Annotated in this window: 53 protein-coding genes and 1 tRNA gene (1 of these 54 cut by a window edge); 31 read left to right on the top strand and 23 right to left on the bottom strand. The window is 61.1% G+C overall.

The genetic code is table 11. From position 1 onward, the window contains the following. Positions 1-188, top strand: the end of a protein-coding gene (gbca, locus tag JKV55_RS11915) for a glycine betaine monooxygenase oxygenase subunit (RefSeq protein WP_202085588.1). It extends 1,087 nt beyond the left edge of the window; the window shows 188 of its 1,275 coding nt (coding positions 1,088-1,275); its start codon lies off the left edge, out of view; its stop codon occupies positions 186-188. A gap of 128 nt (positions 189-316) precedes the next feature. Here gbca and JKV55_RS11910 read toward each other — a convergent pair. Then, a tRNA-Pro gene (locus JKV55_RS11910) sits at positions 317-393 on the bottom strand. Positions 394-493: 100 nt separating this feature from the next. Further along, positions 494-1,840, bottom strand: coding sequence for a dihydroorotase (locus JKV55_RS11905; RefSeq protein WP_202085586.1), 1,347 nt, complete (start codon positions 1,838-1,840; stop codon positions 494-496). A gap of 98 nt (positions 1,841-1,938) precedes the next feature. Between JKV55_RS11905 and hinT the strand changes: the two genes are divergently transcribed. From hinT to alr, 6 genes are all read left to right on the top strand, one after another. Beyond that, a complete protein-coding gene (hinT, locus tag JKV55_RS11900) occupies positions 1,939-2,289 on the top strand; it encodes a purine nucleoside phosphoramidase (protein WP_202085584.1) in 351 nt (116 codons plus the stop codon). A 10-nt stretch (positions 2,290-2,299) separates the two neighbouring features. Beyond that, positions 2,300-2,914 (top strand): LpoB-related protein, encoded by a 615-nt coding sequence (locus tag JKV55_RS11895; protein ID WP_202085582.1) that lies wholly within the window; start codon positions 2,300-2,302, stop codon positions 2,912-2,914. Further along, a complete protein-coding gene (locus JKV55_RS11890; protein WP_202085580.1) occupies positions 2,904-3,722 on the top strand; it encodes a choline kinase family protein in 819 nt (272 codons plus the stop codon). Before JKV55_RS11895 ends, JKV55_RS11890 begins: the two co-directional genes overlap by 11 nt. Beyond that, complete coding sequence (gene nagZ / locus JKV55_RS11885) at positions 3,722-4,735, top strand: beta-N-acetylhexosaminidase (RefSeq protein ID WP_237332833.1); 1,014 nt, start codon at positions 3,722-3,724, stop codon at positions 4,733-4,735. The genes JKV55_RS11890 and nagZ overlap by 1 nt, the downstream gene beginning before the upstream one ends. A 344-nt stretch (positions 4,736-5,079) precedes the next feature. Next, complete coding sequence (locus tag JKV55_RS11880; RefSeq protein ID WP_202085571.1) at positions 5,080-6,372, top strand: NAD(P)/FAD-dependent oxidoreductase; 1,293 nt, start codon at positions 5,080-5,082, stop codon at positions 6,370-6,372. 1,022 nt (positions 6,373-7,394) lie between these two features. Further along, a complete protein-coding gene (gene alr, locus JKV55_RS11875) occupies positions 7,395-8,627 on the top strand; it encodes an alanine racemase (RefSeq protein WP_237332832.1) in 1,233 nt (410 codons plus the stop codon). Between the two features lie 383 nt (positions 8,628-9,010). Here the strand turns inward: alr and JKV55_RS11870 are convergent, their stop codons facing one another. Beyond that, the gene (locus tag JKV55_RS11870; protein WP_202085568.1) at positions 9,011-9,244 is read right to left on the bottom strand and encodes a hypothetical protein; all 234 of its coding nucleotides are present in this window, start codon (positions 9,242-9,244) and stop codon (positions 9,011-9,013) included. 111 nt (positions 9,245-9,355) lie between these two features. Further along, a complete protein-coding gene (locus JKV55_RS11865; protein ID WP_202085566.1) occupies positions 9,356-10,258 on the bottom strand; it encodes a LysR family transcriptional regulator in 903 nt (300 codons plus the stop codon). A gap of 116 nt (positions 10,259-10,374) precedes the next feature. On the opposite strand from JKV55_RS11865, the gene JKV55_RS11860 reads away from it, so the two are divergent. Beyond that, entirely contained in the window at positions 10,375-11,103 is a 729-nt protein-coding gene (locus JKV55_RS11860) for an SDR family NAD(P)-dependent oxidoreductase (RefSeq protein ID WP_202085564.1), read from the top strand. A 359-nt stretch (positions 11,104-11,462) separates the two neighbouring features. Here JKV55_RS11860 and JKV55_RS11855 read toward each other — a convergent pair whose 3' ends face one another. The 14 genes from JKV55_RS11855 to JKV55_RS11790 form a co-directional block, all read right to left on the bottom strand. Beyond that, positions 11,463-12,851: a DEAD/DEAH box helicase gene (locus JKV55_RS11855; RefSeq protein WP_202085562.1), complete on the bottom strand. Its 1,389-nt coding sequence runs from the start codon at positions 12,849-12,851 to the stop codon at positions 11,463-11,465. A gap of 159 nt (positions 12,852-13,010) precedes the next feature. Then, positions 13,011-13,322: a DUF6172 family protein gene (locus JKV55_RS11850; RefSeq protein ID WP_202085551.1), complete on the bottom strand. Its 312-nt coding sequence runs from the start codon at positions 13,320-13,322 to the stop codon at positions 13,011-13,013. 252 nt (positions 13,323-13,574) lie between these two features. Further along, positions 13,575-13,775 (bottom strand): hypothetical protein, encoded by a 201-nt coding sequence (locus tag JKV55_RS11845; RefSeq protein ID WP_202085549.1) that lies wholly within the window; start codon positions 13,773-13,775, stop codon positions 13,575-13,577. 131 nt (positions 13,776-13,906) lie between these two features. Then, on the bottom strand, positions 13,907-14,374 hold the full coding sequence (locus tag JKV55_RS11840) for a GNAT family N-acetyltransferase (RefSeq protein WP_202085547.1): 468 nt from the start codon (positions 14,372-14,374) through the stop codon (positions 13,907-13,909). Further along, positions 14,374-15,108, bottom strand: a complete 735-nt coding sequence (locus tag JKV55_RS11835; RefSeq protein ID WP_202085545.1) for a hypothetical protein — start codon at positions 15,106-15,108, stop codon at positions 14,374-14,376. Before JKV55_RS11835 ends, JKV55_RS11840 begins: the two co-directional genes overlap by 1 nt. Positions 15,109-15,258: 150 nt before the next feature. Beyond that, entirely contained in the window at positions 15,259-15,720 is a 462-nt protein-coding gene (locus JKV55_RS11830) for a hypothetical protein (protein WP_202085544.1), read from the bottom strand. A gap of 86 nt (positions 15,721-15,806) precedes the next feature. Further along, the gene (locus JKV55_RS11825) at positions 15,807-16,181 is read right to left on the bottom strand and encodes a hypothetical protein (RefSeq protein ID WP_202085542.1); all 375 of its coding nucleotides are present in this window, start codon (positions 16,179-16,181) and stop codon (positions 15,807-15,809) included. Positions 16,182-16,284: 103 nt separating this feature from the next. Next, entirely contained in the window at positions 16,285-16,716 is a 432-nt protein-coding gene (locus JKV55_RS11820; protein WP_202085540.1) for an acetyltransferase, read from the bottom strand. A 165-nt stretch (positions 16,717-16,881) separates the two neighbouring features. Then, positions 16,882-17,847 (bottom strand): anti-phage protein KwaB, encoded by a 966-nt coding sequence (gene kwaB / locus JKV55_RS19985; RefSeq protein WP_202085538.1) that lies wholly within the window; start codon positions 17,845-17,847, stop codon positions 16,882-16,884. Further along, positions 17,844-18,428: an anti-phage protein KwaA gene (kwaA, locus tag JKV55_RS11810; protein WP_202085536.1), complete on the bottom strand. Its 585-nt coding sequence runs from the start codon at positions 18,426-18,428 to the stop codon at positions 17,844-17,846. The genes kwaB and kwaA overlap by 4 nt, the downstream gene beginning before the upstream one ends. Before the next feature lie 174 nt (positions 18,429-18,602). Continuing rightward, a complete protein-coding gene (locus JKV55_RS11805) occupies positions 18,603-18,929 on the bottom strand; it encodes a hypothetical protein (RefSeq protein WP_202085534.1) in 327 nt (108 codons plus the stop codon). Positions 18,930-19,426: 497 nt separating this feature from the next. Then, on the bottom strand, positions 19,427-20,887 hold the full coding sequence (locus JKV55_RS11800; RefSeq protein ID WP_202085532.1) for an FAD-dependent oxidoreductase: 1,461 nt from the start codon (positions 20,885-20,887) through the stop codon (positions 19,427-19,429). Positions 20,888-20,994: 107 nt separating this feature from the next. Then, positions 20,995-24,435, bottom strand: a complete 3,441-nt coding sequence (gene mfd, locus JKV55_RS11795; protein ID WP_202085524.1) for a transcription-repair coupling factor — start codon at positions 24,433-24,435, stop codon at positions 20,995-20,997. After that, complete coding sequence (locus JKV55_RS11790) at positions 24,432-25,028, bottom strand: PilZ domain-containing protein (protein WP_237332831.1); 597 nt, start codon at positions 25,026-25,028, stop codon at positions 24,432-24,434. Before JKV55_RS11790 ends, mfd begins: the two co-directional genes overlap by 4 nt. Before the next feature lie 68 nt (positions 25,029-25,096). Between JKV55_RS11790 and JKV55_RS11785 the strand changes: the two genes are divergently transcribed. The 4 genes from JKV55_RS11785 (at position 25,097) to JKV55_RS11770 (ending at position 28,674) form a co-directional block, all read left to right on the top strand. After that, a complete protein-coding gene (locus JKV55_RS11785) occupies positions 25,097-26,308 on the top strand; it encodes a lipoprotein-releasing ABC transporter permease subunit (RefSeq protein WP_202085515.1) in 1,212 nt (403 codons plus the stop codon). After that, positions 26,301-26,984, top strand: coding sequence for a lipoprotein-releasing ABC transporter ATP-binding protein LolD (gene lolD / locus JKV55_RS11780; RefSeq protein WP_202085508.1), 684 nt, complete (start codon positions 26,301-26,303; stop codon positions 26,982-26,984). Before JKV55_RS11785 ends, lolD begins: the two co-directional genes overlap by 8 nt. Continuing rightward, positions 26,984-28,225, top strand: coding sequence for a lipoprotein-releasing ABC transporter permease subunit LolE (gene lolE, locus JKV55_RS11775; protein WP_202085506.1), 1,242 nt, complete (start codon positions 26,984-26,986; stop codon positions 28,223-28,225). Before lolD ends, lolE begins: the two co-directional genes overlap by 1 nt. 95 nt (positions 28,226-28,320) lie before the next feature. Beyond that, the gene (locus JKV55_RS11770; protein ID WP_202085504.1) at positions 28,321-28,674 is read left to right on the top strand and encodes a four helix bundle protein; all 354 of its coding nucleotides are present in this window, start codon (positions 28,321-28,323) and stop codon (positions 28,672-28,674) included. Between the two features lie 42 nt (positions 28,675-28,716). Here JKV55_RS11770 and JKV55_RS11765 read toward each other — a convergent pair whose 3' ends face one another. Beyond that, complete coding sequence (locus JKV55_RS11765) at positions 28,717-29,217, bottom strand: DUF2062 domain-containing protein (RefSeq protein ID WP_237332830.1); 501 nt, start codon at positions 29,215-29,217, stop codon at positions 28,717-28,719. After that, positions 29,217-29,729: a DUF2062 domain-containing protein gene (locus JKV55_RS11760; protein WP_202085502.1), complete on the bottom strand. Its 513-nt coding sequence runs from the start codon at positions 29,727-29,729 to the stop codon at positions 29,217-29,219. The genes JKV55_RS11765 and JKV55_RS11760 overlap by 1 nt, the downstream gene beginning before the upstream one ends. Positions 29,730-29,789: 60 nt before the next feature. Here JKV55_RS11760 and JKV55_RS11755 point away from each other — a divergent pair, with 60 nt between their 5' ends. From JKV55_RS11755 to JKV55_RS11725, 7 genes are all read left to right on the top strand, one after another. Then, positions 29,790-31,949 (top strand): DNA internalization-related competence protein ComEC/Rec2, encoded by a 2,160-nt coding sequence (locus tag JKV55_RS11755; RefSeq protein WP_369409644.1) that lies wholly within the window; start codon positions 29,790-29,792, stop codon positions 31,947-31,949. Between the two features lie 27 nt (positions 31,950-31,976). Beyond that, positions 31,977-33,728 carry a lipid A ABC transporter ATP-binding protein/permease MsbA gene (msbA, locus tag JKV55_RS11750; RefSeq protein ID WP_202085491.1) on the top strand — a complete coding sequence of 584 codons (1,752 nt, stop codon included), beginning with the start codon at positions 31,977-31,979 and terminating at the stop codon, positions 33,726-33,728. Continuing rightward, positions 33,728-34,687 (top strand): tetraacyldisaccharide 4'-kinase, encoded by a 960-nt coding sequence (gene lpxK, locus JKV55_RS11745; RefSeq protein ID WP_202085490.1) that lies wholly within the window; start codon positions 33,728-33,730, stop codon positions 34,685-34,687. The genes msbA and lpxK overlap by 1 nt, the downstream gene beginning before the upstream one ends. Then, the gene (locus JKV55_RS11740) at positions 34,677-34,865 is read left to right on the top strand and encodes a Trm112 family protein (protein WP_094040296.1); all 189 of its coding nucleotides are present in this window, start codon (positions 34,677-34,679) and stop codon (positions 34,863-34,865) included. The genes lpxK and JKV55_RS11740 overlap by 11 nt, the downstream gene beginning before the upstream one ends. Further along, positions 34,862-35,611: a 3-deoxy-manno-octulosonate cytidylyltransferase gene (kdsB, locus tag JKV55_RS11735; RefSeq protein ID WP_202085488.1), complete on the top strand. Its 750-nt coding sequence runs from the start codon at positions 34,862-34,864 to the stop codon at positions 35,609-35,611. The genes JKV55_RS11740 and kdsB overlap by 4 nt, the downstream gene beginning before the upstream one ends. 112 nt (positions 35,612-35,723) lie before the next feature. Further along, entirely contained in the window at positions 35,724-36,743 is a 1,020-nt protein-coding gene (gene fbp, locus JKV55_RS11730) for a class 1 fructose-bisphosphatase (RefSeq protein ID WP_202085485.1), read from the top strand. Positions 36,744-36,901: 158 nt separating this feature from the next. Next, complete coding sequence (locus tag JKV55_RS11725) at positions 36,902-37,441, top strand: Hsp20/alpha crystallin family protein (RefSeq protein WP_202085484.1); 540 nt, start codon at positions 36,902-36,904, stop codon at positions 37,439-37,441. Positions 37,442-37,506: 65 nt separating this feature from the next. Here the strand turns inward: JKV55_RS11725 and JKV55_RS11720 are convergent, their stop codons facing one another. Beyond that, positions 37,507-38,793 carry a citrate synthase gene (locus tag JKV55_RS11720; protein WP_202085482.1) on the bottom strand — a complete coding sequence of 429 codons (1,287 nt, stop codon included), beginning with the start codon at positions 38,791-38,793 and terminating at the stop codon, positions 37,507-37,509. Between the two features lie 407 nt (positions 38,794-39,200). Here JKV55_RS11720 and sdhC point away from each other — a divergent pair, with 407 nt between their 5' ends. The 8 genes from sdhC to sucD all read left to right on the top strand — a co-directional run bounded on the left by sdhC (position 39,201) and on the right by sucD (position 48,669). Further along, a complete protein-coding gene (sdhC, locus tag JKV55_RS11715) occupies positions 39,201-39,590 on the top strand; it encodes a succinate dehydrogenase cytochrome b556 subunit (protein WP_232513298.1) in 390 nt (129 codons plus the stop codon). After that, entirely contained in the window at positions 39,584-39,928 is a 345-nt protein-coding gene (sdhD, locus tag JKV55_RS11710) for a succinate dehydrogenase, hydrophobic membrane anchor protein (protein WP_202085473.1), read from the top strand. The genes sdhC and sdhD overlap by 7 nt, the downstream gene beginning before the upstream one ends. Before the next feature lies 1 nt (position 39,929). Continuing rightward, on the top strand, positions 39,930-41,696 hold the full coding sequence (gene sdhA / locus JKV55_RS11705; protein ID WP_202085465.1) for a succinate dehydrogenase flavoprotein subunit: 1,767 nt from the start codon (positions 39,930-39,932) through the stop codon (positions 41,694-41,696). 14 nt (positions 41,697-41,710) lie between these two features. Then, positions 41,711-42,427, top strand: coding sequence for a succinate dehydrogenase iron-sulfur subunit (locus JKV55_RS11700; protein ID WP_202085463.1), 717 nt, complete (start codon positions 41,711-41,713; stop codon positions 42,425-42,427). A gap of 95 nt (positions 42,428-42,522) precedes the next feature. Next, a complete protein-coding gene (gene sucA / locus JKV55_RS11695; RefSeq protein WP_202085461.1) occupies positions 42,523-45,336 on the top strand; it encodes a 2-oxoglutarate dehydrogenase E1 component in 2,814 nt (937 codons plus the stop codon). A gap of 18 nt (positions 45,337-45,354) precedes the next feature. Further along, positions 45,355-46,545: a 2-oxoglutarate dehydrogenase complex dihydrolipoyllysine-residue succinyltransferase gene (gene odhB / locus JKV55_RS11690; RefSeq protein WP_202085458.1), complete on the top strand. Its 1,191-nt coding sequence runs from the start codon at positions 45,355-45,357 to the stop codon at positions 46,543-46,545. Positions 46,546-46,625: 80 nt separating this feature from the next. After that, on the top strand, positions 46,626-47,792 hold the full coding sequence (gene sucC / locus JKV55_RS11685; protein ID WP_202085457.1) for an ADP-forming succinate--CoA ligase subunit beta: 1,167 nt from the start codon (positions 46,626-46,628) through the stop codon (positions 47,790-47,792). A gap of 4 nt (positions 47,793-47,796) precedes the next feature. Then, entirely contained in the window at positions 47,797-48,669 is an 873-nt protein-coding gene (gene sucD / locus JKV55_RS11680) for a succinate--CoA ligase subunit alpha (protein WP_202085456.1), read from the top strand. Between the two features lie 173 nt (positions 48,670-48,842). On the opposite strand, the gene JKV55_RS11675 is transcribed toward sucD, so the two are convergent. Continuing rightward, positions 48,843-49,313: an aminoacyl-tRNA deacylase gene (locus tag JKV55_RS11675; protein ID WP_237332829.1), complete on the bottom strand. Its 471-nt coding sequence runs from the start codon at positions 49,311-49,313 to the stop codon at positions 48,843-48,845. Between the two features lie 228 nt (positions 49,314-49,541). On the opposite strand from JKV55_RS11675, the gene JKV55_RS11670 reads away from it, so the two are divergent. Beyond that, positions 49,542-51,209 carry a methyl-accepting chemotaxis protein gene (locus JKV55_RS11670; protein WP_202085452.1) on the top strand — a complete coding sequence of 556 codons (1,668 nt, stop codon included), beginning with the start codon at positions 49,542-49,544 and terminating at the stop codon, positions 51,207-51,209. Positions 51,210-51,224: 15 nt separating this feature from the next. Here JKV55_RS11670 and xseA read toward each other — a convergent pair whose 3' ends face one another. Further along, positions 51,225-52,571, bottom strand: coding sequence for an exodeoxyribonuclease VII large subunit (gene xseA, locus JKV55_RS11665; RefSeq protein ID WP_202085450.1), 1,347 nt, complete (start codon positions 52,569-52,571; stop codon positions 51,225-51,227). A 157-nt stretch (positions 52,572-52,728) separates the two neighbouring features. Between xseA and guaB the strand changes: the two genes are divergently transcribed. The 3 genes from guaB (at position 52,729) to JKV55_RS11650 (ending at position 57,361) form a co-directional block, all read left to right on the top strand. Then, positions 52,729-54,192 (top strand): IMP dehydrogenase, encoded by a 1,464-nt coding sequence (gene guaB / locus JKV55_RS11660; RefSeq protein ID WP_202085449.1) that lies wholly within the window; start codon positions 52,729-52,731, stop codon positions 54,190-54,192. Positions 54,193-54,282: 90 nt separating this feature from the next. Continuing rightward, entirely contained in the window at positions 54,283-55,860 is a 1,578-nt protein-coding gene (guaA, locus tag JKV55_RS11655) for a glutamine-hydrolyzing GMP synthase (RefSeq protein WP_202085447.1), read from the top strand. Positions 55,861-56,167: 307 nt separating this feature from the next. Next, a complete protein-coding gene (locus tag JKV55_RS11650; RefSeq protein WP_202085445.1) occupies positions 56,168-57,361 on the top strand; it encodes a tyrosine-type recombinase/integrase in 1,194 nt (397 codons plus the stop codon). Positions 57,362-57,671: the final 310 nt, after the last annotated feature.

Below are 57,671 nucleotides of genomic sequence, written 5' to 3'. Positions count from 1 at the left end.
ACGCCACCAACGATCAGGACAGAACCCTGGCCGAGGAGAACCAGCGCGGCATCAACTCCATCGCCTACGAGCCGGGCCCCTATTCACCCACCTACGAGTTCGGGGTGGTGAACTTCATCGACTGGTACGCCGACACCTTAGTCGCCAACGCCCTGGGCCAGACCCTGCCCATAGCGCTGCCGGAATAAGCGGCTGCCGCAACCGATAAAACCACCAAGGGGAGCTCAGGCTCCCCTTGGTGTTTATGTGCTTGCTGAGCGGGGCCTTTGCCGGAAAGCAAAAAGCCCACCGTGAGGTGGGCTTTTCGAGGGTATTTTGGTCGGCGTGAGAGGATTTGAACCTCCGACCCCTGACACCCCATGACAGTGCGCTACCAAGCTGCGCTACACGCCGAAATCGTCGTTGTGTCGACGGGGACGGATTCTAGGCAAGTGGCCGGGGGCTGTCAACACCCGTGCCGGCCACTGTGGTGCGTTTGCCTGCTATTTGCGCACTAGCGGGTAAATTGCAGCCGTTGGCCGAAGGCCTGCTCGCTGACCACGCCGTTCTGGTAGGCGATGTGGCCGTTGACCAGGGTGGTGTCGACCCGGCTCTTCAGGGTGCTGCCCTCGAGCGGCGACCAGCCGCAATGGTAGAGCAGGTTGTCTTTGCCCACGGTGGTGCTGGCGTTGAGGTCGAACAGCACCAGATCGGCGAAATAGCCTTCGCGGATATAGCCGCGGTCTTTTATATGATAACGCTCGGCCACCGCGTGGGCGGTTTTGCGCACTATGGTTTCCAGGCTGAAGATGCCCCTGTGGTAGAGCTCCATCAGCATCGGCAGGGCGTGCTGGCACAGCGGCAGGCCCGAGGGCGCGCCGAAATAGGAGTTCTGTTTGTCGACCCAGGTGTGGGGGGCATGGTCGGTGGCGATGATGTCGATGATGTCCTGGTTGACCGCGTCGATCAGCGCCTGCTGGTCGGCGGCGGTCTTGATCGCCGGGTTGCACTTGATCTGGGCGCCCAGGCGCTCGTAGTCGGCCTCGTTGTAGAACAGGTGGTGCACGCACACCTCGGCGGTGATGTTCTTGTCCTTCAGCTCGGCCAGGGAGTGGCTGGCGGTGAAGTGGCTCATCTCCCGGGCGGTGGTGAGGTGCAGCACGTGCAGCTTGGACTGGTAGCGCTTGGCCAGGCTCACCGCCAGGGAAGAGGACAGATAGCAGGCCTCGGCGCTGCGGATATGGCCGTGCTCGCTGAAGGGCACGGCGTCGCCGTATTTGGCGCGGGCCAGCTCTTCGTTATGCTTGATGGTGGGCGAGTCTTCGCAGTGGGTGGCGATGAGCACCGGGCTGTCGCGGAAGATGCCGGCCAGGGCCGCTTCGCTGTCGACCAGCATATTGCCGGTGGAGGCGCCCATAAACACCTTGACGCCGCAGGTCTGGTTGGGCTGCAGGCGCTGGATTTGCTCCAGGTTGTCGTTGGTGCCGCCCAGGTAAAAGCTGTAGTTGCCCGCGGCCCGGCCTTCGGCCAGTTTGAACTTGGCCTCCAGCGCCTCCAGGGTGGTGGTTTGCGGGTTGACGTTGGGCATGTCCATAAAGCTGGTGGTGCCGCCGGCCACGGCTGCGCGGGATTCTGACGCTATGTTGCCCTTGTCGGGCATGCCGGGCTCGCGAAAATGCACCTGATCGTCGATCATGCCGGGCAGCAGGTGTTTGCCGGCGGCATCCAGCACCCGGGTGCCGGCAGCGGCCGCGAGGCCGAAGCCTACCTGGGCGATGCGTTCGCCTTCGATCAGTACATCCTGTACCTGGACACGGCCTTCGTTGACCATGGTTGCGTTTTTAATCAATAGTTTATTCATGGTGACTTCATTCCTTTGGCGGCTAACAAGGCTATAATAGCGAATCTTGTCCGGGGCCGACAGGCGCGGCCCGGCGATTTATCTCAAGGAGACAGGCAATGGCAGCAGAGACCATTTTCAGCAAAATCATCCGCAAGGAAATTCCCGCCGAGATCCTGTACCAGGACGAGCTGGTCACCGCCTTCCGCGATATCCATCCCAAGGCGCCGACCCATGTGCTGATCGTGCCCAACGTGCTGATCCCCACCACCAACGAGGTGGAAGCCGAGCATGAACTGGCCCTGGGCCGGCTGTTCACCGTGGCGCGCAAACTGGCGGCCGAGGCCGGCATTGCCGAAGACGGCTATCGCCTGATCGTAAACTGCAACAGCCACGGCGGCCAGGAGGTTTACCACATCCACATGCACCTGCTGGGTGGCCGTCCTTTGGGCCCCATGCTGGCGCGGTGAGGAGAGGCCGATGAGGTTGTACCGTGTTTCCCTGATCCTGGCGGCCACCGTGCTCGGCGGTTGTACCCTGCCTTATCCCTATTCCTCCCAGCCGGCACCGGTGACCCCGGCCACGCCGGAGCCCAGGCCGGCCACGCCGGTGGTGCAGCCGCCCTTGCGGCCGACCCCGCCGCCGGTGATTGAACTGCCCGAGCCGCCGGTGGCCACCCCCTTGCCCGAGGCGCGCACGGTCAACCTGGATCAACTGGCCGACGGCCTGGCGGCGCGGTTGCGCAACAGCGGCGCCATCGGCGAGGTGAACGGCGTGGTGTTGCTGGACGAGATCCGCAACCTGGCCGGCAGCCCGGTGGACACCCGCGGCCTGACCCAGCGGCTGCAGGCCAACCTGGCCGGCAGCCTGCGCTTTGCCGACAGCGCCCGGGTCAGCAGCCTGCGCCAGCAACTGGCCTATCAGGACGGCCGGGCCGACATGGCCGCCCTGGTGCGCCTGGGCCGGCAGAGCGGCGCCGACTACCTGCTGTCCGGCAGCCTGAGCCGCAGTGGTTCGGGCTTCAGCCTGCAGGGGCAACTGATGGAGCTCGCCAGCGGCGAGGTGCTCTGGTCCGACAGCGTCAGTGGACGCTGAACGGCTGCTGGCCGCCCTGCCCGCCGACTGGCGGGGGCGGCTGACGCCCCTGGCGGGCGGGCTCACCAACCGCTGCTGGCGGCTGGACCGGCCCCGGGGCGCCTATTGGCTGCGCCAGGGCTGCGCCGATCCGGCCGCCCTGGGCATAGACCGCCGGTTGGAGTTGCTTGCCCACCGGACGGCCGCCGCCGCCGGGCTGGCGCTGCCGGTACGCTTTGCCCGGCCCGAACAGGGCCTGCTGATCCTGGACTGGCAGGACGAGCGCGACTGGCGGCACCGCCCGCCGGACATGACTCGGCTGATGGCGCGGGTGGCGGCCCTGCACCTGTTGCCGGCGGCCCTGCCGGTGCTGGATTTGCGCGCGCGGCTGGGTCATTATTTGCGGCGGCTGGCGCCGCTGCCGGCCGACATCGCCCGGGTGCTGCCCCTGTTCGAACGCGCCGAGCTGAATCCGTCCTTTTCCCCGGTGTTCTGTCATCACGACCTCAACGCCGCCAACCTGCTGGGCGAACGGCCCTGGCTGCTGGACTGGGAATATGCCGCCCGGGGCGACGCCGCCTTTGAGCTGGCGGTGATCGCCGACAGCTTCGGGCTGGACCGGCCAGGGCGGGCGGCCATGCTGGCCGCCTACCGGGCCGGGGGCGGCGAACTGAGCGAGGCCCGCTTAGCCGCCCGCTTGCCCTGGGTGTGGCTGCTCACGGCGCTGTGGGCGGCACTGCAATACCGGCACAGCGGCGTGCCGCTGTATCTTGAACAACAGCAACAGGCAGTGCACAGGCTCTGCCAATACCGAAACGAACCGGAGTGATGATGGGCCCTTTTATCCTCGATCTGCATGGCCACGAGCTGGAGGCGGAAGAGCGCGAGCTTATCGAGCACCCCGCCGTGGGCGGGATCATCTTTTTCAGCAGAAATTATCATGACCGGGCCCAGTTGAGCGCCCTGGTCAAGGCCATCCGCCAGGTCAAGCCGGGGCTGCTGCTCACCGTGGATCACGAAGGGGGGCGGGTGCAGCGCTTTCGCGAGGGCTTCTTCCCGCTGCCGGCGCCGGGCAAGCTCGCCGGCCTGGATCACCCCGAGCTGCCTTCCCTGCTGGAGGACGCCGGCTGGCTGATGGCGGCCGAGCTGCTGGCCCATGATATCGACTTAAGCTTTGCGCCCGTGCTCGATCTGGAGCGGGGCAGCGAGGTGATAGGGGATCGCAGTTTCGGTGCCGAACCGGAGCAAGTGATCGCCCGTGCCGGCGCCTACATTGGCGGCATGAAGGCGGCGGGCATGGCGGCGGTGGCCAAGCACTTCCCCGGCCACGGCAGCGTGCGCGCCGACTCCCACAAGGAAAGCCCGGTGGACGAGCGGGCGCTGGCCGAGATAGAGGCGGCCGATCTGCTGCCCTTCAAGGCCCTGATAAGCCAGGGCCTGGTGCAGGGCATGATGCCGGCCCACGTTATCTACCGGGCGGTGGACCCGGAGCCGGCGGGGTTTTCGTCTTTCTGGATCAAGGAGATGCTGCGTCGCCGGCTCGGCTTTAGCGGCCTGGTGTTCAGCGACGATCTGACCATGGAAGGGGCGGCGGTGGCCGGCGGTTACGCCGAGCGGGCCCGGCGGGCGCTGGCGGCGGGCTGCGACCTGCTGCTGGCCTGCAACCACAGGGCGGGAGCGGTGAGCATTATCGACAGCCTGCCCCATGAGCTGGCGCGGGATCTGTCGCCCCTGCGCAAGCGGGACAACGCCGGCGCCGCCCATCTTTATGGCAGCCGGCGCTGGCGCGAGGCGAGCGAGCGGCTGCTGCGGATTTCCCGGGAGCAGGGCTGGACCGGCTAAGGCCCCGATGTTGATTTGATGTGAAAATAAAGTTGTGCTCTTAAGCGCAGCTTTTAGAATGGCGGTGCCCGGCATGGGCATCGCAGACGACTGGCAAAATGTGGTCGTTCTCTGTCGTCACTCCCGCGAAGGCGGGAGTCCAGTGCATACTGTTATGGATCTCCGCCTGCGCGGAGATGACGGCAGTTGGACCTTGTTGATAAAGGGAAAATCCGGCAAAAAAGCAGGTAATGGACTTTGTTATCAAGCTGTGGTGCCCGGTACAGGCACCCTTGAGCAAGAATCTGCCGCTATGGGCGGGCCATAGCCGCAGGTTTTTACTTTAAACATTGAAGAGGTCAGACATGACAAGGATTATTGTGGTCGGCGGCGGCGCCGGCGGCCTGGAGCTGGTGACCAAACTGGGCCGGCAACTGGGGCGCAAGGGCAAGGCGGAAGTGATACTGGTGGATCGCAACAGAACCCACCTGTGGAAGCCCCTGCTGCACGAAGTGGCCACCGGCGCCATGGACCCGGGCATAGACGGCCTGAGCTACCGCTCCCAGGCCCACAACCACGGCTTCAGCTTCCATCTGGGCACCCTTACCGGCATCGATAGGGAAGCCAAGACCATTACCCTGGCGCCCCTGCTTGACGAGGCCGGCAAGCCCATGGTGAGCGAGCGCCTGCTCAAGTACGACATCCTGGTGCTGGCCATCGGCTCCGTGTCCAACGACTTCGGCACCCAGGGGGTGCGCGAGCACTGCATCTTCCTCGACAGCCCGCAGCAGGCCGAGCGCTTCCACGACGAGCTGATGAACCGCTTCCTGCAGTACGCGGAAAGCGACACCGTGGATGAAAAGGTGGACATCGCCATCGTCGGCGGCGGCGCCACCGGGGTGGAGCTGTCGGCCGAGCTGTACAACGCGGTGGAGCACCTGGCGGCCTACGGCTTCAAGAAGCTCAACCGCAACTGCCTGCGGCTGACCCTGGTGGAGGCGGGGCCACGCATACTGCCGGCCCTGCCCGAGCGCATTTCCGCCATGGCGCACAAGGAGCTGCGCGAGCTGGGGGTGGACGTGCGCATCAACACCATGATAGTGGAGGCCACCAGCGAGGGGCTCAAGACCAAGGAAGGGGAGCTTATCCCCGCCAAGCTGATGGTGTGGGCGGCGGGCATCAAGGCGCCGGACTTTATGAAGGACATTGCCGGGCTGGAGACCAACCGCATCAACCAGCTGGCGGTGACCAACACCCTGCAGACCACCCGCGACGAGAACGTTTTCGTGATCGGCGACTGCGCCTTCTGCCTGCAGGACAACGGCAAGCCGGTGCCGCCCCGGGCCCAGTCGGCCCACCAGATGGCCAGCCAGGCCTATGACAACATCATGGCCAAGCTCAACAACAAGCCGCTCAAGCCCTATGAGTACAAGGATCACGGCTCGCTGGTGAACCTGAGCCGCTACTCTACCGTCGGCTCCCTGATGGGCAACCTGATGCGCGGCTCCATGATGGTGGAAGGCCGCATCGCCCGCACCGTGTACATCTCCCTCTACCGTATGCACCAGGTGGCGCTGCACGGCTACACCCGCACCGGCCTGATGATGCTGGTGGGTCGCATCAACCGCTACCTGCGGCCGCGACTGAAACTGCACTGATTTTTTAAGCCGGAAGCTGGATGCTGGAAGCTGGAAGCCGGAAGCCGGAAGCTTGAGGCTGGAAGTCTGAAGTCTGAAGTCTGAAGCCTGAAGCCTGAAGCCTGAAGCCTGAAGGAACCTCCTTCCGGCTTCAGGCCGCGGAGAAACCCTTGCCTTTCTCTGTTGTCACTCCCGCTCTCCCTTGTCACACCCGCGCTCTCCCTCGTCACACCCGCGCTCTCCCTCGTCACACCCGCGCTCTCCCTCGTCACTCCCGCGCTCTCCCTCGTCACACCCGCGCTCTCCCTCGTCACACCCGCGCTCTCCCTCGTCACACCCGCGCTCTCCCTCGTCACACCCGCGCTCTCCCTCGTCACACCCGCGCTCTCCCTCGTCACACCCGCGCTCTCCCTCGTCACACCCGCGCTCTCCCTCGTCACACCCGCGCTCTCCCTCGTCACACCCGCGCTCTCCCTCGTCACACCCGCGCTCTCCCTCGTCACTCCCGCACTCTCCCTCGTCACTCCCGCGAAGGCGGGAGCCCAGTGCAATCTGTCATGGTTCTCTGTCTGCTTCTGATCATCCCCGTCTTCCCACCCTGGCTATCTCCGTCCTTTTATCCCTGGTCATATCCGCGCAGGCGGAGATCCCTATCCGCCTGCTCCGGGTTCCCGAGTGCCCATTTCGGTGCATAACAATGCCGTGCTGCTATTTTGCACACAGCTCCGATGGGTGCCGTTCCAGTGCCTAACGTCGGCGTTTTTCGGGTTATTGGCGGGATCGTGACGGTATCATGAATAGCTTCATATGAAGACCAATCGTGACGCCTGCATAATTAATATCACTGCCGGCATAAAGAAAAGAGTTAAGATCTAACTTTACCTTTTATCTTGGTTTTTTATGTCAATAAAAAGTTAAATCACACTATTAAGTTTTGATTCTTTCCTTGTATAGTGACCGGGCCATCTGCGGGCCGGAAGGGGTTTCCGGCCGGTGACACTCACCAAAGGAGCAGGTGGCAGCCCATTCAAGGAGAGCATTCGATGAAAATGACCCCCACCGTACTGGCCGCGGCCCTGGCCGCCTGTTTGTCCACCCAGGCCCAGGCCGCGCCCATACTGCCGGTGACCGGTCTCGATACCAGCAGCCCTGTTTATCAGACCACCAACGCCTGGATTGAAATCGACCAGGCCGCCTTTGAGCACAACATTCGCACCCTGCAGGCCCTGCTGGACGGAAAATCCCAGATTTGCGCCATCATGAAGGCCGACGCCTACGGCCACGGCATCGCCAACCTGATGCCCTCGGTGATTGCCGCCGGCATTCCCTGCGTGGGCATTACCAGCAACGAGGAAGCACGGGTAGTGCGGGAAAGCGGTTATGAAGGCCGCATCATGCGGGTGCGCAGTGCCACCCAGGCGGAAGTGCGCGACGGCCTGCAATACGACATGGAAGAGCTGTTCGGGGATATCGAGGCCGCCCGCCTGGCCGCCGCCGTGGCCAGCGCCGAGGGCAAGAGCCTGCGCTACCACCTGGGGCTGAACGCCGGCGGCATGAGCCGCAACGGCATGGAAGTGGCCACCGACGAAGGCAAGGCGGAAGCCCGTGAACTGCTGGCGCTGCCTAATCTTGAGCTGGTGGGCATTATGACCCACTTCGCCCACGAGGAAGTGGACGAAGTGAAGAAAGGGCTGGCCCTGTTCCAGCAGCAGGCCCAGTGGCTGATTGAAGACGGTAAGCTGGACAGGTCCAAGCTGACCCTGCACACCGCCAACTCCTTCACCACCCTGGAAGTGCCGGAAACCCGGCTCGATATGGTGCGCCCGGGCGGCATCATCTACGGCGACACCATCCCCAGCTATACCGAATACAAGAAGGTGATGTCGTTCAAGACCCGGGTGGCCTCGGTGAACAACTACCCGGCGGGCAGCCAGGTGGGCTACGACGGCACCTACACCCTGGAGCGGGATTCGCTGCTGGCCAACCTGCCCATGGGCTATTCCGACGGCTACCGCCGGGTCTTTACCAACAACGCCCATGTGGTGGTGAACGGCCAGCGCGCGCCCGTGGTGGGCAAGGTGTCGATGAACACCACCATGGTGGACGTGACCGACATTCCGGGCGTGAAACCGGGTGACGAGGTGGTGCTGTTCGGCAAACAAGGCGAGGCGGAAGTGACCCAGGACGAGCTGGAAGACGCCAACGACGCCCTGCTGGCGGACCTGTACACCGTATGGGGCAACTCCAACCCCAAGATACTGAAGCGCGCGCAATAAAGCGGGCGGGAAGCTCGAAGCTTGATGCTGGAAGCCGGAAGCGGGAAGAAAAACCGCTTCCGGTTTTTTATTGCCTGCATCCCCTGGCCTGGATGCCCGCCTTCGCGGGCATGACGGGAGCCGATGTTACTCCGTAACCCTTCCCATCACCCCGTAGCCTTTCCTGTCACTCCCGCGCTCTCCATGTCACTCCCGCGCTCTCCATGTCACTCCCGCGCTCTTCCCGTCACTCCCGTGCTCTTCCTGTCACTCCCGTGCTCTTCCCGTCACTCCCGCTTTCCCCCGTCGCTCCCGCGAAGGCGGGAGTCCATTGGCGGGCCAGCCAGCGAAGCGGCTTTCACCGGCATGGCTCCGTCCGGCAACCGGCCCGATTGGACCAGGATTCAAGGGGAAGAAGACCGCTCGCTTTCCCGCTTCATCAGAATAAAGGTGAGGTACATCTTGGTGGGCAGGGAGAGGATCATGCCCACCGCCACGCAGCCGGCGCTGATCAGAATGCCCTTTACCCCCAGTGGTTCCATGCGGGCGCTGTTATGCAGGTACACCCCCAGCAAAATCAGGCAGATGCCCACCAGCATCACCCCCTTCAGCACCCGGATTAGCATCTCGTCGGACATGACCCCTCCCGCGAACAGCCGCTACCACAGCACCAGCCTGGCACGGAAGAAGGGGAGGGGGATTGATTTATATCAGATATATCATCGCTCTCGAATAACGAGTCACGCCGATTACCCCTTTTCGCCGGCCAGGGACGGAAATTCATTTAATAAAAACTGCCATACCGCCTGCGCGGCCCGGGTACGTTCGCCAACGCACACCAGGTTAACCGGGCTGTGCTCGGGGTGACGCCAGTCGGTCAGCAAGGGGGCCAGCAGCCCCGCGTTACACTCGCGCACAATAAATTGGGGATCGATCATAATGATGCCCAGCCCGGCACAGGCAATATCCACCAGGGCACGGCTGTTGTCGGTTTTAATCGCCGGCGTTACTTCCAGTATCTCGGTCCGGCCATCACTGCTCTCAAATGGCCAGAAGCTATGGGAGCCAAATACCAGACAGTGGTGGCGGGCCAGATCCTGAGGCGATTCCGGTGTGCCGCGTTCGGCCAGATACTGCGGCGAGGCAAACCAGCCCCAGCGTTTTTCACCGATTTTACGCGCAATCAGCGACGAGTCGGGCAACTGCCCGATGCGGATGGCAATATCCACCTTCTCGGCCAGCAGATCGACGGTTTTGTCTTCCAGGCTCAGCTCGAGTTCAATTTCCGGATAGATACGGCGCAGACGGCCCAGCAGCGGCACCAGAAACACCTGGCCCATCAGGATGCTGGCGCTGATTTTTACCTTGCCCCTGGGCGTGGCCTGCATATCGTCAACCAGCCCATGCAGATTGGCCAGCACGGTAGCCAGTTCGCCGGTGCCGGTTAGCAGGTTGCGGCCAACATCGGTCAGCTGCAGCTGCCGGGTAGAGCGCTGCAGCAGGGGCTGGCCGACAAATTCTTCCAACTGGCGGATTTTCTTGCTGACCGATGAACGCGGCAGGCCGAGCTCGCTGGCCGCGGCCTGAAAACTTCCCCGTTCGGCCACCAGATGGAACACGTGCAGCAACGGCAGGTTGAGGTAAGACATCATCAGCTCTTTGTTTGTTTCTGTTTTGGAATCAGTAAGTGAGCATATTGATGCCTTATTGATGACGGAGCAAGTTGCTAATCTGCCGGGAATACAACGCAACACAGAGGATAACGCGTATGAACGGCAAGACAATTCTGGTTACCGGCGGTACGGCGGGCATTGGCCGCGCCCTGGCGCAAGCGCTGAGTGAGAAAGGCGCCCAGGTCATCATCACCGGACGCGATCGGGCAAGGGTTGAGCAGGCTGCCGCCGCCATGGGTTGTGCCGGTTACGTTGCCGACAGCGCCGACAGCGCTCAGTTAACACAGCTGGCGGCGGCATTGCAGCAGGACAACATCCGCCTGGATGGCCTGGTGCTGAATGCCGGGGTGTTCTACCCCGACGCCGTTACCGCCACCACGGAGGAAGCCTTTGACCTGACCATGGCGATTAACACCAAGGGCCCCTTTATTACCCTGCAACAACTGCAGCCGCTGCTGAACAACCCGTCCAGCGTGGTGTTTGTGTCCAGCATTGCGGTGGCCAAAGCCTTCCCGAATGCGGCCGTTTATGCTGCCAGCAAGGCCGCCTTTGAAGCCATTGTACGGGTGGCCAACCTCGAGTTTGCCCCCTTCGGTATCCGTATCAACTCCATCCGCCCGGGGGTAACGGCGACCGATATTCAGGGCAAGGCCGGCATGAGCGCCGGGCAGCAGGCGGAGCTGTTCGGTGCTATGAGCGGCACAGCACTGGGCCGGGTGATGACGCCGGAAGATCAGATAGGTGCGATTGAATTCCTGCTGTCCGACCAGTCGCTGGCCATGCGCAGCGCCGTAGTGGAAGTGGATGGCGGCTTCCTGCTGTAAGTTGCGGCTGGCCGCAAAAGCACAAGCCTCGGGAGGCTTAAGACGGCTGACAAACCGTTGTATTGCTCTGTAGTCACTCCCGCGCAGGCGGGAGTCCAGTGCCATATTTCATGGATCTCCGCCTTCGCGGAGATGACGGCAGTGGAGCAGGCTCCTTTCCCGGCATTGATTGAAGCGAATTGGATTTGTGCGAGGATACTAAACTGCAAGCCGAGCGGCAGGGGCAAAAGGCAAGAGCTGCTCCCCATCTCGCCTGGCCTGCATATCCTGGCCGAAGACGTCGTGGAGGTGCGCAGATAGGGTGCCGCCTATAAGTAACTTCTTTAGGCGGCACCGACTTAAGTGACGGTTAACAGGGCTTAACGGGCATATTTCTCGGCGCGTTTGCCGCGCAGTATTTTTTTCTTCGGCCCGGTGCTTTTCGGGGTGCTCGGCTTTTTCAGACGCACGGGCTTGGGTGCGGTCTTGTTGCCGGATTCATTAGCCGAGCCGGCGCGGCGTGGCTTGCCCTTGGCATTGCCCGAGCCTTCCAGCTCAATCACGGTTTCACTGGCCCTGTTTGAACGCCCGGACAACACCTTGCGCGAAATGCTCTTTAACAGGGTGCCCCGGTTGCCCACTTCAAAGCCCGGCTTGACGATGCGTTTGATCTCGCTGCCAATCAGCTTTTGAATGCGCTCCAGGGTTTGCTCTTCTTCCCGGCTAACGAAGGAAATGGCATTGCCTGCCGCCCCGGCGCGACCCGTGCGGCCGATGCGGTGCACGTAATCCTCGGGCAGGTAAGGCAGGTTGAAGTTCACTACATAATCAAGGCCCTGAATATCCAGGCCGCGGGCGGCCACTTCGGTGGCGATGAGCACCTGCAGCTTGGCGGACTTGAAGTCGGCGATGGCGCGGCGCCTGGAGCCCTGGCTTTTATCGCCATGGCAAACGGCGGCCTCGATTTTGCGCTGCTTCAGGCCGGCCAACAGCCGGTCGGCCTGCTCTTTGGTGCTGGTAAACACCAGCACCTGGAACCAGTTTTTCTCTTCCAGCAGCTGTTCAAACAGTTCGATCTTGCGGCTTTCTTCCACCGGATAAACCACATGCCGGACGGTCTCGGCGGTGCTGTTGATTTTGGTGACCCGGATTTGCTGATGATTATGCAGGATCTTGTGGGACAGCTCATTGACCGCGGGCGAGGTGGTGGCGGAAAACAGCAGGGTCTGGCGCTTGGGCGCGGTCAGCTGCATCAGTTTCAGCACATCGGTGATAAAGCCCATATCCAGCATGCGGTCGGCTTCATCCAGCACCACAAATTCAACATCAGTCAATGCCACATTGCCCAGGGTGATGTGCTCCATCAAACGGCCGGGGGTGCTGATCACCATGTCCACGCCCGCTTTCAGCTTGTTGGCCTGGCCACCCATCTTCACGCCACCGTAGAGCGCGGTGACACTCAGCGGCAAATGCCGCGCGTAGCCGCCGATGGCGTCGGCCAGCTGCTCGGCCAGCTCGCGGGTGGGGGTGAGGATCAGGGCGCGGGGGCGGCGCTCGACCCTGGCTTTGGGGTTATCCAGCAGGCGCTGCAATACGGGAATGGCAAAGGCGGCGGTTTTGCCGGTGCCGGTTTGGGCGGTCACCTGCAAATCCTTGCCGCGCCGGGCGGGCACTATGGCCTGGGCCTGTACGGGGGTCATAGCACTGTAGCCACATTCCACAAGAGCGCGCTGTAGATCCGGGGCCAGATCCAGAGATGAAAATTGCATAAGAGTTCCTCTGTAGAGTCGCTACAGTCAAAAAAACGAGGGCAGAATATACAGGATTTTGGCGGTGGAAGAGAGAATTGTTTGTGGTTTTGGCTAATTTTTGGCCGGTTGGCCAGGGCGGGGCCGGACCTGGCGACAGGTCCGGCAGCGGGCAAGGGCTTAGCCTTCCTCGGCCTCGTCGGCGGCGACGCGCGGCTGATGGTTGCAGGCCCGGGCGAGGATCTCCACATAGAAGGAGGGTAATTCCTGCGCCACGGCGGCATCGATATGGGCGTTGATTTCAGAGGTGAAAATCTTTTCCGCCGCTGCTTCAGTGGCACCGAAGCGGCAATCGAAGGTCCAGTAATCCATGCCTGCAGGCAGCGCCTTGCGCCGCTCCCGGTTCAGGTACTTTTTAATATCATGCTTGATTGAGTCCACCAGGCGAGCCGGCTTCAGCCTGGGGTGGGTCAGGGCGATGGTCTTTTTCATCAGAATTCCTAGGGATATGCACAAAAACAAAGCTGAACCAGCTTTTAAGGGCGGTATTCTACATGGAACGGCGCCGGATCACCGCCCATTTTTGCGGTTTTGGTGCGGAAGGGGGGGCGGGGTCAGATGGGGATGTTGACAGGACCAGGGCAGGGAGGAACAAGGCAGGGAGGAACAAGGGGGCGGTAAAATACAGGGCGGGCACTTTTGCTCGAATTCGACATTGTCACTTTTTGCCGGTTTGCTGCCCCGTTAGCTTGCACGCAGGGACGGCCCCACCACAAACACCATGATCGCCAGCCAGGCAAGAAATACTATTGCCACTCCCGCCAGGGCATAAAATATTATTTTATGATAACCCGTTGCTCTCCCATTTTTATTGCCTTGTAGCAGCATGAATCCACCGGCAAGAAAAAGGGTAAATATTAGAATTAATCCAAGGCTTGTCGTCATTAAAATATTTCCAGAGGGTTGAGGCGGGGAGCATACATCCATTACGGAACTGCTTGGCTATCCTTGTACGATGAATGCCTCCTGTCATGGTTCCTTAAGCAAAAGCCGCGTGAGCACTGCATGGGAAACCATTACAGTTTAAAAACAGAGACAACGCGCTTGCAACCGAGCTTTTTATAGTAAAGATCTTCATCGGAGAGGACGTAAACGTCCTGATCCGGATGCGCCTGCCTGATCTTGCTCAGAAGCCTAGCGCCATAACCGTTTCCCCTGTGCGGTGGAGCGATATAAAGCTCGCTGATGTAGACTCCAAAGCCATCGACCAGGGCACGGATATAGCCGACAATCGCACCCTGGTATTCGCAGATATAGGTTTCGCTTTCAAGCAATGCTTTTCTGAATCTATCTATGGCGCCCTCACTTACAAAGGAATGCCAGTCCGGCTCGTTTTTTAGCAGCGTGAGCAATTTAATCTGATGCTCGCTTTTATATTTTAAGATATTGATCATGGGGTTGTTTATACAGATAAAGATTAAGCTAAGGGGCGGTGGAACGCCGTCCCAGCGAACTAAGTCGGCTTGAAACAACTTGTTAGCCATCACCACACCGGACTATTCAGCAGTGTAGACCGGCGCACAGGTATTGAAACGTTAGCTTGCCGCACTACACGTTCTATTGCATTGGCTACGTGTGGCTCCATCGTTGGACTTAGGACAATCTCTTCGAAATCACTATTGATGTTTAGTGGCGCCAATTTGCCCGGGACTGGCGGTGGATACGCGTTCCAATCATCGCGATGCTCTTGGATCAAAAATCTGACTTCACGTTCGTGTGCGAAAGATAGTCGTTTGAAGAAATATGGTATATAGCTGGATTCGACGCTGACGTGTTCTATACCGTAATCGATGTAGCTCACTCTTCCGCTTTGCTTGATTTCCGTTTCTGACCAACTCAGCAGATTGCTAATGCTGGAGAACTTTGCCTTTACAGCTATCGCGTTCCCGTAGAGCTTCCACATTGCATCTGATTCATGCTGGTTTTCATGCCAGCAGGAAATGTATGTGTACTGACGAAAGAAATCGAAAGTATTGAAGTCTCTCAGGTATTGGCCATCGCCATACTGATCACGTATTTTTTGCTTGGCTGCTGCGCCGTAGTCACCTTCGAATGGGTCCTCAAAGCTACTGGATTTGGCAAAGAAGAGCTGACCAGATGTGAGAAGTATTAGAAATTTATCAAGTGAGTAATACCTCCAAATGAAGGTATCTGATTCTGGCGGATTGAGAATCGCCTGCCGTCGCGCCAGCTTGGCGTTGAGTTCATCGGCCGTCATTATCAACAGACGAGCTCCTTATGATGGTGCCTAACGCCCGCATAAAGGGCAGTAATACGTAGGCTAAAGTTGGAACGAAGCGACAGAGCCTACGTGTTACTGTTCCAGCGAGCATTTTTCGATTCAATGCGTTTGTTATACAAAAATGCTTCATTGTGGATAGATATTTGACTTATTGCATGTTTCTAGCTCTTTTGACAGTGCATGCAATGAAGCAACCTGAACATTTTCCATTCTCTCGTTTCCAGATTCTAAGTCTTCTGCAATTAACTCTTTCAGTCTTTTGTAGAAAATCACGTTTGTCTCATCGCTGAAATAACTTCTTGCAATTACACTATCACTCCTTATTTTAGCAACTTTATCAAAAATAGCGTCTTCATTTTCAGCCATATATAGTGTGGGCATTGCGAGGGACATTTCTCTAAGAAGTTTATTCATAGATTCACATCTAGCAACAAAATGCTGTCTTTTCATCTCAAGAGATCGGAATTCTAATTTTAACACTTCTAACTCATAAGAATTGGAATTAGAGAAATATGTAGTAGATATTGCTGCTAGTGCAGAAACAAGTGATGCAAAAATTGCAGAGATTGTGGTCCATTTATGTTCCAATGTTTACTCCCTTTTCGTATAACGCCCCGCGCATACGTGCGAACTTTTGAGCGTCGCAGTGACCACTGGCCACGAATGCCGGTTTGTTATGCACTTCTGCACTTCAGCGCAAGACCAGCTAAAGAAGAATCCAATACTGCACGCTCTGTAGATACATCTTCCCTCAATCGATCAGCTGCTGCCTTGTATTCTCTTTGGTAACTGCCAATTATACGCTCATCACTAGCTTTAGCTTCGAGTCTAACTATTTCTTGCTGCAAGGCCATAACCCGTTCATGGTGTGTTTTAGACAGACTTTCTACACCTTCAACAACACATTGAACCTGACTAACAGGATTATTAGCACTAACAAGCTTTAAACTCAAAGCTTCGCTCGCACCAAAACCAGCAACAAACCCGACAACTACTAAGGTAAGCCCCCAAACCACGGGATGAGATTCAAATTTCTCTTTCAGTGACACAAAGTTCATCCTTAAATGCATAACGCCGCCAGCATGCGCGGCTTTGTAGTGAAGGCGAAGCCGCAACAAAAAAGACGTCGCCGTGCCTGGCCTTGTTAAATTTTTATAGCGCCATATGCAACAGTGGATATGGCTTACCCTGTCCATCAACTGGTGAGCGGCCTATCACCTTAAAGCCAATATGCTGGTAAAAACCTAGCGCCTGCTCGTTTTGTTCATTTACGTCGACCTTTGAAGCTCCCTGCTCTTTGATAGTGTGAGCTGACAACATTACACCAATGCCTTTTCCGCGAGCATCAGGTGAGATGAACAACATCTCAATATTACCGTCATGGACACCGCAGAACCCTTGAATTTCACCATGCGCATTTTTAGCGCACCTTAAATCAACGGCGTCAAAATACTGCTCCAAAATTAACGGCTTTAACTCTTTTATATCATCTTCAGCCAGAAAATCATGAGTTGCTCTTACCGAGGATTCCCAGATTTCTATCAGCTTAAGGTGGTCTGATTTTTCTACTATCTCAATATTCATCACTAAACCTGATTGAAAATTTAACGCCCGTATTTGCGGTTGATTTGGAGCGCAGCGGAAAATCAGTTCGACAACATACGTTTGTTATATGCGGCGGATATAGGTTTTCCTTTACTCGGAATCACCAGAAATGGAGAGACGAAAACTGCACGCCATCTCCACACTCTACTCCACTACTTCTTCCAACTCAGCACTATCTTTCGCTACGCTTTCATAATGCAAATCTGTTAATTCAGAAGTAAGGTAATCATCCATCAGTAACTTAATAAACAGGTCCTGTGAAACTTTAGTATCCAAGACAATTTTATCCTCAGCCTCATTGAAGCGAATTTTTCCTGCCAATTTTGGAAAACCCTTACAAAATCTGATAATGCTCTCATTTGGGATCCCTTTTTTTATAACAGGTGATGCTTTAGCAACCTTAGTAAGACGGCGTGCGTATTTGACATCTTCCAACAACTCATGCAGCACTTCTGGATTCTGTACAAGCTGCATGGTTTCTACCGCAGTGACACCTAGAGCAGCTTCCCGCTTAATTACTTCGTGAAAGCCAAAACTTTTTTCGATTGCAGCTAGATCAATCACCAACAGTTGCCCATCAATACGCAACAATTGAAAGCCTGCACTGATACGGAGAAACTCATCTTCAATTTTCTCCATACGATGCTTTGCTTTTTTTAAGAAGAAGCTTTTTCGGCCAAAAATATTAATAGGAGCCATAGTTTTATAGAGAACCATTTGCCCAACGTTATTTCCTATTTCAATCAATAACGCCTTAATTTTAGACAGATCCGATTCCTGTAGATTTAATAAAGGCAAATCATCTTGCTGAAGGATACTTTCCATTGCCAAAAGCTCTTCTGGCAATTCAATATCATAGAGATAAATAGCGTCCAGCCGTTCATCGGATGTGGATAACTTGAGCACAGAGAGATCTTTCTTCTCTGTAATAGAATCCTTTAAGCTCTGTATAAATAGAGCCTTCAAGCCTTTCATTGCTTCTGACTCAATATCTACCTTTTGAGGGCCAGAATCTTCTTGATCTTTTAAAATGGTATAGACAGACACACCTATTTCGTCATATTCATCATAAAATTTTTTTAATGCCGCCTTCAGCTCGTCACCAGTCACGCCTTAACTCCTTTGGTATAATAGATTCTGTCATCCAGCTTGATATAAGAAACCTTTTGACCCTCAACAAGCTTGCTTCGACAGATCAATATAATCCCTTCCCTAAACCCTGTTTTAAAGTTCCCATCAGCTCGATAGATGTGAAATCCCATTAAGGCAAGAGATGGATTCGCATAAAACAGATCGGTTTTGATGTAGATAACTCCCATCACTATCAAAAGGAGAGCAAGCACAACCATTTGTCGTCCGCTACCAAAGTCAAAGCTAATTAGCGGCACTACGTATGTTGCCAAAAATGTCAAGTGCTCGTAATTAATTCCCTCTATCTTCTTAATTTCAAAAGGAATCTCTGCGGCCCCTTTAAGATCAAAATCGAATCGCTTATAAGAAACAACGCAATAAATCAACAAAAGTGATGAAATGACTGGGATGGGATTTCCGCTTAGTGACTCTTTCCAGAAACCCCATTCTTTTATTGAGAATTGATGCTCGGGAAGTTTAATGGTAATAATAATGAAGAAGATGAATAGCAATCCAAGTGAAAGAATGTACAGATCAATTTTTCTACGCGAACTCTTCATACGACCTCATCATGTTTTAATTTTATTTGGATAAGTTGCCTAGAATTGTTAATATAGATCGTACTTGATACGACCTTCTAGCATATAACGCCTCAAACATCGGCTTGGTGAAGTTGGCGGCTTTTTTGGAACAAAAAAGGTGACAGCTTTGCCAAGTCCGCGTGCTTTGACTTGTTATACGTTTTCACCCAATGCCTTTTTAATAAGTACAAATGCTTGATCCAAATACTCTCCAGCTTTTGAGTCATAGTAGGTATTAGATTCAAGCATCATACGAAGAATTGAGTAAAGCTCATTTTTGTGTGATGGGATAATGCTGCCCATACCTTTAATACGATTAATTAGTTTCTCTGTATTTTTGACCGAGCCATCTAAACCTTCTGATTCCAAGATAGGAACAGCTTTACTAAGCAGCTCAACTATCTCTTCAAATTGTGGTTGTCTTGTTGCCATGCTCGATTCTTCTTTTGCGTATAACATTTTAATACTGCGCATGCGCATATATGCTCTTATGCTAATCCGCTTTGCATCAGCATAATTTAACTACTATCAATAACTTAATGGTATTTTAAGCAAAATTCCAATGTAAAAAACGTACATGCGCATATTTGTTCCTGGGTGTGCGCGGAATCTATATTCGACGCTTTTTAACTAACTGAATAAAAAGAGCTTTCTTTTTTCACTGGATGATAAACGCGCAACGCCTGCGGTGATTTCGCGCACCCTTTTGGCCGGGCGCCAAATATACTGTATATCCACGGACTTCTGGATGGCTGAATTAAGTAGCGGTCATATTCCGCGGCCACGCTACCGCCCTAACGTTTCAGGTCGCCAATCCCTGCCACCACTGTGTTCAAACGTATCTATTCTGGCCGCTGGGGTGGGGCAGGGCAATTGCAAAAAGCAGGAAGTGGGGGGCAAAACGCCTGAGTGGTGGTTTTGTGAGCGGTTTGGGATGCCGGCCCGCTGGCCGGCATGGCAGGGTTTAGGTAAAAGGTTTACCAGCCGTTTTCGGCCAGCTCCTGGGGGTAGCCGCGCTGGCGGGCCAGGTGCACGGCGGTGGCTTCCACTTTTTCCGGATCCTGGTCGGCGGTGATGGCCAGGGTGGGGGAGAGCGCCGGGGGCTGGTTTGCCGCCGGCTGGCCCAGCCAGCCCAGCTCCGCCAGCTTGCCCACGATGCGGTCGGCGGCGGTCAGCGCCGAGGAGGCTTTTACAATTTCCACCCGGGCGTAGTGGCTGCCCTCGAAGGACACGTCCGCCGCCCGCAGTTTGGGGTCGCTGCCCGGGATCTGCTGGGCGCCGAACAGCGGCTTGCCGGCGGGCTCGGCCCCGGCAAAGGCGGGCAGCAGCCGGGCCAGGTGGCCGATGGCGCCGCGGGTGCGGGCGTCCACGTCCTCGGCCTGCCAGCCCTGGTCGATTTGCCGGCGATAGTGTTCCGGCAGGCGGGGCTGGGCGCTGTGCTCGCAGGTGCCCACCAGGCCGCCCTTGAACAGGGTAATGGCGTCGGTCATGCCGTGCAGCTGGAACAGGCCGCCGGGGTAGGGGGTCAGCTGGGCCATGCCTTGCGGGGTGCCGCGCTCGCCGTGGAAGATCACCTCGGGCCAGTCGCCCGGGGTTTGCCAGCGGGCCAGGTAGGCGGCCTTGTATTCCACCAGCCGCTGGCGGCGGTAGCCGGCCATGTCGTCCACCAGGCCGGTGCGAAAGCCGCAGGCGTTCACCAGAAAATCCACCTTGTCGACGCGCTCGCCGGCCGGGCCCTGGCTCTGGATGCGCCAGCCGCCTTCCAGTTGATCCAGGCCCATGGCCCTGGTGTTCAGCAACAGCTCGCAGTGGGGCGAGGCTTCCAGCGCCAGGGTGGCGGTGGCGGCCATGCGGAACAGGCTCCAGCCGTATTCCTGCACCAGGATCAGCGGGAATTTGAACTGCTCCGGCTGCAGCTGGCGGGCGAGGGGGATCAGCCAGTCGTCCAGGCTCCGGGCCCGGTCCGGCAGCGGGCGGCGGGCCAGGGCCTCGAACTGTTCCCGGCCGTAGCAGCGGTAATAGTGCTCCGGCTCGCCCAGCACCTTGTTGGCCGGGTCCAGTTCCACCAGCCGTTGATATTCCCGGGCTACCTGCCGCAGCCGGGGCAGCAGCGCCTCGGCATCGCCCGGGTCCGTTACCGGGGTGGCGATCACGGTGGGGCGGCGGTTGATGCTGTGCGGATAGGCCCGCACCGAGTCGATGGACTGGCGCAGCAGCGCCAGGCACTGGTCGTCGCCAATCTCCCGGTACAGGTTGCCGCCCGCGTGCAGGTGGCAGATGGGCGGGCCGTTGATCAGGCCATTGCCTGCTTCTATCAGCAGGGTGTTGATGCCCATGTCGGCCAGCCGCAGCGCGGCGGTGGCGCCGGCCATGCCGCCGCCCAAAATGCCCACTCGCACCGGGCCCCGGGCGGGGGCGTGGCAAAGGTTTGCGTTCATCTGCTCTCGGTCAGGATTAAGGTGGTGCACGGCGGCGCCGGCCTGGGCGCCGGTGCCGCCGTCAACTTGTCCCGTCCATGGGGTGCCTGTTGCCGTCATGCCGCGCATCAGGCCTGGTGCGCGCTCAGTTCGTTCAGCATGTCGCCCACCAGGGCCAGCCGGGCCTTGGCGTCGGTGCTGGGAATGGCGAAGCGCAGCTTGGTCGGGCCTTCCATCTTATAGATGCGCGGCTGGCTTTGCAGCAGGCTGACCAGGTAGCCGGGGTCGACTTTCGCATCCTGGGCGAAGGCAAGGGTGCCGCCCTGGGGGCCGGCGTCTATCTTCTCTATGCCGAGTTGGCTGGCCTTGAGTTTTATCTCGGCCAGGGCCACCAGGTTCTTGCCCGGCTGCGGCAGCAGGCCGAAGCGGTCAATCAGCTCCACCTGCAGTTCGCGCAGGGCGGCCTTGTCTTCGGCTGCGGCGATGCGCTTGTACATGGAAAGGCGCATGTTCACGTCCGGAATGTAGTCGTCCGGCAGCAGGGCGGGCAGGCGCAGCTCGATTTCGGTTTGCGATCGCAGCAGCTGGTCCAGGGCCGGCTCCTTGCCGGACTGCAGCGCCTTCACCGCCTGCTCCAGCATCTCCATATAAAGGCTGAAGCCGATGGCGGTGATCTGGCCGCTCTGCTCGTCGCCCAGCAGCTCGCCGGCGCCGCGGATCTCCAGATCGTGGGTGGCCAGGGCAAAGCCCGCGCCCAGGTCTTCCAGGGCGGCAATGGCCTCCAGCCGCTTCTTGGCGTCCGTGGTCATCCGCTTGGGATGGGGGGTCAGCAAATAGGCGTAGGCCTGGTGGTGGGAGCGCCCCACCCGGCCGCGCAGCTGGTGCAGCTGGGCCAGGCCCAGCTTGTCGGCCCTGTCCATGATGATGGTGTTGGCGCTGGGCACGTCTATGCCGGTTTCGATGATGGTGGAGCACAGCAGCACGTTGAAGCGCTGGTGGTAAAAGTCGGACATCACCCGCTCCAGCTCGCGCTCGCGCATCTGGCCGTGGGCGATGGCGATGCGGGCCTCGGGCACCAGGGTGCGCAGGGCATCGGCGCTGTTCTCTATGGTCTGCACCTCGTTGTGCAGGTAATACACCTGGCCGCCGCGCTTCAGCTCCCGCAGTATGGCCTCGCGCACGGTGGCGGGATCCGACTCGCGCACAAAGGTCTTCACCGCCAGCCGCTTGGCGGGCGGGGTGGCGATGATGGAGAGATCGCGCATGCCGCCCATGGCCATGTTGAGGGTGCGGGGTATGGGGGTGGCGGTCAGGGTGAGGATGTCCACGTCGGCGCGCAGGGCCTTGATCTGATCTTTCTGCCGCACCCCGAAGCGGTGCTCTTCATCCACGATAAGCAGGCCCAGATCCTTGAACTTCACCTCCTGGCTCAGCAGTTTATGAGTCCCGATCACAATATCGATGCCGCCCTCGGCCAGGCCGGCGAGCACCTTGTCCTGCTCCTTGCCGGTCTTGAAGCGGCTGACCATTTCCACCCGCACCGGCCAGTTGGCGAAGCGGTCGCGGAAGTTGTCGTAGTGCTGCTGGGCCAGCAATGTGGTGGGCACCAGCACCGCCACCTGCTTGCCGCCGTGCACCGCCACAAAGGCGGCGCGCATGGCCACCTCGGTCTTGCCGAAGCCCACGTCGCCGCACACCAGCCGGTCCATCGCCTTGGGCTGGGTCATGTCGGTCAGCACGGCGTTGATGGCCTTGAGCTGGTCGTCGGTTTCCTCGAAGGGGAAGGCATCGCAGAACTGGCGGTAGGCGGCCTTGTCGTGGGTCACGGCCTGGCCCGGCTGGGCGGCCCGGCGGGCGTACACGTCCAGCAGCTCGGCGGCCACGTCGCGCACCTTTTCCGCCGCCTTGCGCTTGGCCTTGGCCCAGGAGTCGTTGCCCAGCTTGTTGAGGCCGGGATCGTCGGCGCCGCTGTAGCGGCCCACCAGGTGCAGGGCGGTCACCGGCACATAGAGCTTGTCGCCGCCGGCGTATTCCAGGGTGAGGTATTCGGACTTGAGCCCGCCCGCGTCCAGGGTTTGCAGCCCCAGGTAGCGGCCCACGCCGTGGTCCAGGTGCACCACCGGCTGGCCGATGGACAGCTCCGCCAGGTTGCGGATCAGGGTGTCCGGGCTGAGGGCGGCGGATTTTTCCCGCCGCCGGCGCTGGATCACCCGGCCGCCGAGCAGGTCGCCTTCGCAAATCAGCGCGAACTGCTCGCCCAGCACAAAGCCCTGGGCCAGGGGGCCCACCAGCAGGCCGATGGGGTCTTCCCCGCGCAGAAAATGAGCGAGGCTCTCTACCGGCCAGGGCTTGAGCGGGCTGCCCGCCAGCAGCTCCAGCAGGGCCTCGCGCCGGCCGGCGGTCTCCACCGAGAACAGCACGCGGCCGGGGAAAGCGTCGCAAAAGGCCAGCAGCCGGGCCAGGGGATCGGTTTTCTGGTGCTCCACCTCGAGCTCGGGCAGGGGCGACACCGGGGCATTGAGCCGCTCGCCCTTTTCCATTACCGGGGCCTGGCTCAGTTGCAGCCGGGGCCAGTGGTTCAGCCGGTGCAGCAGGGCGTCGGGCTTGAGATAGAGATCGTCCGGTGCCAGCAGCGGGCGCAGCAGGTCGTGGCGCCTGTCTTCATAGCGGGCCTGCACGTCCTGCCACACGGCGTCGGCCGCCTCGCTCAGCTCGCCCAGGCCCAGCACCAGCAGTTGCTCGGGCAGGGAGTCGAACAGGGTCTGGGTGTGCTCGAAGAACAGCGGAATATAGTACTCGATGCCGGGCGGGAACTGGCCCTGGCTCACCCTGTGGTAGAGCGCCTCGGGCTCGTTGCGCAGGGCGAAGCGCTCCCGGTACTGGCCGCGGAAGCGTTCGATGGCGGCGGCATCGGTGGGGAATTCCCGCGCCGGCAGCAGCCTTACCTGGGTAACCTTGTCCTGGGATCTCTGGGTATCGGGATCGAAGGGGCGCAGGGTGTCGATTTCGTCATCGAAAAAGTCGATGCGATAGGGCTCGGTCGCGCCCATGGGAAAGAGATCGAGCAGGGCGCCGCGGGCGGCGAACTCGCCGTGCTCCAGCACCTGGTCCACCGCCCGGTAACCGGCCTGCTCCAGCCGGCGGCGCAGGCCGTGCAGGTCCAGCCGGTCGCCGGTTTTCAGCAGCAGGCTGTTCTGCTCCAGCCAGGCCCGGGGCGGGGTGCGCAGCATCAGGGTGGTTACCGGCACTATCAGCAGGCCCCGGGTCAGGGCCGGCAGGCCGTACAGGGTTTCCAGCCGCTGGGAGATGATGTCCTGGTGCGGCGAAAAACTGTCGTAGGGCAGGGTTTCCCAATCCGGGAACAGCCGTACCGGCAGGGCATCGTCGTCGGCCAGCAGGTGGCCCACTTCCTGCTCCAGGCGCAGGGCGGTGGGGGTGTCGGGCACCACCAGCAGCACCGGCTGGGGTTGTTGCCTCACCTGTTCGGCGATGGCGAGCGACAGGCTGCTGCCAAGCAGCTGGCCCAGGCTGGCCCTGGGGCGGGGGGTAGGGCAAGGAATTTGTATCATGAGGATGAGGGCGTATCTTGTTGGGCCCGGCGCTCGGCGCGGGCCTTGAGTTGTTTGGCCTGCAGCTGCAGGCTGGCGCGGATCAGGGCGTCCCTGTCCTGCTCGCGGATGGCGGTAAAGTCGCAGCGGTAATGCCCCGGCTCGGGCGCGGCATGCACTTCGCCGTAGCCGTACAGCGCCACCGACAGCTCCGGCAGGAACAGCTTGACCCTGACGGTCGTGCCCTCGGTCAACGGTTGTCGTGACACGAAGGTAAAGCCGCCGCCGCCCAGGGTCTGGGTCTGGTAGCGGTGCTCCGGGGTATCCTGGCCCGCCAGCACATAGCTCAGTACCAGATCGATTTTGCGCGACTGCTGGTTGATCACTTCCACCAGTTCGGTGGCGTGTTCATCCAGGTTGCGCAGCAGCCGGGCATTATTGGTATCGATGCGGGTCACTTCACTGATAAGCTTGAACGGCGCGGGGATCTCGGCCTCCAGCGCGTCTTCGGCGGGCACGCTTTCGCCTTCGGCCAGTGGGACAAGATTGACCTGGGCCTGATAGTCGACGCTGAAATAAGGGTCTGCCATGATTTGCTGCTCTTGTTGCGCCATTCACAAGCCTTTATTATTCCGCAACTCGCGGGTGACGTAAAACCCTTTGAAAAACGGATGATTAGACCATGTTTCAACCCCTGACGCTGATGTTGGGCCTGCGCTATGCCGGTGCCCGGGGCCGGCGCAGCTTCGCTTCCTTTGTTTCCGGCTTTTCCACCATCGGCATTCTGCTGGGGGTGGCCGCGCTGATTTTGGTGTCGGCGGTGATGAACGGCTTCGAACAACAGCTGAAAGATCGCATGCTGGGGGTGATCCCCCACGCCCTGGTCACCAACGAGCAGCGGCGTCTGGCCGAGCCCGGCCAGTATGTGGCCCTGTTCGATAACGCCGGTGTAGTGAAAGCCGCGGCCCCCTTTATCAGTGCCGAAGCCATGGTGCAGGGGCCCGGGAACCTGACCGGGGCGGAGCTGTATGGCCTGGACCCCGCCAACAGCCAGGACGGCCTGTTGCAGGGGCTGGATCCCCGCACCCGGGAATATTTCGAATACCTGCCCTACGGCCTGGTGATGGGGGTGGGCGTGGCCCGCAACCTGGGGGTGGTGCCCGGCGACCAGGTGCGGGTCACCGTGACCGAAGGCAGTCGCTTCACCCCGCTCGGCCGGGTGCCGAGCCAGCGGATTTTTACCCTGGTGGGTACCTTCAGCACCGGCAACGACGTGGACAACCAGGTGGTGCTGGCCCGGCTGGAAGATGCCGCCCGCCTGCTGCGCTACGGGGAAGGGGAAGCCTCGGGCCTGCGGCTGTGGCTCAACGATCCCTTCGAGCTGGAGCGGTTGCCGGCCCTGCCGGCGGGGCTGGTGCTGGAAAGCTGGCGCGAGAGCCGGGGCGAGCTGTTCCAGGCGGTGGCCATGGAGAAACGGCTGATGAGCCTGATGCTGGCGCTGATCATCCTGGTGGCGGCGTTCAATATTCTTTCCGCCATGGTGATGGTGGTGACCGACAAGGAAGCCGAAATCGCCATGCTGCAGACCCTGGGCCTGAGCCGGGAGCGGGTGATGGCGGTGTTCATGATCCAGGGCGGCTTCAGCGGGGTGCTGGGCTGCCTGCTCGGCTTCGGGCTGGGGCTGCTGCTCTGCTTCAACCTGGACGGGGTGCTGAACACCCTGGGCATCAACTTTTATTCCGCCGCCGGCGGCAGCCAGCTGCCGGTGCAACTGCTGCCCGGCCAACTGGCCCTTATTCTGATCTCCACCCTGTTGTTGTGCGTGCTGGCCAGCCTCTACCCGGCCTGGCGGGCATCGCGCGTTCATCCTGCCGAGGCACTGCGTTATGAGTAACCCCCTGTTAGTGGTCGAATCCTTAAGCAAAACCCACCAGGACGGGGACCAGCCGGTGCATATCCTGAACGGCGTCAGCCTGGCCCTGGCCGCCGGCGAGAGCCTGGCGGTGGTGGGCAGCTCGGGCTCGGGCAAGAGCACCCTGCTGCACCTGCTCGGCAGCCTGGACGTACCCAGCGCCGGCCGGGTGCTGGTGGAGGGGGAAGACTTGCACCGGCTGCCGGCCCGGGCCCAGGCCCGTTTCCGCAACCACAAGCTCGGTTTCGTGTATCAGTTCCACCATTTGCTGGGGGAGTTCAGCGCCCTGGAAAACGCCGCCATGCCGCTGCTGATCGCCGGCCGCCCGGTGGCCGAGGCCCGCGAGCGGGCCGCGCAGCTGCTGACGCGGGTGGGCCTGGGCCACCGGCTGGAGCACAGGCCGGCGGCGCTGTCCGGCGGTGAACGCCAGCGGGTGGCCATCGCCCGGGCCCTGGTCAACAACCCCCGCCTGGTGCTGGCGGACGAGCCCACCGGCAACCTGGACGCCCACAGCGCCGCCGAGGTGTTCGCCCTGCTGGCCGAGCTGCAGAGCGAGCTGGGCACCGGCCTGGTGGTGGTCACCCACGATCTGGCCCTGGCCGCCCGGCTCGACCGCCAGGCCCGGCTGGTGGACGGCCACCTGGAGGAGCAAGGCTGATGTTCCGCCCCCTGAGTGTCTACCTGGGCTGGCGCTTCAGCCGGGCCAAGCGGCGCAACCGCTTTATCTCCTTTATTTCGGTGGCGTCCATCCTCGGCATCGCCATCGGGGTGGGTGCCCTGATCCTGGGGCTGTCGGCCATGAACGGTTTCCAGCGCGAGCTGGAGAGCCGCATCCTGTCGGTGCTGCCCCATGGCCAGCTCTATGCCGCCGAGGATGCGGTGGCCAACTGGGGCGACCTGGTCGGCCGGCTGGAGGCGGCCCCCGGCATACTGGCGGCGGCGCCCTTCGTGCCGCTCGAGGGCCTGCTCAGCAAGGGCGCCAAGCTCAAGGCGGTGCAGTTGCAGGGAGTGCTGCCGGCGCTGGAAGGCCGGATCTCGCAGCTGGAGCCCTACCTGAACGGCGCCAGCCTGAACCTGCTGCAGCCGGGCGAGCGGGGCCTGATCCTGGGCAAGGCCATCGCCGAGCAACTGGAGCTGGCGGTGGGCGACAGCGTCTCGCTGCTGTTGCCCGCGCCCGGCGCCCAGGGCTTCGGCTCGCCCCGCCGCCACAGCTTCACCCTGGTGGGCATCCTCAGCCTGGGCGGCCAGCTCGACACCGTGCTCGGCTATACCCACCTGGAGGATGCCCAGGCCCTGCGCGAGCTGGACGACGAGGTGATGGGCTTCCACCTGCGGGTGGACCAGGTGCTGGCCGCCGACCAGCTGACCATGAACGCGGCCATGCCGCTGCCGGCGCCCTTCTACGTGAGCAGCTGGATGAACAGCCAGGGCAATATCTACCGGGATATCCAGCTGGTGCGCACCCTGATGATAGTGGTGCTGCTGCTGGTGATGGCGGTGGCCAGTTTCAATATCGTGTCCACCCTGGTGATGGCGGTCAACGAGAAGAAGGGCGACATCGCCATCCTCAAGACCATGGGCGCCGGCCCCTGGCAGATCCGCGGCGCCTTCGTGGTGCAGGGCATGCTCAACGGCGTGGCCGGGGTGGTGGTGGGCGGCCTGCTCGGCGGCCTGCTGGCGACCCGGCTGTCGGAAATGGTGGCCGGCTACGAGCGGCTCACCGGGCACCGGCTGCTCAATCCGGAAGTCTACTTTATCGACTTTATCCCCACCGAGTTCCACTGGGCGGATCTCTGGCTGGTGACCGGCTCGGCCCTGGCGCTGATCTTCGTCGCCACCCTCTACCCCGCCTGGCGCGCCGGCCGGCTGCTGCCGCGGCAACTGCTGGGAGAAGCTTAAGAGCAGCGGGAAGCCTGGAAGCTGGAAGCTAGAAGCTAGAAGCTGGAAGTTAACGCTATGCTTGTCTGGGAGTCACTGTTTGGGCAAGCAGAACCATGGATTTTGAAAAGCTGGATGTATGGAAGCGCTCGGCAAGGTTGTCGGCAGACATCTACAAGGCACTGCATGGCCTTAATGATCGTGGATTCAAGGACCAGATAACCCGGGCTGGTTTGTCCATTCCGTGCAACATAGCCGAGGGCATGAGCCGTCGCACAGCCAGAGACAAGATCCACTTCCTGCTGATCGCCAAAGGCTCCTGTGCCGAACTGAGAACCCAGGCCTATATCGGAGTGGATATCGGGTATCTGGCCGGCGATACCGGCCAGTACTGGATACAGGAAACCCGAGAGATCGCAGCCATGCTTTCCGGCCTTATCAACCGCCTCAAACAGGACTCCTCCGGTTAACTTCCAGCTTCAGGCTTCCAGCTTCAGGCTTCCCGCTTCCAGCTACTTCCTATTCACCTTCCGCAGCCACCAGGACAGCTGCACCTTCCAGCGCCAGCCCAGGCGTACCACCAGCCAGCCGATCAGGGCGGAAATCAGCCCCAGCAGCAGGCAACCGGTGAGCAGGGGCAGGGCGGCGGCGAGGGCTTCATCTTCCAGCGGTCCCTCGAAGTCCAGCTCCGGGGTGCCCAGCAGCCAGGCGCCCAGGCGGTAGCCCAGGTAGAACATGGGGGCCAGGGTGATGGGGTTGTTGACCCAGACCATGGCGATGGCCAGCGGCAGGTAGCCCTTGAGCAGCAGGGCCAGGGCGATGGCCACCAGGGTATGCATGGGCAACGGCAGCCAGGCGGCGAACAGGCCGGCGGCCACCGCTACGGCGGCGGAGTGGCGGTTGCAGAACCAGCAGTCGGGCTCGAGCAGGTGTTCGCCGAACAGCCGCAGCGTCCGGTGCTGGCGCAGGGTGGCCTGGTCCGGCATCTTGCTGCGCAACCATTGGCGCAGCATCAGCGGCTCCGCCGCCGCAGTTTCCAGCGGCGGGACACCGACCAGCGCCACAGGGCATGGATGACCATGTAACCGGTGGCCGAGCTGACCAGGCCCAGCACCAGGCAGCCCAGCAGGAAGGGCGGTACGGCCGTGGTCATGGCGCTGCTGAGCCAGCTCAGGCTCATCTCGAAGTGCTGGTAGTGGTGGGGTTTGCTGAGCAGGAAAGAGCCCAGCCGGTAGGCGAAGTAGAACATGGGCGGCATGGTCAGCGGATTGGTGATCCACACCAGCACCACCGACAGCGGCAGGTTGACCCTGAAGGTCATGGCCAGCACCGCCGCCACCACCATCTGGAAGGGGATGGGCAGCCAGGCGCAGAACAGGCCCACCGCGAAGGCCCCCGCCGCCGAGTGGCGGTTCAGGTGCCAGAGGTTGTTGTCGTGCAACCTGTGTCCGAGCTTGCTCAGGTGCTTGTGATTCTTGATGGTGCCCGGATCGGGCATCAGGCGTCTTAACGTCTTTTTTGGCATCTGCTCCAGGTCCGCAATACTTATCGGATGGATAAGCGGCTGTTTTGTTTCTGTGCCGGCGTGTCAACCCTCATCCTCTGGCCCTGGCTGCCGGACTGGGACTGGTGGTTGCCGCTGGCCTTGCTGGGCGGGTTGTGCTGGCGAGCACGACCGGCAAGGGCCTGTTTCCTGTTCGGTGTGCTCTGGGCGCTGTGCTACAGCCACTGGCAACTGAGCTGGTTGCAGCATCCCGGCCTGTTCCAGCGTAGCCAGATTATCGCCGGCACGGTAGAGAGCGTCCAGCACCGGGACCATGGCTCGAGTCGGCTGATTGTCAGTCTGAAAAGCCTTGATGGTCAAGTATTTTCCCCCCGGCCCCGGGTGTTGTTGTCCTGGTACGGGGCAGCCCCGGCACCCGGGCAAGGCGACCTTATCCACACCGTCGGCCGGCTGTATCCTCCCCATGGGTTGCATAATCCGGGGGGATTCGACGGCGCCCGCTGGCTGTTGGGGCAGGGCATCACCGCCCGGGGTTATCTGAGCGGCAGCCTGCATCTGCAGGCGGCTCCGCCTTCCCGCCGGACGCTGTTGCTGGAGGAGTTCCGGGGCCTGACCGCGGCCTTGCCGGCCCAGCGCTGGCTGCTGGCGCTGAGCTTCGGTGAACGCGGCGATTTACAGCAGCAGGATTGGGAAACCCTGCGGGCCCTGGGCGTCAGTCATCTGTTCGCCATCTCCGGGCTGCATATCGGGCTGGTGGCGGGGCTGGGGATACTGGCGGGGCGGCTGGCCGGCCGGCGTTTTCTTGCCGGTGGCCTGGCGGCCCTGCTGGCCCTGGGCTACGCCTGGCTGGCTGGCTTCTCGATACCGACCCAGCGGGCCTTGCTGATGCTGTTGCTATGGCTGGCCCTGGTCGGCTGGGGGCGTTTCTGGAGCGGCCGGCGCATCCTGCTGGTGACCATGGCGCTGCTGCTGGCCAGCTCGCCCTGGCTGGCGCTCAACCAGGGGTTCTGGCTGTCGGTGCTGGCGGTGGCGGCCCTGCTGGCGAGCGCCGGCTGGCTGGGCGGGAACAGCCTGTGGCGGTTGCAGCTGGGGCTGACCCTGCTGCTGTTGCCGCTGATCATGCTGTTGTTCGGCGGCATCAGCTGGCTGTCGTTGCCGGTCAACCTGCTGTTGATCCCGCTGTTTTCCCTGTTGTTTATTCCGCTGTTGTTGCTGGCCTGCCTGCTGCTGGTGCCCTTCCCGGGGCTGGCACTGCTCCTGCTGCGCCTGCTGGACGCCCTGTTCGCACCGCTGATGGAGGGGCTGCAGTGGCTGAGCCAGGGGCTTTCGCCCTGGCTGGCGTTGTCGGCGCACAGTCAGGGCGCCCTGTTGCTGGCCATGCTGGTGCTGCTGGCGGCGTTGTTGCCCAAAGGCCGTGGGGTGGCGGGCTTGGCGCTTTACCTGTTGCTGTTGCAGCTCTGGCCCCGTCCTTCCTGGGAAGTGCGGGTGCTGGACGTGGGCCAGGGCTTGTCGGTGCTGGTGACCCAGGGGCGGGAGGCCTTGCTGTACGATACCGGCAACCGCTTTCCTTCGGGCTTCAATATGGCCGATGCGGTGATACTGCCGCTGCTGGGGCACCTGGGGATAGATCGCCTCGAATACCTGGTTGTGAGCCACGACGACAGCGATCACAGCGGCAACCGGGACTATCTGGCGGCCCTGTTGCCGGTGGCCCATCGCCGGGGTGCCTGGCCGGACGGCCAGCATTGCCGGGCCGGGCAAACCGAGCAATGGGGCCGACTGCGCCTGCGGGTGCTGTGGCCGGTCGCGCCGAGCGGCCACAGCAACAACGACTCCTGCGTGCTGCACCTGAGCGACGGCCGCCTGGCCGTGCTGCTGACCGGCGACATCGAGGCCCCGGCCGAGCGGGCCCTGCTCGCCACCGGCCAGGCGCTGGGCGCCCAGCTGTTGCTGAGCCCTCACCACGGCAGCCGCAGCTCTTCCACCGAGGCCTTCAACCGGGCGGTGGCGCCGGAGTGGGTGGTGCATACCGCCGGTTATCAAAACCGCTGGGGCTTTCCGGCCGCGGAGGTGGTGGCCCGCTTCGAGCGTCAGGGCGTGGTGCAGCTCACCACCGGCGATCATGGCATGGTGCACCTGGCGGCGGACGGCGACCGCTGGCGACTGGTGAATCCGAGGCGTCCCGGAGCCTGGTATCATCGGCTCAATGCTTGGTTGAACGACACTAAGCCGTTAGAATAGCGCCTTGTTTTTCAAGGCAGAGACCTTATGTCCCAACAAGCACACTCCTCGTCCTGGCCGGTGCTCAAGCGCCTGCTCGGCTATGTGAAGGAGCGCAAGCTCGGTCTGGTGGCCGCCATCATCGGCATGGCCGGCTACGCCGCCGTCGACACCACTTTCGTCTATTCCATCAAGCCGCTGATCGACGAGGGCCTGACCGGCCAGGATCCGAACGTGTTGAAGTGGATGCCGCTGTTCGTGATCGGCATCGTGTCCTTGCGCGGCGTCTGTACCTTTCTGTCCGGCTACTGCATGGCCTGGGTCGGCAACCATGTGGTGATGTCACTGCAGCAGCAGGTGTTCAACAAGCTGATGGCGATGCCGGTGGCTTTTTTCGACCGCCACAATACCGGCAACCTGCTGTCCAAGGTGACCTACGACGCCTCCCAGGTGTCCTCCGCCGCCAGCTCCACCCTGGTGACCCTGGTACGGGAAGGAGCCACCGTGATCGGCCTGCTGGGGCTGATGTTCTACCACTCCTGGCAGCTGTCGCTGATCTTCTTCCTGGTCGGCCCGGTGGTGGGGGTGATGATCGCGGTGATCAGCCGCCGTTTTCGCCGCATCAGCCGGGGCATCCAGGATGCCATGGGCAACATCACCAGCAGCACCGAGCAGATGCTCAAGGGCCACAAGGAAGTGCTGATGTTCAACGGCCAGCAGGTGGAGTCGGGGCGTTTCTTCGGCGTCAGCAACAAGGTGCGCCAGCAAAACATGAAGATGGTGGCGGCCGACTCCATCGGCACCCCCCTGGTGCAGGTGATCGCCTCCACCGCCCTGGCCATATTGCTCTATGTGGCCACCTTCGAGGACATTCAGGAACAACTGACGCCGGGCACCTTCACCGTGATCGTCACCTCCATGATGATGCTGATGCGCCCGCTCAAGAGTCTGACCCAGGTCAACGCCGCCTATCAGCGCGGCATCGCCGCCTGCCAGAGCCTGTTCGAGCTGCTCGACAGCGAGGGCGAGCAGGACCAGGGCGACAAGCCCCTGGCGCGGGCCCGGGGACATATCGAATTCGACCGCGTCACCTTCCGCTATCCCACCAAGGAGACGCCGGCCCTGAAGGAGGTCAGCCTGAGCCTGGCGCCGGGCAAGACGGTCGCCCTGGTGGGCCGCTCCGGCTCGGGCAAGAGCACCATCGCCAGCCTGCTGACCCGTTTCTACGATGTCGACGAGGGCGAGATCCGCCTCGACGGGGTCAATATCCGCGACTACCGGCTGAGTGATCTGCGCCGCCAGTTCGCCCTGGTGTCCCAGCATGTGCACCTGTTCAACGACAGCATCGCCAACAACATCGCCTACGCCGCCCAGGGCGAATACAGCCGCGAGCAGATTATCGCCGCCGCCAAGGTGGCCTACGCCGATGAATTCATCCGTAAGCTGGATCAGGGTTACGACACAGTGATCGGTGAAAACGGCGCCAGCCTGTCCGGTGGCCAGCGCCAGCGTATCGCCATCGCCCGGGCCATGCTGCGCGATGCGCCGCTGCTGATCCTGGACGAGGCCACCTCGGCGCTGGATACCGAATCCGAGCGTCATATCCAGGGCGCGCTGGAAGCGCTGCGCAAGGACAGAACCTCCCTGGTGATCGCCCACCGCCTGTCGACCATAGAGAGTGCCGACGAGATCCTGGTGATCGACGAGGGGCGGGTGGTGGAGCGTGGTACCCATGCGGAGCTGCTGGAACGGCAAGGGGCCTATGCCCAGCTCAGAACCATCCAGTACGGCGAGCACTGATGCAGGCCTGGTATCAACCGGCGACCTGGCTGTGGCTGCTGGCGCCCCTGAGCGGGCTCTTCGCCCTGGTCAGCGGCCTGCGCCGCTGGCTGTTCCGGCGCGGCGTCAAGGCCGTATACCGGGCGCCGGTGCCGGTGGTGGTGGTGGGCAACCTGACCGTGGGCGGCAACGGCAAGACCCCGCTGGTGATCTGGCTGGTGGAATGGCTGCGGGCCCGGGGCTATCGCCCCGGGGTGATCAGCCGGGGCTACGGCGGCCAGGCCGCCGCCTATCCCCTGGTGCTGGATAAGACCACTTCCGCCGCCGAGGCCGGTGACGAGCCGGTGCTGATCCATCGGCGTACCGGTTGTCCGGTGGTGGTGGGTCCCAACCGGAGTGAGGCCGCCGCCCGTTTGGTCGAGCTCGGGGTGGACATCATCATCAGCGACGACGGCCTGCAGCACTATGCCCTGGCCCGGGATATCGAGCTGGTGGTGGTGGACGGCAAACGCCGTTTCGGCAACGGCCATCTGCTGCCCATGGGCCCCCTGCGTGAAGGGCTGTGGCGGCTCGGCCAGGCGACTGCCGTGATCAACAACGGCGGTCCGGTACAGGACGGGGAATACCTGATGCAACTCGAGCCGGGGCCGCTGCAACCCCTGGCGGGGCAGACGCCGCCGGTGCCCGGAGAACGGGTCCATGCCCTGGCGGGCATCGGTCATCCGCCGCGCTTTTTTGCCACCCTGGAGCAATTGGGCTTTATTCTTGACCAACAACTGGCGTTGGCCGACCATAAAGCGGTGGCGTGCGAACAACTGGCGGCGCTGCAGTCGGCGCCCTTGCTGATCACCGAGAAGGACGCGGTCAAATGGCCGGGAGGTCATGATAACGCCTGGTACGTTCCCGTGGACGCCCGGTTGCCCGCCGACTTTGAACAGATGCTGTTAACCCGACTAAAGGAGCAAGATCATGGCGATTGACGCCAAACTGGTGGAAATCATTGCCTGCCCGGTATGCAAGGGCAAGCTGCAGTTGGACCGGCAGCACAACGAGCTGATCTGCCGTTTCGACCGGCTGGCCTACCCCATTACCGAGAACATTCCGGTGTTGCTGGAAAACCGGGCCCGCAAACTCGACCTGGATGAGCTGCCCGGATGAGCTTTATCGTCGTGATCCCCGCCCGCTTCAGCTCGACCCGGCTGCCCGGCAAGCCCCTGGCCGATATCCACGGCAGGCCGATGATCCAGTGGGTGGTGGCGCAGGCGCAAAAGAGCGGCGCCGCCCGGGTGGTGGTGGCCACCGATGACGAGCGCATTAGCGCTGCCCTGGCGGACAGCGGGGTGGAGGTGTGCATGACCGGCCGCCATCACGAGTCCGGCACCGAGCGCCTGGCCGAGGTGGTGGAACTGCTCAGGCTGGCTCCGGACGACATCCTGGTCAACGTGCAGGGGGACGAACCCCTGCTGCCGCCCGAGCTGGTGGATCAGGTGGCCGAGCTGCTGGCGGGCAGCGATGCGCCCATGGCGACCCTGGCCACTCCCATAGAGACGGTGGCACAGTGGCAGGATCCCAACGTGGTCAAGGTGGTGCAGAGCCAGGCGGGCAAGGCGCTTTATTTCAGCCGGGCGCCCATTCCCTGGGACAGGGATGGCATGGCGGCATCCGTACCGGAGCTCAGCGGCTGCCTGCGCCATATCGGCATCTATGCCTATCGGGCCGGCTTTATCCGCCGTTACCTCGGGTTGCCGGCCAGCCCCCTGGAACAGCGGGAAAAGCTTGAGCAGCTCCGGGTGCTCTGGCACGGCGAAAGCATCGCCCTGGCCGAAGCCTGCGTGGTGCCGCCGGCGGGGGTGGATACCCCGGCGGATCTGGACGAGGTTCGCCGCCTGCTGAGCGGGAGCTGAGGGAAATTTATCCTCCTTGCCCGAGAAAATTCACTGCAAGAAAAAAGATAAAAGGGTACATTGCCCTGCAATAACGGCGCGCCGCCGCCACAAGGAAACGTCGAGGAAACATATGATTACCCTGGGTGAATACATCGTCAAGAAACAAGCTGAATATCCCAGCGCCACCGGTGAGCTGTCTTCACTGCTGTCTTCCATTCGCCGCGCCGCCAAGGTGGTCAACCGGGAGATCAACCGGGCCGGCCTGGCGGCCGACATTATCGGTGGCAGCAGCGGTGGTGAAAATGTGCAGGGCGAGGTGCAGCAGAAGCTGGATGTCTACGCCAACGATATGTTCAAGGCCGCCCTGGAGGCGCGCGGGGAAGTCTGTGGTATCGCCTCGGAAGAAGAAGATCACTTTGTGGCCTTCGACAGCGAGAGTCACTCCAATGCCAAATACGTGGTGCTGATGGATCCGCTCGACGGCTCGTCGAACATAGACGTAAACGTTTCCGTCGGCACCATCTTCTCCATCTACCGCCGCATCAGCGAGCCGGGGCAGCCGGTGACCCTGGAAGACTTCCTGCAGCCGGGCATCAACCAGATCGCCGCCGGCTACGTGGTGTATGGCTCTTCCACCATGCTGGTGTATACCACAGGTCACGGGGTGCACGGTTTTACCTATGATCCCACCCTCGGCTCCTTCTGCCTGTCTCACGAGAATATCCGCATCCCCGAGGAAGGCACCATCTACTCCATCAACGAGGGCAACTACATCAAGTTCCCCGACGGGGTGAAGAAGTACCTCAAGTACTGCCAGGAGAAGGACGATGCCAGCAAGCGGCCCTACACTTCCCGCTATATCGGCTCCCTGGTGTCCGACTTCCACCGCAATATGCTGAAAGGCGGCATCTATATCTACCCGTCCGGCACCAGTGCTCCCAACGGCAAGCTGCGCCTGCTGTACGAGTGCAACCCCCTGGCCTTTATGGCCGAACAGGCGGGCGGCAAGGCCTCCGACGGTTTCCAGCGGATCATGGAGATCAAACCCAGCTCCCTGCATCAGCGTACCCCCTATTTCGTGGGCTCTACCCGCATGGTGGAAAAGGCCGAGGAATTTATGGCGGAGTATTCGGCGCCTGTGGCCGACTAAGGGTCCATCGCGCGCGGAAGCGTCATTCGAAATAAAATCAAGGCCGGGCTTGATCCTGATCAAGCCCGGCCTTGCTATCCGTCTTGAAAGTTGCCGGCGGCTGATAATACTTGATCTCGGAATGGTCGAAAAATAATCAATCCGAGGAGGTGGTTATCATGGCACTGAAAGATCTGTCCCCGTCCAAACTGGCGCCCTGGAACTGGTTCCGCCACGAGCAGGACGAAGCCATGCCCATGGTGGACAAGGATCAGGACGTCCATCCCGTGGTTCGGCTGCAGCAGGAAATGGACCGGCTGTTCGATCGCAGCCTGCGCCGTTTCGGCGCCTCGTCCCTGGAGGACTGGCCCAGCTTCAGCCAGCTCAAGCCCAGCCTGGACATCAGCGAACGGGAAGGCAACTACCTGATCAGCATGGAGATCCCCGGGGTCAAGAAGGAAGACATCAGCCTGACCCTGGAAGGAAACCGGCTGACCATTCGCGGCGAGAAGAAATACGAACACGAAGAGAAAACCGACAAGCTGCACCGGGTGGAGCGCAGCTACGGTCACTTTCAGCGGCTGCTGACCCTGCCGGATGACGCCAAAGCCGGCGACATCAAGGCCGAGTTCAAGGACGGGGTGCTGAAGGTCAGCGTGCCCCGCCAGCCGCAGAGCGAAAGCAAGGCCAAACAGATCGATATCGGTTCCCCGGTCTAGGACCGACGAGGCCGATAGCAAAAAGGCCGGCATGACGCCGGCCTTTTTCTTGCCCGAAAGGGCGCTTACTTCTCTACCTGGGACTTGAATTCCCGCTCCGGGGCGCCGGTGTACAGCTGGCGCGGGCGGCCGATCTTCTGCTTGGGATCGGAGATCATCTCGTTCCAGTGGGACATCCAGCCGACGGTACGGGACAGGGCGAAGATCACGGTAAACATGGTGGTCGGAATACCGATGGCCTTCAGGATGATACCGGAGTAGAAGTCCACGTTCGGATACAGCTTGCGCTCGACGAAGTAGGGGTCGGACAGCGCGATGCGCTCCAGCTCCATGGCCACGTCCAGCAGCGGATCCTGGATCTTGAGATCGTCCAGCACCTCGTGGCAGGTATCGCGCATCACGGTGGCGCGCGGGTCGAAGTTCTTGTACACCCGGTGGCCGAAGCCCATCAGGCGGAAGGGGTCGTCCTTGTCCTTGGCCTTGGCGACGTACTCGGGGATGCGATCCACGGAGCCGATCTCTTCCAGCATCATCAGGCAGGCTTCGTTGGCGCCACCGTGGGCCGGCCCCCACAGGGAGGCGATACCGGCGGCGATACAGGCGAAGGGATTGGCACCGCTGGAGCCGGCCAGCCGCACCGTGCTGGTGGAGGCGTTCTGCTCGTGATCCGCATGCAGGGTGAAGATGCGGTCCATGGCGCGTTCTACGATGGGGTTGACCTTGTAGTCTTCGCAGGGCACGGCAAACATCATCTGCAGGAAGTTGGCCGCATAGCTCAGATCGTTGCGCGGATACACGAACGGCTGGCCGATGGAGTACTTGTAGGCCATGGCGGAGATGGTCGGCATCTTGGCGATCAGGCGATGGGCCGCGATTTCACGGTGCCGGGCATCGTTGATGTCCATGGGATCGTGATAGAAGGCAGACAGACCGGCGATAACGCCGCACACGATGGCCATGGGGTGGGCATCGCGGCGGTAGCCCTTGAAGAAGGACGACAGCTGCTCGTGCACCATGGTGTGGCGCATGATGTTGCGGTGGAACTCTTCGTATTGCTTGGCGGTAGGGGCCTCGCCGTAGAGCAGCAGGTAACAGACTTCGAGGTAGGTGGCGTTTTGTGCCAACTGGTCGATCGGATAGCCGCGGTGCAGCAGTATACCCTGGTCGCCGTCGATGTAGGTGATTTCGGACCGGCAGGATGCGGTGGCCATAAAACCGGGGTCGAAGGTAAAGTAACCGTGTGAGCCCAGGGAACTGATATCGATCACATCGTAACCAGCAGTGCCTGACGCGATCGGAAGCTCAATGGGTTCCTTGCCGGGCAAATGCAGTGTGGCCTTTTGGTCAGCCATAGCACGTCTCCTTTGCTTTTATAATAGGTCCACGGGTAAGGATTTTTACACGGATTAAATGAATTTTTAATCACTATCACCTCCCATGGTGCGGGCATATTGAAGACAGAAGCTGGGCCGAATGTCAATTTTCGTCGGCACCCGGATCAGTCCGTTAACCCCGTTGTGCGATCAACTTTACACATTTGGCAATTGTTTCAGGGCCTTCGTTGTAATTGTTCCCCCCCCTCCTTATACTGGCCGCCGAGGGTATAGGATGCTGTTGTGGCCATGCTGCAGATGCTGACTCGAGGGTCCGGAGCGGTAGTTGGGCGAAGGGTTCCTAACAGGCATTTTTTGTCATGACCTCATGTCATATACCCGGGAAACACCTGTTAAAACAATAACTAACGTGCTCAATGGAGCTAGTGGGCAAGACCGTGACTAAAAAACAGAGACCTGTAAACCTCGACCTACGGACTATTCGCCAACCTGTCACCGCTATCGCATCCATCCTCCACCGGGTTTCCGGTGTCATCACGCTGTTTGCACTCGCCATCCTGCTGTGGCTGCTCAGTTACTCGCTCTCTTCCGAGGCCGGGTTCCGTGCAGTCGTGGATATTCTCGACGGTTTCTTCGTCGGGTTCATCCTCTGGGGTGTGCTGACTGCATTGGCCTACCATATCGTGGGCGGCATTCGCCACCTCATTATGGACCTGGGCTACTGTGAGGAGCTGGAGTCGGGTGCGCTGAGCGCCAAAGTGGCGTTCGGTGTGACAATTGTATTGTCACTGCTGGCGGGGGTACTGGTATGGTAACCAATTCTGCAACCTTTGGCCGCAGCGGTGTGCATGATTTCATGCTGATCCGTGCCACGGCCATCATTTTGACCTTATACACCATCTATCTGGTGGGCTTTATCGCCTTCAACGACATCACCTATGAAGTCTGGACCGGCTTTTTCGGCAAGACCTTCACCAAGGTGTTCACTCTGCTGGCCTTGTTCAGCGTGCTGATGCACGGCTGGATCGGCGCCTGGCAGGTGCTCTCCGACTATGTCAAACCGGCGCTGTGGCGCGGCCTGGCCCAGTTCGGGGTGGTAGTGTTGCTGCTGGTCTATCTGCTGACCGGTATCGTCGTATTGTGGGGTGTATAAGGTGACTATTGCAATTCGCGAATTCGACGCCGTGGTAATCGGCGCCGGTGGCGCCGGCATGCGCGCCGCTTTACAAATAGCGGAATCCGGCAAGAGCTGTGCGCTCCTGTCGAAGGTGTTCCCGACCCGTTCCCATACCGTGTCCGCCCAGGGCGGCATCACGGTGGCGCTGGGCAATGCCCACGACGACAACTGGGAATGGCACATGTACGATACCGTCAAGGGCTCCGACTACATCGGTGACCAGGACGCCATCGAGTTTATGTGCCAGACCGGCCCCGAGGCCATCCTCGAGCTGGAAAAAATGGGTCTGCCCTTCTCCCGTTTCGATAACGGCAAGGTGTACCAGCGTCCCTTCGGCGGCCAGTCCAAGGCCTTCGGCGGCGAACAGGCGGCCCGCACCGCGGCGGCGTCCGACCGTACCGGTCACGCCCTGCTGCACACCCTGTATCAGCAGAACGTCAAGCACCAGACCACCGTGTTCTCCGAGTGGTATGCGCTGGATCTGGTGAAGAACCAGGACGGCGACGTGGTCGGCTGTACCGCCATCGATATCGAAACCGGTGAGGTGGTCTACTTCAAGGCCAAGGCCACCATACTGGCCACCGGCGGCGCCGGCCGCATCTACCAGTCCACCACCAACGCCCACATCAACACCGGTGACGGTGTCGGCATGGCGCTGCGCGCCGGCGTGCCGGTGCAGGACATGGAAATGTGGCAGTTCCACCCCACCGGCATCGCCGGCGCCGGGGTGCTGGTGACCGAAGGTTGCCGGGGCGAGGGCGGTTACCTGCTGAACAAGGACGGCGAGCGCTTTATGGAGCGTTATGCCCCCAACGCCAAGGACCTGGCCGGTCGTGACGTGGTGGCCCGCTCCATGATGATCGAGATCCGCGAAGGCCGCGGTTGTGACGGCCCCTGGGGTCCACACATCAAGCTGAAGCTGGATCACCTGGGCAAGGAAGTGCTGGAAAGCCGCCTGCCCGGCATCTGCGAGCTGTCCCGTACCTTCGCCCACGTGGATCCGGTGAAAGAGCCGATTCCCGTTATCCCCACCTGTCACTATATGATGGGCGGTGTCCCCACCAACGTGCACGGCCAGGCGCTCAAGCTGGATGCCAATGGCAACGACGTGCCGGTGAAGGGCCTGTTCGCCGTGGGCGAGATCGCCTGCGTGTCGGTGCACGGTGCCAACCGCCTGGGCGGCAACTCCCTGCTCGACCTGGTGGTATTCGGTCGTGCCGTGGGTCGTCACCTGACCGAAGCCCTGAACGAGCTGGGCGACGTGCGTGCTGCTTCCGAGTCCGATCTGGATGCTTCCCTGGCCCGCTACCACCGCTGGGAAAACACCCGCAGCGGCGAGGACCCGGTCCAGATCAAGAAAGATCTGCAACGTTGCATGCAGAACAACTTCTCCGTGTTCCGGGAAGGTGATGCCATGGCCGAAGGCCTGGCCGAGCTCAAGGTGATCCGCGAGCGTCTGAAGTCTGCCCGTCTGGACGATACCAGCCGCGACTTCAACACCCAGCGTATCGAGTGCCTGGAGCTGGACAACCTGATGGAAACCGCTTACGCCACCGCCGTGGCCGCGAACTTCCGTACCGAGAGCCGTGGTGCCCACTCCCGCTTCGATTATCCGGAGCGTGATGATGAGAACTGGCTGTGCCACTCGCTGTATAGCCCGGAAACCGAGTCCATGACCAGACGGTCTGTGAATATGTCACCGAAAACCCGTGACGCATTCCCGCCGAAAGCGCGGACTTACTGAGGGGAGGGGATAGCATGCAAATTACCATTTCTGTTTACCGCTACAATCCGGAAACCGATTCGGCGCCACACATGAAGGACTATAGTCTGGAGGTGCCGCAGGGCTCCGACATGATGGTGCTGGACGCCCTGCTGCTGCTGAAAGAGCAGGACCCGAGCCTGGCCTTCCGCCGCTCCTGCCGCGAAGGGGTCTGTGGTTCCGACGGCCTGAACATGAACGGCAAGAACGGCCTGGCCTGTATCACCCCGCTGTCCGATCTGATGAAGGTCGGCAACAAGGTGGTGATCCGTCCGCTGCCCGGCCTGCCGGTGGTGCGCGACCTGGTGGTCGATATGACCCAGTTCTACACCCAGTGGGAAAAGGTCAAGCCGTTCCTGATTGCCGAAGACAAGCAACCGCCCGCCCGCGAGCGGTTGCAGTCGCCGGAAGAGCGCGCCAAGCTGGACGGACTGTACGAGTGCATCCTGTGCGCCTGCTGCTCCACCTCTTGTCCTTCCTTCTGGTGGAACCCGGACAAGTTCATCGGTCCGGCCGGCCTGCTGGCCGCCTATCGCTGGCTGATCGACAGCCGTGATACCGCCACCGATGAGCGGCTGTCCAACCTGGATGACGCTTTCAGCGTGTTCCGCTGCCATGGCATCATGAACTGTGTGAATGTGTGTCCCAAAGGCCTTAACCCCACCAAGGCCATCGGTCATATCAAGTCCATGCTGCTGAAACGGGCAGTTTAACAGTCCCAAGCTGATAACCCGCCGCCCGCGAGGGCGGCTTTGACTCGACGACCAGAACGACAGTAGCCCTGTCGAGAAGTTACAAAGGGATAAAGATGCACAATGGCGTAATGCAAGCCTGGCTGGAATCTTCTCACCTGGCCGGTGCCAATGCGACCTATGTAGAAGACCTGTACGAGGCCTATCTTGCCGATCCTGAAGCCGTTCCCGACCAATGGAGGTCCGTTTTCGACGGCCTGCCGGCGCAAGACGGCAACGTTCAGGACCAACCCCACTCGCAAGTAAGAGATTATTTTCGCCGCCTCGCCAAAGACACCTCCCGTTATGCCACCCCGGTCAGTGATCCCCACACTGACGCCAAGCAAGTCAAAGTTCTGCAGCTGATCAACGCCTACCGTTTCCGGGGCCATCAGAATGCGAACCTGGATCCGCTCGGGCTGTGGAAGCGTGACGTGGTGGCGGAGCTGGACCCGGCCTATCACAACCTGACCGGCGCCGACCTCGAGGCGACCTTCAACGTGGGCTCCTATGCCATCGGCAAGGAAACCATGAAGCTGAAGGATCTGGTGGCGGCGCTGAAGAAGACCTATTGCGGCTCTGTGGGTGCGGAATACATGCACATCACCAGCACCGAGGAAAAACGCTGGATACAGGGTCGCCTGGAGCCGGTTGTCGGTGAGCCCCAGTACACCCAGGAAGACAAGCTGCGCTTCCTCGACAGCCTGACCGCCGCCGAGGGCCTGGAGAAATACCTGGGCGCCAAGTTCCCCGGCGCCAAACGTTTCTCGCTGGAAGGTGGCGATGCCCTGATCCCCATGACCAAGGAGCTGATCCGCCGCTTCGGCGAGAAGGGCGGTCGCGAAGTGGTGATCGGCATGGCCCACCGGGGCCGTCTGAACATGCTGGTCAACGTGCTGGGCAAGCGTCCGCAAGACCTGTTCGATGCCTTTGCCGGCAAGTACGACACCCAGAGTTCCGGTGACGTCAAATACCACATGGGCTTCAGCTCCGACTTTGAAACCCCGGGCGGCACTGTGCACCTGGCGCTGGCGTTCAACCCCTCGCACCTGGAAATCGTCAACCCGGTGGTCATCGGCTCGGTACGGGCGCGCATGGATCGGCTGGAAAATCCGGACGGCCGCCAGGTGCTGCCGATCACCATTCATGGCGACTCGGCTTTCGCCGGTCAGGGGGTGGTGGCGGAAACCTTCAACATGTCCCTGACCCGCGGCTACGGCGTGGGCGGCACGGTGCGCATCGTGATCAACAACCAGGTGGGCTTTACCACCTCGAACCCGCGCGATACCCGTTCCACCGAGTACTGTACCGATATCGCCAAGATGGTGCAGGCGCCGATTTTCCACGTCAATGCCGACGATCCGGAAGCCGTGGTGCAGGTGACCCAGCTGGCCCTGGATTTCCGCAACGAGTTTGGCCGTGACGTGGTGATCGACCTGGTGTGCTATCGCCGCCACGGCCACAACGAGGCCGACGAGCCGAGCGCCACCCAGCCGCTGATGTACCAGAAGATCAAGAAGCACCCGACCCCGCGCAAGATTTATGCGGATCTGCTGATCGGCAAGGGCGCCGTGTCTGTCGAAGACACCACCGTGATGATCAACGAGTACCGGGATGCGCTGGACCACGGCGAGTGCGTGGTCAAGGAATGGCGTCCGATGGAAAAGCATTCCGTCGACTGGTCGCCCTACCTGGGTCACGAGTGGGACATGCCCTACGACTCCGCCTACCCGCTGGACAAGCTGAAAGAGCTGGCCGAACGGGTGACCAGCTACCCCGAGACCCATACCCTGCAGCGCCAGGTCGGCAAGATCTACGATGATCGCCGGTTGATGGCCAAGGGCGAAAAGCTGGCGGACTGGGGTTTTGCCGAAGTGCTGGCCTACGCCACCCTGTGCGACAGCGGCTATGAAGTGCGCCTCACCGGCCAGGATTCCGGCCGCGGCACCTTCTTCCACCGCCATGCGGTACTGCACAACCAGAACGACGCCAGCACCTATACCCCGCTGTGCCACCTGTCCGACAGTCAGGGCCAGTTCCAGGTGTATGACTCGGTACTGAGCGAAGAGGCGGTGATGGCGTTCGAATACGGCTATGCCACCGCCGAGCCGGAAGGCCTGACCATCTGGGAAGCCCAGTTCGGCGACTTCGCCAACGGCGCCCAGGTGGTGATCGACCAGTTCCTGAGCTCCGGCGAGCAGAAGTGGGGCCGGATGTGCGGCCTGACCCTGCTGCTGCCCCATGGCTACGAAGGCCAGGGCCCCGAGCACTCCAGCGCCCGTCTGGAACGCTACCTGCAGCTGTGCGCCGAGCACAACATGCAGGTGTGCGTGCCCACCACCCCGGCCCAGGTGTTCCATATGCTGCGCCGCCAGGTACTGCGCCCCATGCGCCGGCCGCTGGTGGTGATGACGCCCAAGTCGCTGCTGCGTCATCCGCTGGCGGTGTCCGAACTGGAAACCCTGGCCAGTGGTACCTTCCAGAATGCCATCGGTGAAATCGACGCGCTGGATCCCAAGGGCGTCAAGCGCATTGTCCTGTGCTCCGGCAAGGTCTATTTCGATCTGCTGGATGCCCGGCGCAAGAATGAACAAACGGATGTGGCCATTATCCGGATCGAGCAATTGTATCCGTTCCCTCAGGAAGAGGTTGCCGCGATTCTTGCCGACTACCAGCACGTGAAAGACTTCGTCTGGTGTCAGGAAGAGCCGCAAAACCAGGGGGCCTGGTATTGCAGCCAGCACCACTTCTGGGCTGCCATTCCGGCCGGTGCCAACCTGCGTTATGCCGGTCGCGCCGCCTCGGCGTCCCCGGCCGTGGGTTACACCTCTGTTCACTTACAACAACAAAAAGCGTTGGTCGAAGACGCACTGACGTTGACTGAAGCATAACGCACAAAGGACATATTGATGACCATCGAAATCAAGGTTCCCGACCTACCAGAATCTGTCGCCGATGCCACCATTGCCACCTGGCACAAGCAGCCGGGTGATCGGGTTGAGCGCGACGAAGTAATCGTCGACATCGAAACCGACAAAGTGGTGCTGGAAGTTCCGGCCCCCGAAGCCGGCATACTGGAAGCCATCCTCGAAGGCGACGGCGCCACCGTACTGGGCCAGCAGGTGATCGGCAAGCTCAAGCAGGGCGCCGTGGCCGGCGAAGAGACCCAGGACAAGCCGGCTGCCGCCAACGGCGAAGCCAAGGCCGATGCCGATGACGCCCTGAGCCCGGCGGTGCGCCGCCTGGTGGCCGAGCACAACATCGACGTGGCCAAGCTGGCCGGGTCCGGCAAGGGTGGCCGCATCACCAAGGAAGACGTGGAAGCCTTTATCAAGGGCGGCAACAAGCCTGCTGCCGCGCCGGCCGTCGAAGTCAAGGCCCCGGTCATCCCCCTGGGCGAGCGCACCGAGAAGCGTGTGCCCATGACCCGTCTGCGCAAGCGCGTGGCCGAGCGCCTGCTGGAAGCGAAGAACACCACCGCCATGCTGACCACCTTCAACGAGGTCAACATGGGCCCCATCATGAGCCTGCGCAAGCAGTATCAGGAGGTGTTCGAGAAGCGTCACGGCATCCGTCTGGGCTTTATGTCCTTCTACGTGAAGGCGGTGGTGGAGTCGCTCAAGCGTTATCCGGAAGTGAATGCCTCCATCGACGGTGACGATATCGTCTACCACAACTACTTCGATGTCAGCATCGCCGTGTCCACCCCCCGTGGCCTGGTGACCCCGGTGCTGCGCGACTGCGATCGCCTGGGCCTGGCCGACATCGAGAAGAGCATCAAGGATCTGGCCATCAAGGGCCGTGACGGCAAGCTGACCGTGGACGACATGACCGGCGGCAACTTCACCATCACCAACGGCGGCGTGTTCGGCTCCCTGATGTCTACCCCCATCATCAACCCGCCGCAGAGCGCCATCCTGGGTATGCACAAGATCCAGGATCGCCCGATGGCGGTGAACGGCAAGGTGGAAATCCAGCCGATGATGTACCTGGCGCTGTCTTACGACCACCGCCTGATCGACGGCCGCGAGTCCGTGGGCTATCTGGTGTCCATCAAGGAATTGCTGGAAGACCCGACCCGTCTGCTGCTGGACGTATGAGTCGATAATAACAAGAGGTCGGGTTGCGGCCCGACCCGTTAGTATGCCCTGAACCCAAACACAACAACGGAAAACGCAACATGAATTTGCATGAATATCAGGCAAAACAGCTGTTTGCCGAATACGGTCTGCCCGTATCAGAAGGCTACGCATGTGACAACCCGCAAGAAGCGGTAGAAGCGGCCAGCAAGATCGGCGGCGACATGTGGGTGGTCAAATGTCAGGTCCACGCCGGTGGCCGTGGCAAGGCGGGCGGCGTCAAGCTGGCCAAGACCAAGGAAGAAATCCGCGAGTTCGCCGAAAACTGGCTGGGCAAGAACCTGGTGACCTATCAGACCGACGCCAAGGGTCAGCCGGTGGCCAAGATCCTGGTCGAGTCCTGCACCGACATCGACAAGGAACTCTACCTGGGCGCCGTGGTTGACCGTGCTACCCGTCGCGTGGTGTTCATGGCCTCTACCGAAGGCGGCGTGGAAATCGAGAAAGTCGCCGAAGAGACCCCCGAACTGATCCACAAGGCGGCCATCGATCCGCTGGTGGGCCCGCAGGCCTATCAGGGCCGTGAGCTGGCGTTCAAACTGGGCCTGCAAGGCGACCAGATCAAGCAGTTCACCAAAATCTTCCTGGGTCTGGGCCAGATGTTCCTGGACTACGATTTCGCCCTGCTCGAGATCAACCCCCTGGTGATCACCACCGCCGGCAACCTGCACTGCCTGGACGGCAAGATCAACATCGACTCCAACGCCCTGTTCCGTCAGCCCAAGCTGCGTGAAATGCACGATCCGTCCCAGGACGACGCCCGTGAAGCCCACGCCGCCAAATGGGAACTGAACTACGTGGCCCTGGACGGCAACATCGGCTGCATGGTCAACGGCGCCGGTCTGGCCATGGGCACCATGGACATCGTCAACCTGCACGGCGGCTCCCCCGCCAACTTCCTGGACGTGGGCGGTGGCGCCACCAAGGAACGGGTGACCGAAGCATTCAAGATCATTCTCTCCGACAGCAACGTGAAAGCGGTACTGGTGAACATCTTCGGTGGCATCGTCCGCTGCGACATGATCGCCGAAGGCATCATAGGTGCGGTGAAGGAAGTGGGCGTGAAAGTACCGGTGGTGGTGCGCCTGGAAGGCAACAATGCCGAAGCCGGTGCCAAGAAGCTGGCCGACTCCGGCCTGAACATCATCGCTGCCACCAGCCTGACCGACGCCGCGGTCCAGGTCGTTAACGCCGCACAGGGGAAATAAGAGAATGAGCATTCTGATCAACAAAGACACCAAGGTTATCTGTCAGGGCTTTACCGGTGGCCAGGGGACTTTCCACTCCGAGCAAGCCATCGCCTACGGTACCCAGATGGTCGGCGGCGTGTCCCCGGGCAAGGGCGGCACCACCCACCTGGGCCTGCCGGTGTTCAACACCGTGCGTGAAGCGGTAGAAGTTACCGGCGCCACCGCCACCGTGATCTATGTGCCGGCGGCCTTCTGCAAGGACGCCATCCTGGAAGCCATCGACGCGGGCATCCAGCTGATCGTGACCATCACCGAAGGCATCCCCACCCTGGACATGCTGGACGTGAAAGTGAAGCTGGACGAAGCCGGCGTGCGCATGATCGGCCCCAACTGCCCGGGTGTGATCACCCCGGACGAGTGCAAGATCGGCATCATGCCCGGCCATATCCACAAGAAGGGCAAGGTCGGCATCGTGTCCCGCTCCGGCACCCTGACCTACGAAGCGGTCAAGCAGACCACCGATGAAGGTTTCGGCCAGTCCAGCTGCGTGGGCATCGGCGGCGACCCCATCCCCGGCTCCAACTTTATCGATATCCTGAAGCTGTTCCAGGAGGATCCGGAGACCGAGGCCATCGTGATGATCGGTGAAATCGGCGGTACCGCCGAGGAAGAAGCCGCCGCCTTCATCAAGGCCAACGTGACCAAGCCGGTGGTGTCCTACATCGCCGGTGTGACCGCACCTCCCGGCAAGCGCATGGGCCACGCCGGCGCCATCATCTCCGGTGGCAAGGGCACTGCGGACGAGAAGTTCGCCGCCCTGCAGGACGCCGGGGTGAAAACCGTGCGCTCCCTGGCCGACATCGGCAAGGCACTGCGCGAAGTGACCGGCTGGTAACACAAAGCTGGAAGCTTGAAGCTAAAAGCTGGAAGAGAAAAGGAGCCGTTGCTGGCTCCTTTTTTTATGCGGTTGACTTCTAGCTTCTAGCTTCTAGCTTCTAGCTTCTAGCTTCTAGCTTCTAGCTTCTAGCTTCTAGCTTCCAGCTTCCAGCTTCTAGCTTCCAGCTTCAGTCACATGCGTTCCGTCCTGCTCCAGGGGTCCGGTCTCATGCTGAACTGTCCGTGCTGCCATTGCTTGGCCAGGCGGCGGAAATCGTCGCCTTTCACATGGATCAGATCCCGGTGGTCACCGCTTTCCATGTAGACGTCGGCCATGCCGAGCAGGGCATCGTCCACCAGGGTATCCAGTGCATAAGGATCACCCATGGCCGGAATGGCGCCCGGGTCGCAGTCGTTGAACCACTGCTCCAGGGTGCGTTCCGGTGCCAGTTGCACTTCGCCGTGTACCAGGTAGTTCAGGCGCTGCAAGTCGACCTTGTCGGCGGCGGGGATCACCGCCATGATGGATTTACCGTCGTCCCGCTCCAGGATCACGGCCTTGGCCATCTGGGCGAGGGGAACATGACCGGCGATGGCGCTTTGTGCCGCCCCTTCCGAGTAGGCGTGATGCACCATGTCATAGGGGATATGATGTCGGTCCAAGTACTGTTTCAATCTGAGTGACATACCCATAGCTACCTCCCGAAGGCCAAGCCGTAACCGGCCGCCTTCTCTGCTGCATAACCAGTATAGACTGTCGGACAAAAGTTGACTCTTAAATGCCTCATTTGGGGCTTTGATCCAGATCAAGTGCGAGTGGGATTACCATTTTTTAACCGGATAATTACTTTAGAATGACTTTTTTAAGGAGCCGAACGAGATCCTCAAGGAATGCGTAACCTCTCATTGAACTGGAAGATTTTTCTGCCGCTGCTGGTGAGCTTCGTGCTGGTATTCGTGCTGTGTTTCGCCGTTTCCACCCAGTTGCAGCGCGGCCTGGCGCTGCAGCTGGCCGAAGAAAAAATCGAGACCACCGCCAACCTCTATATGGATCAGCTCAATGTGCTGATGGTCAATGGCGCCATTCACCAGCGCCAGCTGGTGCAGACCAAGGTGCAGGAAGAGGTGGGCATCCAGCAGGCGAGGGTGATACGGGCGCCGGCGGTGAGCCAGCTGTTCGGGCCGGGGGCGCCGGATCAGGGCATGGAGGACGAGCTGGACCGGCGGGCCATAGAGCAGGGGGAAACCGTGCTCGAGCTGCACCTGGACGACAATATTCCCCATCTGACCCTGATCAAACCCTACAAGGCTTACCAGGAATACCGCGGCACCGCCTGCCTGCAGTGCCACCAGGTGCCGGAAGGCACCGTCATGGGGGCGGTGCGCATCAGCTATGACCTGAGCGATACCTTCGCCCGGATCCACGACAACAACCTGCGCCTGGGCGGGGTGCTGCTGCTGGTGTTCGGCGCCGCCCTGGTGTTGTTGTGGCGGGTGCAGAATTATTACCTGAAGCGGCCCATCCTCAACATCAGCGGACGGCTGCAGCAATTGGCCAAGGAACGGGATCTGGCGACCCGGCTGGTGCCCCTGGGCAAAGATGAACTGGGCGGCCTGGTCGGCGCCATCAACGGCCTGCTGGCCAGTTTCCAGCGGAGCCTGCAGGAGGTGCGCCAGGTCACCGGCCGCATCTATGAGGCGGCGGATCAGATCCAGCAGAGCGCCCAGCATACCGACAGCTCGGTCAAGGCCCAGGATGGGGAAACGGCGCTGATCGCCACCGCCGTCAACGAGATGGAAGCCTCGGCGCGGGAAGTGCGGGAGAATGCCCGGCTGACGGCCGAAACCTCGGAGCAGAGCCATGCCTTCGCCCTGACCGCCAATGACCAGGCCCAGGTGGCCATCTCCGGTATCCAGGCCCTGAGCGGTGAAATCGGCCGTATCGACCGGGTGATCCGCGAACTGGACGGGCGTTGCGATCAGGTCGACAAGGTGCTGGACATGATCAAGGGCATCGCCGAGCAGACCAACCTGCTGGCGCTCAATGCCGCCATCGAAGCGGCCCGGGCCGGCGCCTCGGGCCGTGGCTTTGCGGTGGTGGCGGACGAAGTCCGTACCCTGTCGCTGCGTACCCAGAAGTCGGCGGAAGACATTACCGGCATGATCCGCCTGCTGCAGACGGAAGCCAAGGGCGCGGTGTCGGCCATCCAGAAGGCGGAGGGGCAGGCGGTGGACAGCGTAGAGCGGACCCAGGCGGCGATGGATTCGCTGCAGGCCATCATAGAGCAGGTGGCGCGCATCAACGAACTCAACGCCCAGGTGGCGGCCTCGGCGGACGAGCAGAGCGCGGTCTGCGCCGAGGTGAGCCGTAATATCACCCGGGTGCGGGACTCTTCCGGCGATACCCTGGAACAGGCTCATTCCGCCGCCACCGCCAGCCTGCAACTGGTGGCCGAGTGCAAGGTGCTGGAGCAGATGATCGCCCACTACCGGCTGCAGGGCGGCGGCGCCCGCGGCGACGGGGCCTTGCCGGCAGGGGAGCCGGTGGTGGCCATCTGAGGCAGCAGGGGACGCTCAGGCGTCCCCTTTTACTTCCAGCACCCGGCTGCGCACTTCCCCCCGGGCCAGGCGGGTGCGCAGCTCGTCCCCGGGCGCGAGCCGGCCGGCGTCGGTTACCACCTGGTCATGGCAGAGGGTGATGCTGTAACCCCGGGACAGGGTGGCCAGGGGACTCATGGCGTCGAGCCGGGAGGCGGCAAGGGCCAGCCGGTGCCTGTCTTGCCCGAGGCGGCGGTGGAACAGGGAATCCAGCCGCTGTTCAAGGCGGAGCAGTCGCTCATGCCCGGCCTGCAGGCGGCGTTCGGGATGCTGATGTTGCAGCCTGAGCCGGGTGGCCTCCAGCCGCTGGCCGGCTTGCTCCATCCGGCGCTGCCAGCCCCGCAGCAGGCGCAACTGCAGTTGATCCAGGCGCTGGGCCTGTTGTTGCAGGCGGCGCTCGGGATGCTGGCGACCGAGGCGGGATTCCAGTTGCAGCAATTGCTGCCGTTGGCTCTGCAGATAGCGGCGCTGGGCCGTATCCAGCCGCTGGCGCCACTGCAGCCATTGTTGACTTTGGAGCTCGCCATCCCGGCTGACCAGCTCGGCGGCGGCGGAGGGGGTGGGGGCGCGCAAGTCGGCCACCAGATCGCTCAGGGTGATATCCACTTCATGGCCGACGGCGCTGACCACCGGCAGGGCCGAGGCGGCGATGGCCCGCACCAGCCGCTCGTCGTTGAAACACCAGAGGTCTTCCAGCGAGCCGCCGCCCCGGGCCAGGATCAGCAGATCCGTTTCCGCCCGGCGGTTGGCGATGGCCAGGGCCGCCAACAGTTGCGGCACCGCCGCCTCGCCCTGCACCTGGCTGGGATAGAGGATGACCTGCAGATGGGGCGCGCGCCGTGCCAGCACGGTGAGGATGTCGTGCAGGGCGGCGCCGGTGGCCGAGCTGATGATGCCGATGCGGGTGGGATGGGCGGGCAGGGGGCGCTTGCGATCGGCGTCGAACAGGCCTTCGGCGCCGAGCCGGTGCTTGAGCGCCTCGAACTGCTGCTTGAGCAGCCCCTCACCGGCCGGCGCCATGGTCTGGGCCACCAGCTGGTAGTCCCCCCTGGGCTCGTACAGGGTGACTTTGCCGAAAATCAGCACCTGATCGCCGTCTTTGGGCCGAAAGTTTACGCTGCGGTTATTGCCGCGGAACATGGCGCAACGCAGCTGGGACTGACTGTCCTTGAGCGAGAAGTACCAATGGCCGGAGCCGGGTGTGGCCAGGTTGGAAATTTCACCGCTCAGCCAGACCGCACCCATTTCGCCTTCCAGCAGCAGCCGGGCATGGCGATTCAGGCGGGTGACCGTATAAACGTCTGTTAATTTTTCCTGATGCAAAATGGCCCCTGAGTAGTATTTTTATATGAAAATAAACGGCTTTGCCCGATATTTTGCGCTTAATTTGCCAAAATAACAAAAATCGCTTTACCGAAGGGGGTCGGATGCCTACAATTCATCGGCAATATTTTTCCCCCAACTGATGGTGAATATTGCGATGCTTAGGATTGCCCAAGACGCCCTGACCTTTGATGATGTACTGCTGGTCCCTGCCCATTCCACCGTGCTGCCCAATACGGCGGATCTCCGTACCCGGCTGACCCGGGAAATCCATCTTAACATCCCTATCGTTTCTGCCGCCATGGATACCGTGACCGAGGCCGAGCTGGCTATCGCTCTGGCCCAGGAAGGGGGCATCGGCTTTATTCACAAAAACATGTCGATCGAGAAGCAGGCGGCGCAGGTGCGCAAGGTCAAGAAGTTCGAAAGTGGCGTGGTATCCGATCCGGTCACCGTCCGCCCGGACATGACCATCGCCGATGTGCGGGAGCTGACCCGCCAGAACGGATTTGCCGGTTATCCGGTAGTGACGGCCGAGGGGGAACTGGTCGGCATCATCACCGGGCGGGATGTCCGTTTCGTACAGGATATGAGCAAGAAGGTGCATGAAGCCATGACCGGCAAGGAGCGGCTGGTGACGGTGCCGGTGGGCGCGGCCCGGGAGCAGGTCGAGGCCCTGATGCAACAGCATCGCATCGAAAAGGTACTGGTAGTGGCCGCCAACGGCCAGCTGACCGGCATGATCAGCGCCAAGGATTTCCAGAAAGCCGAGAGCAAGCCCAACGCCTGCAAGGACGAGCAGGGCCGGCTGCGGGTCGGTGCGGCCGTGGGGGCGGCACCGGGCAACGAAGAACGGATCGAGGCGCTGGTGGCGGCCGGCCTGGACGTGCTGCTGATCGACTCTTCCCACGGCCATTCCGAAGGGGTGCTGCAGCGCATCCGTGAAACCCGCAAGGCCTATCCGAACCTGCCCATCATCGGCGGCAACGTGGCCACCGCCGCCGGCGCGCTCGCCCTGGCCGAGGCCGGTGCCAGTGCGGTCAAGGTGGGCATAGGCCCCGGCTCCATCTGTACTACCCGTATCGTCACCGGTTGCGGTGTGCCCCAGATCACCGCCGTGGCCAACGCGGTGGAAGCCCTGAAAGACCTGGGCATACCGGTGATCGCCGACGGCGGCATCCGCTTCTCCGGCGATATCGCCAAGGCGCTGGCCGCCGGCGCCCACTGCGTGATGATGGGCTCCATGTTTGCCGGCACCGAGGAATCGCCCGGCGAAATCGAGCTGTTCCAGGGCCGTTCCTTCAAGTCCTACCGGGGCATGGGCTCGCTCGGCGCCATGACCAAGGGCTCCAGCGACCGTTACTTCCAGTCCGACAACGCCGCCGACAAGCTGGTGCCGGAAGGCATCGAAGGCCGGGTACCCTACAAGGGCAAGCTCAAGGAAATCATCCACCAGCAAATAGGCGGCCTGCGCAGTGCCATGGGCCTGACCGGCAGCGCCACCATCGACGACCTGCGCACCAAGGCGGAATTTGTTAAGATATCCGGCGCCGGCATCCAGGAGTCGCACGTGCATGATGTGACCATCACCAAGGAAGCCCCGAACTACCGTTTGGGTTGATCCCGAAAGCAACAAACGGGGGAGCAATCCCCCGTTTTTCTATTGCCGTTTGGCCCCCCACAGACGGCCCTTGAAACTAGTAGGAAGACGATGACCAAAAATATTCACGATAACCGGATCCTGATCCTGGACTTCGGCTCCCAATACACCCAGCTGATCGCCCGCCGGGTGCGGGAGCTCGGGGTGTACTGCGAGCTGTGGGCCTGGGACGTTACCGAAGCGCAGATCCGTGACTTCAATCCGAACGGTATCATCTTGTCCGGGGGGCCCGAGTCCGTCACCGAGGCGAACAGCCCGCGGGCGCCGGAGTATGTGTTCAACGCCGGGGTGCCGGTGTTCGGCATCTGTTACGGCATGCAGACCATGGCCGAGCAACTGGGCGGCGCCGTGGCCGGCTCCAGCGAGCGGGAGTTCGGCTACGCCCAGGTGCAGCGGGTGGCCGAATGCGCCCTGTTCGCCAATATCGAAGACGCCATTGACGACCAGGGCAACGCCCTGCTGGACGTGTGGATGAGCCACGGCGACAAGGTGGTGGCCCTGCCCGAAGGCTTCACCAAGGTGGCCCAGACCGGCAGCTGCCCCTTCGCCGCTATGGCCGATGAACAGCGCCGTTTCTACGGCGTGCAGTTCCACCCGGAAGTGACCCACACCCGCCAGGGTGCGCGCATGCTGGAGCACTTCGTGCGCGGCATCTGCGGCTGCGAGGCGCTGTGGACCCCGGCCTCCATCATCGAAGACGCGGTGGCCCGCATCCGCGAGCAGGTGGGCGATGGCAAGGTGCTGCTGGGCCTGTCCGGCGGCGTGGACTCCTCCGTGACCGCCATGCTGCTGCACCGGGCCATAGGCCCGCGGCTGACCTGCGTGTTTGTGGACAACGGCCTGCTGCGCCTGAACGAGGCGGACCAGGTGCTGGAAATGTTCGGCGATCACTTCGGCCTCAATATCGTGCACGTCAACGCCGAGCAGCGCTTCCTGGCGGCCCTGGCCGGCGAGAACGATCCGGAAGCCAAGCGTAAGATCATCGGCCGGGTGTTTATCGAGGTGTTCGACGAGGAAGCGGGCAAGATCCAGGACGTGAAGTGGCTGGCCCAGGGCACCATCTATCCGGACGTGATCGAATCCGCCGGCTCCGCCACCGGCAAGGCCCATGTGATCAAGTCCCACCACAACGTGGGCGGCCTGCCGGAAGACATGGAGCTCAAGCTGGTTGAACCGCTGAAAGAGCTGTTCAAGGACGAGGTGCGCAAGGTCGGCCTGGAGCTGGGCCTGCCCTACGACATGCTCTACCGCCACCCCTTCCCGGGCCCGGGCCTGGGCGTGCGGGTGCTGGGCGAGGTGAAGAAGGAATACTGCGACCTGCTGCGCCGGGCCGACGCCATCTTCATCGAGGAGCTGCACAAGCATGAGCTGTACAACAAGGTCAGCCAGGCCTTTACCGTCTTCCTGCCGGTACGCTCGGTCGGCGTGATGGGCGATGCCCGCAAGTACGACTGGGTGGTGTCATTGCGTGCGGTGGAAACCATCGACTTTATGACCGCCCACTGGGCGCACCTGCCCTACGACTTCCTGGGCCATGTGTCCAACAGGATCATCAACGAGGTCGACGGCATCAGCCGGGTAGTCTACGACATCTCCGGCAAGCCGCCCGCGACCATCGAGTGGGAATGATCACACGTTAGGTAACAGCTGGCACCAACCGGCATGAAGTGTCACTTAAGCCCATGTTTACATGGGCTTTTTTGTTTTTATAGCCTGCACTGTCTGGCAAGATTTGGCAGCCCCAAGCAGGTCTTGAGCGTGGTATTCAGGGTGGTATTATCGACGGGTGATGCCATAAGCGAGAGCCGATACCATGCTGCGCTGCCTTGTGAACTCATGGTATCCAAAGTCCATAACCAGCTGTTTTTAAATAGATTAATGGCTATTTTGTGGGGCATTTTCAGCATGGTATCAAAACCGATGAAGGACAAGACTCATGCTGACCGATACCAAGCTGCGTAACCTCAAGCCCAGGGAGAAGCTCTACAAGGTGAACGACCGTGATGGCCTCTATGTGGCCGTGACGCCGGCCGGCACCGTCTCGTTCCGTTACAACTACTCCATCCATGGTCGGCAGGAGACGATCACCTTTGGCCGTTATGGCGTGGGCGGCATTACCCTGGCTGAAGCCCGGGAGCGGCTGAATGAAGCCAAGCGCATGGTGGCCGATGGCAAGTCACCGGCCAAGGAGAAAGCCCGGAACAAGGCCCGGGTGAAAGACGCCGAAACCTTCGGTGCCTGGGCGGAAAAGTGGCTGCGGGGCTACCAGATGGCGGACTCTACCCGGGATATGCGCCGCTCGGTTTATGCCCGGGAACTGGAAAAGAAATTCGGCAATCAGAAGCTGACCGAGATCACCCATGAAGATTTGCGCATGCTGACCGATACCATTGTGGAGCGGGGCGCCCCTGCGACGGCCGTTCATACCCGTGACATTGTGCTCCAGGTTTATCGCTGGGCCATCGAGCGAGGGCAGAAGGTAGAGAACCCGGCCGACCTGGTAAGGCCCACCAGCATTGCCAGGTTTGAGCCGCGAGACCGTACCCTGTCGCCGGAGGAAATCCGGCTCATGTATGAGTACATGGGGCGGATCGGTACATCGCCCTCCATCCGGGTGGCGGTCAAGCTGTTGCTGCTGACCATGGTGCGCAAAAGCGAGCTGACCAATGCCACCTGGAGCGAGATCAATTTCAGCGAAGCGCTGTGGACCATCCCCAAGGAGCGGATGAAGCGGCGGAACCCCCACCTGGTGTTCCTATCCCGGCAGGCCCTGGATATCCTGATTGCCCTGAAGACCTTCTCGGGAGGTTCAGACTACGTTCTGCCGTCCCGTTACGACTCCGACTTGCCCATGAGCAGCGCCACCCTGAACAGGGTGATGGACCTGACCTATAAGCTTGCCCAAAAAGAAGGGCAGCCCCTGGCCAAATTCGGCCCCCACGATCTGCGCCGCACCGCCAGTACCCTGTTGCACGAAGCGGGCTACAATACCGACTGGATCGAGAAATGCCTGGCCCACGAGCAGAAGGGGGTAAGGGCGGTGTACAACAAAGCCGAGTACCGCGAGCAGCGCACAGCCATGTTACAGGACTGGGCAGATATGATTGATGAGTGGACGACTGAAGTGTAGTGGTCAACTAATTCCACACAGTAAATTATTATATACCGATGCTCGGCCTGAGCCGACGGCAATCCATCATTGTATTGATGAGGACGCAGCCCAATGGCGTAGGGGATCTTTGCGATATCGCTCCCCAGTCGGTCAGTACGTTTAATGTCCTTCTCAATTTGAACGTGATTCAGTCTCATCGTGGTGGAAAAATCGAAAAGACTAGTTGCCAAAATCGCCTCGATGAGCATAAATCCCTGTGTGCCTATTTTATTGTCACACTCCTTTCGTGAAAGAAAATCTTCATTTGAAAAGTTAATTTAAATCAGTG

Origin of the sequence: Zobellella iuensis, assembly GCF_016746085.1 — a bacterium.
In the GTDB taxonomy this organism is placed as follows: Bacteria; Pseudomonadota; Gammaproteobacteria; order Enterobacterales; family Aeromonadaceae; genus Oceanimonas; species Oceanimonas iuensis.
The sequence above is the reverse complement of the archived record's forward strand: the minus strand, read 5'-3'. Positions and strand labels throughout refer to the sequence as shown.

Bases quoted from the DNA above. Each gene is read 5' to 3' on its own strand.
- mfd (WP_202085524.1), bottom strand. From the start codon at position 24,435: ATGATACAAATTCCTTGCCCTACCCCCCGCCCCAGGGCCAGCCTGGGC.
- JKV55_RS11740 (WP_094040296.1), top strand. From the start codon at position 34,677: ATGGCGATTGACGCCAAACTGGTGGAAATCATTGCCTGCCCGGTATGC.
- JKV55_RS11760 (WP_202085502.1), bottom strand. From the start codon at position 29,729: ATGCCAAAAAAGACGTTAAGACGCCTGATGCCCGATCCGGGCACCATC.
- JKV55_RS11820 (WP_202085540.1), bottom strand. From the start codon at position 16,716: ATGAATATTGAGATAGTAGAAAAATCAGACCACCTTAAGCTGATAGAA.
- JKV55_RS11865 (WP_202085566.1), bottom strand. From the start codon at position 10,258: ATGATGTCTTACCTCAACCTGCCGTTGCTGCACGTGTTCCATCTGGTG.
- fbp (WP_202085485.1), top strand. From the start codon at position 35,724: ATGATTACCCTGGGTGAATACATCGTCAAGAAACAAGCTGAATATCCC.
- JKV55_RS11905 (WP_202085586.1), bottom strand. From the start codon at position 1,840: ATGAATAAACTATTGATTAAAAACGCAACCATGGTCAACGAAGGCCGT.
- kdsB (WP_202085488.1), top strand. From the start codon at position 34,862: ATGAGCTTTATCGTCGTGATCCCCGCCCGCTTCAGCTCGACCCGGCTG.
- alr (WP_237332832.1), top strand. From the start codon at position 7,395: ATGAAAATGACCCCCACCGTACTGGCCGCGGCCCTGGCCGCCTGTTTG.
- hinT (WP_202085584.1), top strand. From the start codon at position 1,939: ATGGCAGCAGAGACCATTTTCAGCAAAATCATCCGCAAGGAAATTCCC.
- JKV55_RS11895 (WP_202085582.1), top strand. From the start codon at position 2,300: ATGAGGTTGTACCGTGTTTCCCTGATCCTGGCGGCCACCGTGCTCGGC.
- JKV55_RS11835 (WP_202085545.1), bottom strand. From the start codon at position 15,108: ATGACGGCCGATGAACTCAACGCCAAGCTGGCGCGACGGCAGGCGATT.
- guaA (WP_202085447.1), top strand. From the start codon at position 54,283: ATGACCAAAAATATTCACGATAACCGGATCCTGATCCTGGACTTCGGC.
- sucD (WP_202085456.1), top strand. From the start codon at position 47,797: ATGAGCATTCTGATCAACAAAGACACCAAGGTTATCTGTCAGGGCTTT.
- JKV55_RS11880 (WP_202085571.1), top strand. From the start codon at position 5,080: ATGACAAGGATTATTGTGGTCGGCGGCGGCGCCGGCGGCCTGGAGCTG.
- lolE (WP_202085506.1), top strand. From the start codon at position 26,984: ATGTTCCGCCCCCTGAGTGTCTACCTGGGCTGGCGCTTCAGCCGGGCC.
- JKV55_RS11670 (WP_202085452.1), top strand. From the start codon at position 49,542: ATGCGTAACCTCTCATTGAACTGGAAGATTTTTCTGCCGCTGCTGGTG.
- JKV55_RS11805 (WP_202085534.1), bottom strand. From the start codon at position 18,929: ATGCGCATGCGCAGTATTAAAATGTTATACGCAAAAGAAGAATCGAGC.
- lolD (WP_202085508.1), top strand. From the start codon at position 26,301: ATGAGTAACCCCCTGTTAGTGGTCGAATCCTTAAGCAAAACCCACCAG.
- JKV55_RS11800 (WP_202085532.1), bottom strand. From the start codon at position 20,887: ATGAACGCAAACCTTTGCCACGCCCCCGCCCGGGGCCCGGTGCGAGTG.
- odhB (WP_202085458.1), top strand. From the start codon at position 45,355: ATGACCATCGAAATCAAGGTTCCCGACCTACCAGAATCTGTCGCCGAT.
- nagZ (WP_237332833.1), top strand. From the start codon at position 3,722: ATGATGGGCCCTTTTATCCTCGATCTGCATGGCCACGAGCTGGAGGCG.
- kwaA (WP_202085536.1), bottom strand. From the start codon at position 18,428: ATGAAGAGTTCGCGTAGAAAAATTGATCTGTACATTCTTTCACTTGGA.
- JKV55_RS11720 (WP_202085482.1), bottom strand. From the start codon at position 38,793: ATGGCTGACCAAAAGGCCACACTGCATTTGCCCGGCAAGGAACCCATT.
- JKV55_RS11785 (WP_202085515.1), top strand. From the start codon at position 25,097: ATGTTTCAACCCCTGACGCTGATGTTGGGCCTGCGCTATGCCGGTGCC.
- sucA (WP_202085461.1), top strand. From the start codon at position 42,523: ATGCACAATGGCGTAATGCAAGCCTGGCTGGAATCTTCTCACCTGGCC.
- guaB (WP_202085449.1), top strand. From the start codon at position 52,729: ATGCTTAGGATTGCCCAAGACGCCCTGACCTTTGATGATGTACTGCTG.
- lpxK (WP_202085490.1), top strand. From the start codon at position 33,728: ATGCAGGCCTGGTATCAACCGGCGACCTGGCTGTGGCTGCTGGCGCCC.
- JKV55_RS11845 (WP_202085549.1), bottom strand. From the start codon at position 13,775: ATGACGACAAGCCTTGGATTAATTCTAATATTTACCCTTTTTCTTGCC.
- sucC (WP_202085457.1), top strand. From the start codon at position 46,626: ATGAATTTGCATGAATATCAGGCAAAACAGCTGTTTGCCGAATACGGT.
- JKV55_RS11765 (WP_237332830.1), bottom strand. From the start codon at position 29,217: ATGCTGCGCCAATGGTTGCGCAGCAAGATGCCGGACCAGGCCACCCTG.
- JKV55_RS11855 (WP_202085562.1), bottom strand. From the start codon at position 12,851: ATGCAATTTTCATCTCTGGATCTGGCCCCGGATCTACAGCGCGCTCTT.
- JKV55_RS11840 (WP_202085547.1), bottom strand. From the start codon at position 14,374: ATGGCTAACAAGTTGTTTCAAGCCGACTTAGTTCGCTGGGACGGCGTT.
- JKV55_RS11770 (WP_202085504.1), top strand. From the start codon at position 28,321: ATGGATTTTGAAAAGCTGGATGTATGGAAGCGCTCGGCAAGGTTGTCG.
- JKV55_RS11860 (WP_202085564.1), top strand. From the start codon at position 10,375: ATGAACGGCAAGACAATTCTGGTTACCGGCGGTACGGCGGGCATTGGC.
- JKV55_RS11870 (WP_202085568.1), bottom strand. From the start codon at position 9,244: ATGTCCGACGAGATGCTAATCCGGGTGCTGAAGGGGGTGATGCTGGTG.
- JKV55_RS11700 (WP_202085463.1), top strand. From the start codon at position 41,711: ATGCAAATTACCATTTCTGTTTACCGCTACAATCCGGAAACCGATTCG.
- JKV55_RS11790 (WP_237332831.1), bottom strand. From the start codon at position 25,028: ATGGCGCAACAAGAGCAGCAAATCATGGCAGACCCTTATTTCAGCGTC.
- sdhD (WP_202085473.1), top strand. From the start codon at position 39,584: ATGGTAACCAATTCTGCAACCTTTGGCCGCAGCGGTGTGCATGATTTC.
- JKV55_RS11725 (WP_202085484.1), top strand. From the start codon at position 36,902: ATGGCACTGAAAGATCTGTCCCCGTCCAAACTGGCGCCCTGGAACTGG.
- JKV55_RS11650 (WP_202085445.1), top strand. From the start codon at position 56,168: ATGCTGACCGATACCAAGCTGCGTAACCTCAAGCCCAGGGAGAAGCTC.
- JKV55_RS11850 (WP_202085551.1), bottom strand. From the start codon at position 13,322: ATGAAAAAGACCATCGCCCTGACCCACCCCAGGCTGAAGCCGGCTCGC.
- msbA (WP_202085491.1), top strand. From the start codon at position 31,977: ATGTCCCAACAAGCACACTCCTCGTCCTGGCCGGTGCTCAAGCGCCTG.